The sequence below is a fragment of the Kitasatospora sp. NPDC018058 genome (assembly GCF_044327205.1).
GTDB lineage: Bacteria > Actinomycetota > Actinomycetes > Streptomycetales > Streptomycetaceae > Kitasatospora.
Map to the genome: position 1 here is coordinate 1 of NZ_JBIRFA010000054.1, position 47,698 is coordinate 47,698.

At 74.0% G+C, this 47,698-nt stretch carries 36 protein-coding genes; 4 read left to right on the forward strand and 32 right to left on the reverse strand.

Annotated elements, in window-relative coordinates:
- Positions 1 to 488: 488 nt before the first annotated feature.
- Positions 489 to 1,265, reverse strand: coding sequence for an MBL fold metallo-hydrolase (locus tag ACH4E7_RS39790; RefSeq protein WP_396254094.1), 777 nt, complete (start codon positions 1,263 to 1,265; stop codon positions 489 to 491).
- Between the two features lie 5 nt (positions 1,266 to 1,270).
- The gene (locus ACH4E7_RS39795) at positions 1,271 to 1,438 is read right to left on the reverse strand and encodes a hypothetical protein (RefSeq protein WP_396254095.1); all 168 of its coding nucleotides are present in this window, start codon (positions 1,436 to 1,438) and stop codon (positions 1,271 to 1,273) included.
- Between ACH4E7_RS39795 and ACH4E7_RS39800 the strand changes: the two genes are divergently transcribed.
- Positions 1,424 to 1,903 carry a MarR family winged helix-turn-helix transcriptional regulator gene (locus ACH4E7_RS39800; RefSeq protein ID WP_396254096.1) on the forward strand — a complete coding sequence of 160 codons (480 nt, stop codon included), beginning with the start codon at positions 1,424 to 1,426 and terminating at the stop codon, positions 1,901 to 1,903. The genes ACH4E7_RS39795 and ACH4E7_RS39800 overlap by 15 nt on opposite strands.
- A gap of 130 nt (positions 1,904 to 2,033) precedes the next feature.
- On the opposite strand, the gene ACH4E7_RS39805 is transcribed toward ACH4E7_RS39800, so the two are convergent.
- From ACH4E7_RS39805 to ACH4E7_RS39890, 18 genes are all read right to left on the reverse strand, one after another.
- Positions 2,034 to 2,855 (reverse strand): phospholipase, encoded by an 822-nt coding sequence (locus ACH4E7_RS39805; protein WP_396254097.1) that lies wholly within the window; start codon positions 2,853 to 2,855, stop codon positions 2,034 to 2,036.
- 311 nt (positions 2,856 to 3,166) lie between these two features.
- Positions 3,167 to 3,940, reverse strand: coding sequence for an NADase-type glycan-binding domain-containing protein (locus ACH4E7_RS39810; protein ID WP_396254098.1), 774 nt, complete (start codon positions 3,938 to 3,940; stop codon positions 3,167 to 3,169).
- A gap of 546 nt (positions 3,941 to 4,486) precedes the next feature.
- Complete coding sequence (locus ACH4E7_RS39815; protein ID WP_396254099.1) at positions 4,487 to 5,062, reverse strand: phage tail protein I; 576 nt, start codon at positions 5,060 to 5,062, stop codon at positions 4,487 to 4,489.
- Positions 5,063 to 5,111: 49 nt separating this feature from the next.
- The gene (locus tag ACH4E7_RS39820; protein ID WP_396254100.1) at positions 5,112 to 7,070 is read right to left on the reverse strand and encodes a putative baseplate assembly protein; all 1,959 of its coding nucleotides are present in this window, start codon (positions 7,068 to 7,070) and stop codon (positions 5,112 to 5,114) included.
- The gene (locus ACH4E7_RS39825; RefSeq protein WP_396254101.1) at positions 7,070 to 7,507 is read right to left on the reverse strand and encodes a GPW/gp25 family protein; all 438 of its coding nucleotides are present in this window, start codon (positions 7,505 to 7,507) and stop codon (positions 7,070 to 7,072) included. Before ACH4E7_RS39825 ends, ACH4E7_RS39820 begins: the two co-directional genes overlap by 1 nt.
- Positions 7,504 to 7,815: a PAAR domain-containing protein gene (locus ACH4E7_RS39830; protein WP_396254102.1), complete on the reverse strand. Its 312-nt coding sequence runs from the start codon at positions 7,813 to 7,815 to the stop codon at positions 7,504 to 7,506. The genes ACH4E7_RS39825 and ACH4E7_RS39830 overlap by 4 nt, the downstream gene beginning before the upstream one ends.
- Positions 7,816 to 7,945: 130 nt before the next feature.
- Positions 7,946 to 9,724 carry a VgrG-related protein gene (locus tag ACH4E7_RS39835; protein ID WP_396254103.1) on the reverse strand — a complete coding sequence of 593 codons (1,779 nt, stop codon included), beginning with the start codon at positions 9,722 to 9,724 and terminating at the stop codon, positions 7,946 to 7,948.
- Complete coding sequence (locus ACH4E7_RS39840; protein ID WP_396254104.1) at positions 9,721 to 10,494, reverse strand: LysM peptidoglycan-binding domain-containing protein; 774 nt, start codon at positions 10,492 to 10,494, stop codon at positions 9,721 to 9,723. Before ACH4E7_RS39840 ends, ACH4E7_RS39835 begins: the two co-directional genes overlap by 4 nt.
- Before the next feature lie 73 nt (positions 10,495 to 10,567).
- The gene (locus ACH4E7_RS39845; protein WP_359830489.1) at positions 10,568 to 10,993 is read right to left on the reverse strand and encodes a phage tail protein; all 426 of its coding nucleotides are present in this window, start codon (positions 10,991 to 10,993) and stop codon (positions 10,568 to 10,570) included.
- Between the two features lie 119 nt (positions 10,994 to 11,112).
- Positions 11,113 to 13,443, reverse strand: a complete 2,331-nt coding sequence (locus ACH4E7_RS39850; protein ID WP_396254105.1) for a hypothetical protein — start codon at positions 13,441 to 13,443, stop codon at positions 11,113 to 11,115.
- 1,031 nt (positions 13,444 to 14,474) lie between these two features.
- Complete coding sequence (locus tag ACH4E7_RS39855) at positions 14,475 to 14,633, reverse strand: DUF6760 family protein (RefSeq protein WP_396254106.1); 159 nt, start codon at positions 14,631 to 14,633, stop codon at positions 14,475 to 14,477.
- Positions 14,630 to 15,115 carry a hypothetical protein gene (locus ACH4E7_RS39860; RefSeq protein ID WP_396254107.1) on the reverse strand — a complete coding sequence of 162 codons (486 nt, stop codon included), beginning with the start codon at positions 15,113 to 15,115 and terminating at the stop codon, positions 14,630 to 14,632. Before ACH4E7_RS39860 ends, ACH4E7_RS39855 begins: the two co-directional genes overlap by 4 nt.
- Positions 15,112 to 15,552 carry a phage tail protein gene (locus tag ACH4E7_RS39865; protein WP_030290301.1) on the reverse strand — a complete coding sequence of 147 codons (441 nt, stop codon included), beginning with the start codon at positions 15,550 to 15,552 and terminating at the stop codon, positions 15,112 to 15,114. The genes ACH4E7_RS39860 and ACH4E7_RS39865 overlap by 4 nt, the downstream gene beginning before the upstream one ends.
- Positions 15,553 to 15,593: 41 nt before the next feature.
- Positions 15,594 to 17,135, reverse strand: a complete 1,542-nt coding sequence (locus tag ACH4E7_RS39870) for a phage tail sheath family protein (protein WP_396254108.1) — start codon at positions 17,133 to 17,135, stop codon at positions 15,594 to 15,596.
- Between the two features lie 172 nt (positions 17,136 to 17,307).
- Positions 17,308 to 19,419, reverse strand: a complete 2,112-nt coding sequence (locus ACH4E7_RS39875) for an ATP-binding protein (protein ID WP_396254109.1) — start codon at positions 19,417 to 19,419, stop codon at positions 17,308 to 17,310.
- A complete protein-coding gene (locus tag ACH4E7_RS39880; RefSeq protein ID WP_396254110.1) occupies positions 19,416 to 20,126 on the reverse strand; it encodes a DUF4255 domain-containing protein in 711 nt (236 codons plus the stop codon). The genes ACH4E7_RS39875 and ACH4E7_RS39880 overlap by 4 nt, the downstream gene beginning before the upstream one ends.
- Positions 20,123 to 23,392, reverse strand: a complete 3,270-nt coding sequence (locus tag ACH4E7_RS39885) for a hypothetical protein (RefSeq protein ID WP_396254111.1) — start codon at positions 23,390 to 23,392, stop codon at positions 20,123 to 20,125. Before ACH4E7_RS39885 ends, ACH4E7_RS39880 begins: the two co-directional genes overlap by 4 nt.
- Before the next feature lie 223 nt (positions 23,393 to 23,615).
- Complete coding sequence (locus ACH4E7_RS39890; RefSeq protein WP_396254112.1) at positions 23,616 to 24,359, reverse strand: response regulator transcription factor; 744 nt, start codon at positions 24,357 to 24,359, stop codon at positions 23,616 to 23,618.
- 233 nt (positions 24,360 to 24,592) lie between these two features.
- Between ACH4E7_RS39890 and ACH4E7_RS39895 the strand changes: the two genes are divergently transcribed.
- Positions 24,593 to 26,041 carry a hydrolytic protein gene (locus tag ACH4E7_RS39895; protein WP_396254113.1) on the forward strand — a complete coding sequence of 483 codons (1,449 nt, stop codon included), beginning with the start codon at positions 24,593 to 24,595 and terminating at the stop codon, positions 26,039 to 26,041.
- A 611-nt stretch (positions 26,042 to 26,652) separates the two neighbouring features.
- On the opposite strand, the gene ACH4E7_RS39900 is transcribed toward ACH4E7_RS39895, so the two are convergent.
- From ACH4E7_RS39900 to ACH4E7_RS39935, 8 genes are all read right to left on the reverse strand, one after another.
- Entirely contained in the window at positions 26,653 to 27,279 is a 627-nt protein-coding gene (locus tag ACH4E7_RS39900; protein WP_396254114.1) for a hypothetical protein, read from the reverse strand.
- A gap of 102 nt (positions 27,280 to 27,381) precedes the next feature.
- Entirely contained in the window at positions 27,382 to 27,966 is a 585-nt protein-coding gene (locus ACH4E7_RS39905) for a hypothetical protein (protein WP_396254115.1), read from the reverse strand.
- Entirely contained in the window at positions 27,963 to 29,360 is a 1,398-nt protein-coding gene (locus ACH4E7_RS39910; RefSeq protein ID WP_396254116.1) for a hypothetical protein, read from the reverse strand. The genes ACH4E7_RS39905 and ACH4E7_RS39910 overlap by 4 nt, the downstream gene beginning before the upstream one ends.
- Positions 29,357 to 30,166, reverse strand: coding sequence for an ABC transporter ATP-binding protein (locus ACH4E7_RS39915; protein WP_396254117.1), 810 nt, complete (start codon positions 30,164 to 30,166; stop codon positions 29,357 to 29,359). The genes ACH4E7_RS39910 and ACH4E7_RS39915 overlap by 4 nt, the downstream gene beginning before the upstream one ends.
- A gap of 32 nt (positions 30,167 to 30,198) precedes the next feature.
- Entirely contained in the window at positions 30,199 to 31,047 is an 849-nt protein-coding gene (locus tag ACH4E7_RS39920) for a zf-HC2 domain-containing protein (protein ID WP_396254118.1), read from the reverse strand.
- Positions 31,044 to 31,547 carry an RNA polymerase sigma factor gene (locus ACH4E7_RS39925; RefSeq protein WP_396254119.1) on the reverse strand — a complete coding sequence of 168 codons (504 nt, stop codon included), beginning with the start codon at positions 31,545 to 31,547 and terminating at the stop codon, positions 31,044 to 31,046. The genes ACH4E7_RS39920 and ACH4E7_RS39925 overlap by 4 nt, the downstream gene beginning before the upstream one ends.
- Positions 31,548 to 31,853: 306 nt before the next feature.
- Positions 31,854 to 34,448: a SpoIIE family protein phosphatase gene (locus ACH4E7_RS39930; protein WP_396254127.1), complete on the reverse strand. Its 2,595-nt coding sequence runs from the start codon at positions 34,446 to 34,448 to the stop codon at positions 31,854 to 31,856.
- 274 nt (positions 34,449 to 34,722) lie between these two features.
- The gene (locus ACH4E7_RS39935; protein WP_396254120.1) at positions 34,723 to 36,861 is read right to left on the reverse strand and encodes a SpoIIE family protein phosphatase; all 2,139 of its coding nucleotides are present in this window, start codon (positions 36,859 to 36,861) and stop codon (positions 34,723 to 34,725) included.
- A 431-nt stretch (positions 36,862 to 37,292) separates the two neighbouring features.
- Between ACH4E7_RS39935 and ACH4E7_RS39940 the strand changes: the two genes are divergently transcribed.
- Both ACH4E7_RS39940 and ACH4E7_RS39945 read left to right on the forward strand, forming a co-directional pair.
- Entirely contained in the window at positions 37,293 to 38,078 is a 786-nt protein-coding gene (locus ACH4E7_RS39940) for a papain-like cysteine protease family protein (RefSeq protein ID WP_396254121.1), read from the forward strand.
- A gap of 14 nt (positions 38,079 to 38,092) precedes the next feature.
- A complete protein-coding gene (locus ACH4E7_RS39945; RefSeq protein ID WP_396254122.1) occupies positions 38,093 to 39,055 on the forward strand; it encodes a hypothetical protein in 963 nt (320 codons plus the stop codon).
- 140 nt (positions 39,056 to 39,195) lie between these two features.
- Here ACH4E7_RS39945 and ACH4E7_RS39950 read toward each other — a convergent pair whose 3' ends face one another.
- Genes ACH4E7_RS39950 through ACH4E7_RS39965 form a run of 4 tightly spaced genes read right to left on the reverse strand, consistent with a single transcriptional unit; the run spans position 39,196 to position 47,336 of the window.
- Complete coding sequence (locus ACH4E7_RS39950) at positions 39,196 to 40,473, reverse strand: TIGR02679 family protein (protein WP_396254123.1); 1,278 nt, start codon at positions 40,471 to 40,473, stop codon at positions 39,196 to 39,198.
- A complete protein-coding gene (locus ACH4E7_RS39955) occupies positions 40,470 to 44,555 on the reverse strand; it encodes a TIGR02680 family protein (protein ID WP_396254124.1) in 4,086 nt (1,361 codons plus the stop codon). Before ACH4E7_RS39955 ends, ACH4E7_RS39950 begins: the two co-directional genes overlap by 4 nt.
- The gene (locus tag ACH4E7_RS39960; RefSeq protein ID WP_396254125.1) at positions 44,555 to 45,787 is read right to left on the reverse strand and encodes a TIGR02678 family protein; all 1,233 of its coding nucleotides are present in this window, start codon (positions 45,785 to 45,787) and stop codon (positions 44,555 to 44,557) included. Before ACH4E7_RS39960 ends, ACH4E7_RS39955 begins: the two co-directional genes overlap by 1 nt.
- A gap of 34 nt (positions 45,788 to 45,821) precedes the next feature.
- Positions 45,822 to 47,336, reverse strand: coding sequence for a TIGR02677 family protein (locus tag ACH4E7_RS39965; RefSeq protein ID WP_396254126.1), 1,515 nt, complete (start codon positions 47,334 to 47,336; stop codon positions 45,822 to 45,824).
- Between the last annotated feature and the right edge of the window lie 362 nt (positions 47,337 to 47,698).

The following is a 47,698-nucleotide window of genomic DNA, read 5'->3' on the forward strand; positions in this document are numbered from 1 at the left end:
GCCGGGGATGTCAACATATCTGGCGTTGACTTTTGGCACGCTGTTGAGTTCTCAAGGAACGGACGCTTCCTTCGGACCGCCTTCCAGCGGGCCCTTCGGGCGCTTCATTCTTTCGTGTTTCCAGCTTATCAGACGTTCTCCGCTCCGCTTCCGGGGCTTCGTTCATCCAACTCGCTGGCGTCTTCTAGGGCTTGACGCCCTGTCCGACGTTTCAAACTCTAGCCGACCCCCGCTCCGAAAAGCGAATCCGACCGCAACCCGATAAAACGCGCACACCGAATCAACACCTGACCGCAACGCGACAACGCGAAACGACCGGCGAAGACCGGGAAGTGATGGTTCAAAGGATTGGCCGCCTCTGGACCGTCCGCGCAGATGCGTGTCCGGTGCTCCCTGCTGAGCGACTGGGAGACAGTACCCCTACTCGGCTCCCGAAACAAATGCCCAGCCCGGACCACAGTGGTGCGGCGCCCTCCCCTCTCTTGCCGCTATCGGATCCCGGCGGCCACCGCCAGGCGTGCGGCCTCCGCCAGGCCGTCCCGCCACGGTTCGCCGTGGCCCGGCAGGACGGTGTCGATCTCGTATTCGGCGACCTTCTCCAGGGAGGCCAGCGCCGCCCGGCTGTCCTGGGTGAAGGCCCGACAGATGACGCAGGGGCCGACGTGCCCGGCGACCGCGTCGTTGGTGACCAGGGCGTCGCCGGTGAAGGCGAGGGAGGCGTCCGGGAACACGTAGCTGGTGCTGCCGCGCGTGTGCCCGGGGGTGTGCACCGCCAACGGCAGGCCGGGAACGTCGAGTCGGGTGTCGTCCGTGAAGGTGCGGAGCTCCCGGACCGCCGGCGTGCGGAGTGCGCCACCCCGGGCCAGGTGCAGCGGTGCCCGCAGGCCGCTCGGGCGGCGGACCGCGTAGCCGAGGAGGGAGCGCTCGGGGCGCCAGACCTGGTTGAGGCGCCGCGGTTCGGCCAGGATCGGCGCGTCGGACTCGTGCACCCAGACATCTGCCCCGGACTCCACGCGGACCCGCTCGGCGAGGCCCACGTGGTCCGGGTGGCCGTGGGTGATCAGCACCGCCGCGATGTCGGTGATGGGTCTGCCGAGAGCGCGCAGTGCCCCGAGCAGGCCGTCCCAGTGCGCGGGCAGTCCGGCGTCGACCATCACCAGGGCCGGGCCGGTGTCGACGAGGTAGAAGTTGACCAGGTCGTCGCCCAGCCGGTGCGCGGTGGGCGTCGGGGACTGAGGGGACTGAGGGGACTGAAGGGCGCTCATCCCGATCACCGGCCCAGCTGGATGGTGGTGGCGGGCAGGGTCGCGACGCGCTCGGTGCCGAGCAGTCGCGCCGCCGTCCGGGCGCCCGGGGGCGGGCCGTCGAGCAGCACGGTCGCGGCTGCGGCGGCCAGGGCGGCGGACGAAACGAAGGGCAGCCCGTGACCGCCGACCACAGCCGCACCGCCCGGGCTCCACAGGACGAACTGCGCTACCTACTCCTGGCCGCCCAGCGCGAGGGCAGCCGCCGGCTCGGCGACGCCCTGCGCCACCTGGGCCTCACCCCCGCCCAGGCCGAGGTGCTCGACGTCCTCGCCGCACACCAGCCGGTCACCCTGGCCGCCCTCGGGCGCCTGCTGGTCTGCGAACAGGGCAGCCCCAGCCGGCTGGTCGACTCGCTGGTCCAGCGCGACCTGGTCGGCCGGATCCCGCACGAACAGGACAAGCGCGCCGTCCTGATCCAACTCACCGGCGCCGGAAGCACGCTGGCCGCCCAGCTCGGCGACGCGACCGCACGGCTGACCACGGAGATGGCGGCCCGGCTCACGTCCTCGGAGGTCGACACCCTCACCACCCTCCTGCACACCCTCCTCGACGGCACCGACGCCGCCCGGGCCATCCGCAGCCGATACCCGCACTGAGCATCCCCGGCCGAGCGACTCCGGACGGCGACTCCGGACGGCGAGTCCGACGTGAACGGGCCGGGGTCGTGGCGAGTGCATCCGCCACGACCCCGGCCCGGGGCTTTCCGCTACCCGACCGGGCGCACCGCTACTTGAAGAGGCGGTCGCCGCTGTTGGCCATCCGGTGGGTGGAACCGTGGCGGTTCACCCAGTCGCGCACCAGGTTGACGGCATTGGCACACTGCCAGCTGTCGTCGTACTCACGCACGCCGGTGAAGGCGCCGTAGCCCGCGATGATGCCGTCCACCTGGGCGTCGCCCAGCAGCTTGTCGACGTACCACGGGTCGTTGTAGGTGGTCGTCCAGGACAGCGTGGCCGCGAGCCGGCCGGCGGCACGGTCCGCGGCGCCCTTCTTCAGTTCCGCGCACGTGTTGTAGGTGGCTTCGGTGCAGTTGCCGAAGCCCTTGGTGATGTCGCTGTCGCCGTAGTCCATCGCCCGGTGACCGTTGGGGATCCCGGCACCGGACCGGTTGAAGGCGTTCTGGGCCTGGTCCCGGGTGCCGGTCGTCGTCATGCCCTCCAGGCGGCCGAGCTTGCCCTCCAGGCTCTTCCAGCCGCGGCCGCCGACGTCCGGGGTGTTGCCGCCGTGGTACTCGTAGAACCCGTAGAGCACCTGGATCCCGGCAGCCGTCAGCCGCTGGGCCTTGTCGTGCAGTCCGGCGACGCTGCACCCGCGGTTCTGCTGCTCCCCGCAGTAGTTCGGGTCCTTGATGTCCAGCCAGACCAGCGACAGCCGGCGCCCCGCGTTGGCGTTGGAGACGATACGGTCGATCATGCTGTCGAAGCTGGGGCCCAGCCGGTTGTCGCCGGCCGAGGAACAGTCGTGGTAGGCGCGCCATTCGTTCGGGTTCCACCAGGCACAGACATCGATCTCGATGCCGTTGGCACCGTGCTTGAGCGCGGCGTCCACACCGTCCAGGGTGTCGGTTGCGCGATGGCGTAGATCGGGTGGCGCTGGTCGGCCGCGGCCGCCGGGGTCGCCGCGAGGGCGGTGACCCCGGCGATCCCGCACAGCATCGCCGTCATCGCCGGAAGCACGCGCCGGCCCGCACTGGTCCTGAGGTGAGTGGTCAAGAAAGGTACTCCTTCTTGTCGGTGTCCTGAAATGGACATGCCCACCTCACCAACTGTACGTTGCCGAACGGTAAATGGTCGGTAAACGGGTCCGGATGTCCGGAATGGAGACCAACCAGCCTATGCTGCAGGAATGGTGACGGCTCATCAGCTGCGCTTGAAGAACTCCACTTCGGCCAGGGCGATGGTGCGGCCGGGGCCGGTTCCGGCGGCCTCGCGGACGGTGAGCTTCACCTGGACGACGTCGCTGATCCCGGTCGCCACGGTCTGCGGGCCCGGCTGGTCGTTGAGCGTGATCTGTTGCCGGTGCAACTCGCCGTCCGAGGCCGTGACTTCCAGGGACAGGACGAGGGGACGGGCCTGTTGCTGAAAGTGCTGCGGGTCCGCGGAGTCGCCGGTGTGGATGATCAGGTCGACCAGCCGGAAGGGCGTCCGGAAGGTGAAGGTGATGGAGTCCCCGATCGCGGGCGCGCCCCAGTAGGTGTTGCTGAGGCCGTCGTCGGCGGCGGTCGCGGGATGGCCCTCGACCGCGGCGCTCGCCGAGGTCAGGGAGGGGGTGATCGGCGCGGTGTTGCCGAGCTTGTCCAGCACATCCTCGTAGGCGCTCTTGCCGAGCGGGTACAGCAGGATCCCGCCGACCACCAGCGCGGCCAGCACCAGCAGCGCGATGGTGCGGCGCAGCGCGTTGCCCGAGCCGCCGATCCGCACCCGGCGTCGGAACGGCCAGCGGGTGCGCCACCACGGCAGCTCCGGCGGAGGTGCGGTGTCGGTCAGCGGTGCCGCGCAGCGGCGGCAGAAGCGCCGTTCGGGCAGGTTGGGCGTGCCGCACCGGGGGCAGGGCGGGCCGTCCTGGGCCTCGTCGGCCGCGGATGCCCGAACGACGGGGCGCGGTGCGACGGGCTTGGCGGGCTGCACGGCCACCGGATCGGCCTGCGGTTCGGGAAGCGGAGGCGATTCGGGAACCGGCGTCGGGGCCGGATCGGGCGCCGGGGCCGGTTCCGGAGCCCGTGTCGGTTCGGGAGCCGGGGCCGGAGCCGGCCGCACGCGGGTCGAGGTTGCGCGCGGAGGCTCGGCGGCCGACGGGGTCGGCGGCTCCTCGGCGGGCGGGCTGGGCGGCTGGGCGTCCGGGACGGGCGGCTGCTCCCTCCTCGTGGCGCGCGTCACCCGTCGCGACACGGCTCGCCAGGTGGATTCGGTGCGCGCAGTCTCGGGCGCGGCGGGCCCGGCAGGCGCAGCAGTCTCGGGCGCGGCAGGCGCAGCGGCCGCCTCCGCGGCCTCGGTCGGCGCGGGAGTGGGCGCGGGCGCGGGAGTGGGCGCAGGCGGCGCCGGAGGCCCGGCAGCCGGCGTCGCCGGGGCCGTGGGCGTGGCCGGGGCACTGCGCGACCAGCCCAGGTAAGCACCGCAGTTGCCGCAGAAGTCGTCTCCCTCCCCGTTGGCCGTTCCGCAGTCGGGGCACACCGGCATCCGTCAGCCCTCCGTTCGCCCGGGTGGGCCGGGCAGGATCTCCACCCGGCAGGTCAGATGGACCGGGCAGCCCGCCCTGACGACGGACAGCACCTGGTCCTCGTCCAGCCCGGCGCCCGGCCCCGGACCGTCCAGGGGCCAGACCCGGATCAGCACCTCACCGTCCGCCGCGGGCAGTGGGACGGCACCGGGGGCGGTGGACCAGGAGGCGCCGCCGCCGTCGGTGATCTCGGCACCGGCGCCCAGTACCAGCCGCAGCCGCTCGGTGAGTCCGCGGCGGGTGCCGCGCCACCGGTGCAGTTCCACCGCGCGCTCGACCACCGCGCGGCGCACCTCCTCCGGCCAGGCCGGGTCGACGTCCACCGCGACCCAGGACGCCAGCCAGTCGAGGAAGTCGGCCGGTGCGAGGCGGGGCCGGAAGTAGGCGGGCAGGTTGTCCAGGGTGGCGAAGACCGGGGCGAGGACGGTGTCCAGGCCGGCCGTGAACCGCTGGGCGAAGTCGTCGTCGGCGAAGAGCGCGGGGAGCAGTTCGCCGATCGGGTGCGGACTGGGCAGTCCGGGAACGGCGGCCCGGTTCATGTGCCCACCTCTCCCCCAGCCTCCGGCCGGGGGTGCCCCCATCGCTCGCTCATGACCGCCCGTCCTCAGCCGGGGTGACCACGATCTGGTGCTGGTGGGAGAAGACCAGGGCGTCCGGCGGGACCTCGACCCGCTCGGCGGGGGCGCCCCGGCGTCCGGTGATCGGGTCCGCCGGGAACAGCCTCAGCTCCTCGACCCCCGTGACGGCGGCGACCCGCTGGAGCACGGCGAACACCTCCCCGTACTGCACCGCCCGGCCGAACGGCCAGCCCGTGCCGTCGGCGCCGCCGCGCAAGGGGTTGAGGTAGCGGTACAGCGCGGCGAGCACCGCCTCCCGGACCCGGTCGGGGTCGGTGGAGCGGGTGGTGAGCCGGGCGACGACCGTCACGCCCTGGTAGGCGGGGGGCTGTACGACGATCCGGGTGCCGATCAGCCGCCGTTCGTCGAGGGCCGTCGCGACGGTGGCCAACATCTGTTCGTCGGGGATCAGTTGCTCGAACCTCAGCCGGTCGCCGTCGTCCGCGACGGCGTCGGGGACGACCAGCACCCGCACCGCGCCGGCTTCCCCGCCGACGCCGGGCACACAGCTGATCCGGGCGGCGGACGGCGCGGCCTGTCGGGCGATCAGCTCGAAGTCCCCTGCGGTGACGGCGCGTTCCTGCAGCCGCAGCTGGTGCGGGGCGCGCAGTTTGGCGTTGTCCACGGTCTCACCATCGACCCCGCCCCTGGCCGCCTCGCGGTTGTCGACCCGGGCGATGTACGGGACCGAGCTGCGCAGCACCGTGATGGTGCTGCGGGCGACGTTGCCGGCGATCCCGCCGCCGGTGCGGTAGTGCGGGACGCGCAGCCGCGCGCCCTTGGGCGGCACCGCGCCGAAGGAGCGCAGGCTGCCGTCGGGTTCCCGGACCGCGGGCGGGAAGAGGAACTCGCCGGTGGTCGCGTCGAGCACCACGTGCCGGTCGGCCGGTGAGGAGTCGCCGAAGTGCTCGACGACCGTCCATCGCTGCCACCCGTCGCCGGCCGCGACCTCGACCACCGGAGGCTCGCCGTCGAGCAGGACCGGCGGCCTGGCCAGCCCGAAGCGCTGGCCCGCGACGCCCTCCGAGGTGCCGAGCGGCGCGTCGGTGACGGTCTGCGCGTGGACGGCGGTGGCGGTGCCGCCGACCGTGAACACCTCGGCCCGCCGAATGGTGGGGGACTCGGAGTAGAACGGCTGGCCCGGCTGCGGCTCGGTGACCCGGCAGCGCAGCCAGCCGGCCCGGCGGCCGGCGACCACCGAGGCGGTGTGCCCGGCGGGCACGAACACGACCACCTCGCCGGGCCGGTTGAGGCCGCCGGTGGTGTCGCCGCCGGTCTCGCAGGCGATCCAGCGCGCTCCGTCCCAGACCTCCCAGGCCAGCGGCGGCTGGCGCGGGTCGACGCCGACGCCCTCCACCCGGCTGTCCAGCCGGACGACCAGGATGCAGCGCGGCACCACGGCGGGCAGGGCGAAGAGCATGGCGTCCCCGGCCACCGGGCGCGACTGGAAGCAGGGCACGTCCGCGCCGTCGGCCAGCCGGGCCGTACCGTCGGACTGCTCGCCGGAGGCGGAGACGGTGACCAGCCGCTCCAGCGAACTGGGGACGATCGGCAGGTCCTCGGCGGTGGAGAAGACCACCGCGTCGTCGGTCTCGGTGCGCAGCGTGGAGACCTCGGTGCCGGCCCGCAGCAGGACGGTCTCCGGCTGAGGGGCGGAGAGCCAGAAGTCGACCTCGGCCCGGGCCGCGGCGGGAGGGAAGAGCCGGATGCCGAGCAGGTCGAGGAAGGCGGCGTAGTTCTTCTCCGGGACCCGGTTCAGCCGGTAGAGCAGCTGGTCCACCAGGTAGGCGAAGGTCTCGATCAGGGTGACACCGGGGTCGGAGACGTTGTGGTCGGTCCACTCGGGGGCGCGTTGCTGGACGTAGCGCTTGGCCTCGTCGACGAGCTGCTGGAAACGGCGGTCGTCCAGGTTCGGGGAGGGCAGGGCCATCAGCGCGCACCCCCGTCGACCGTGTCGAGGACGTCCGCGCCCGGGTGCTCGGGGATGGTGTAGAAGGGGAAGACCAGGTTGCGGCGGTCGTTGGTGGCGCGCACGGTGTAGTGGACGTCGATGTAGAGCGTGCCCTCCTCGACGCTGTCGAAGGCGATCACCACGTCGTCGACCTCGATCCGCGGTTCCCAGCGTTCCAGCGCGATGCGCACCTCGCGGGCGATCCGCCCGGCGGTGGTGCTGTCGCCCGGGGCGAAGACGTACTCGTGGATGCCGCAGCCGAATTCGGGGCGCATCGGCCGCTCGCCCGGGGCGGTGCCGAGGATCAGCCGGATCGCCTCCGCGAGCTCCCGGTCGCGCTCCACCATGGCGATGCCGCCGGTGGCGTTCACCCGTAGCGGGAAGGCCCAGCCGCGGCCTATGAAGCTGCCGCTCATGCCGCTCCCCCGATCAGCACGTTGAACGCGCCGCTGGTGATGGTGGCGCCGCAGGTGGTCTTGTCACCCATGCGGGCCGCCGGCAGGCCGCCGATGAGCACCACGCCCCTGGTCACCGAGCCGAGTCCGGGCTCGACGAGGTTGGCTGGGCCCATCTCCACGTGCGGGACGCAGGCGTGGATGGTACCGACCACAGCGGCGGGGCGGCCGCCGATCAGCACGGTCGCCACCTTGAGGGCGCCCGGCGGCGGAGTGGTGAGGGCACCGCCGTGGTCGGTGAGGTCGCCGGTCCGGGCTGCGGGGGGCATGTGCGGTCTCCGTTTCCTGCGGTGCCCGGGTGTTGGTGGGCACTCGTCGCTCTGCCATTGGTTCTTGACGTTTCGTCAGTCGATCCGCCGATCGATCGCCGGTCGATCGTCTGCTCGGTTGATCGGTGGCTCAGTTGATCCGGACGAAGGCCCCCTTGAGCACCGCCTCGGCGCCGCCGTCCACGGTGACGGACGTCGTGCCCCGGACGGTGACCGATCCGCCGCGCACGTTCACCGCGCCGGTGCCCGCGTCCAGGGTGATGCCGGAGGAGGAGAGCCGTACTGTGCTGCCGGCCGCGCCGCCGAGGCCGTGGACGGTCAGCACGATCTCGCCGCGCTGCTGGTCCAGGCTGACCTCCAGCTTGCCGTCGCCACTCGCCAGGTGGACGCCGGACTTGCCGCCCGGCACGTCCAGCAGCTCCATCCGGTGGCCCGAACGGGACACCACCGAGCGGCGGTTGACCTTGCCGGAGGCTCCGTCGACCAGCGGCACGTCGTGCGGGGAGGGCCGGTCCACGCCGTTGTAGAGCCCGCCCAGCACGTACGGGCTGTCCAGGTCGCCCTGTTCGAAGCCGACCAGCACCTCGTCGTTGACCTCGGGGCTGACCACGCCGCCGCCCCCGGCGCCGCCCCACTGCACGGTGCGCACCCAGTCGGAGACGTAGGTGTCGTCCAGCCAGGGGAACTTGAGCTTCACCCAGCCGCGCTGCCCGCCGCCCGGCTCCCGGACGTCGGTGACCACGGCGACGGCCAGGCCGGGCATCCGGGGCCCGCGCGGCGGGGCGTTGCCGCCGCTGGTCAGCCCGGCCAGCGAGCGGTCGGGGGCCGCGCTGACCACCACGGTGGTGCGGTAACCGCGGAACGGTTCGAGCAGGTGGCGCACCCCGGTGGCGGTGTAGCGGCCGGAGAAGGCGGCGCCGACGTTGCCCAGCGCGACGGCGGTGCCCGCCCGCAGCCGGGGGTTGCCCTCGGCGACCACCTCCAGCTCGCCGAAGCCGGCCGCCACCGAGGCGGCCAGCGACCGGGCCACCGAGGCGGTCTCCGCCTGGGTGCGGTACGGGGTGTCGGCGACGGTCAGTTGGGACCGGCCGGGGAAGGCGGAGGCCACCACCGAGGGGCTCATCCCCGGTTGGACGGTCCGGGAGGTCACCGCCGGCTCGGTGGCGACCAGGGCGCTCTTGGTGGTGACGTTCCAGCCGCGCGCCTCGACCGTGTCCGCTCCCCCGGCGCCGGTCAGCACGCCGCGCAGCTCCAGCAGGTTGCGGCCGTACTCCAGCACCAGCGGGTTCTGCGACGCCGGGGTGGAGGGGGCCGGTGCGCCGGAGGCGGGGTCGGGCCGGACGAACTCCAGCTTCCCGTCGTCGTCCACCCGCACCTGGGCGCCGCTCTCCTGCGCCAGGAACTGGAGGAACTCCCAGTCCGGGACGTTCGCCTGCGAGAGCTGCTGGTGGACCACGGAGAAGGAGTCGACCTTGCCGCAGGTCAGGCCCGCGCCCGAGGCGACCTGGCGGACGATGTCGGCGGTCGTCATGTTCCGGAAGGCCTTCACCCGGCGCCCGCGCATCAGCCGGTGGGTGACCGCCGAGGCCCGCACCACGGTGTACGAGCCGGTGGTGTCCACCTCCAGCTCCAGCGCGGTCACCTCGCCGGTGAACAGCCGCGCCCGGGTGTTGCCCTGCACGGTGACCACGGACACCTTCAGCGGGGTGCCGATGGTGATCCCGGTGGCGGAGAGGAAGGTGTGGTCGGCGTCCCGGAAGGACAGCACCGCGGTGTCGGGCAGGCCGACACTCTCCTCGATGTCGCAGGAGACCAGCTGGGTCGCCCAGATCGGCGGCAGCGGGCCCGGCGCCTCGACGACGGGGTCGGCGGCGAAGGACCGGCCGCCGCGGGCCTCGGGAGTGGTCATGGCCGTCCGCCCTGGGTGGGTTCGCCCGGGGCGTGGCCCCGGTCCTGATTCCGGGTGTGGCTCTGGATGAGTTCCTCGATGCCCGGCACGATCAGGTCCGCGCCGGGGACCAGCGCCAGCGGATCGTCGATGTCGTTGGCCTCCGCGATGGTGCGCCAGGCGGTGGCGTCCCCGTACGCGCGCCAGGCGAGCATCGGCAGGGTGTCGCCGGCGATCACCCGGTGGGTGCTGCGGGCCTCCGGCGAGCCGGAGGTCGGGTTCTGGCCGGCCGGGTCGACGCTGGCCTCGTCGATGGTCAGCGAGCAGACCGCCCGCAGCGCCTTCCCGTCGACGTCGAAGAGCGAGTAGGTGACCGAGAGTCCGGTCAGCACCCCGTTGAACGACGTGGTCTTCAGGGTGCCCCAGTCCAGCCGGATCCACGGGCTGGCCGGCGTCTTGCGCGCCAGGCTGGCCGGGGTCGGCACGCAGGCCGTCATCAGCTGCTCCACCGCCCGCTCCACCGAGTTGTCGTGGGTCGCGGTGGAGTCCAGGAACACGTCGAGGGAGAGCGAGCGCGGACCGCTGCCGACGAACTCGGGCAGCGCGGACTCGCCCGCCATCCGGGACGGGGTGCGCCGCCACTCGGTGGTCTTGCTCAGCACCAGGGTCGCCGGGTTGAACTGGAGCCGGAGCTGCGCGAGCGTGCCGCCGGGCTGGGCGCCGACCGTGGACGGTGGCTCCATGATGGTCAGTTGGGCCCGGGTGACGCTGGCGGGGACCGCCGGGGACATCCTGGTGCTCCTTTCGTGGGTCGGGCTGTCGGGTGGGTTCCGTGGATCGGGTGGGGCTCGGCGTGCGGCGGGGTCAGGAGGGGCGCAGGCCCGCGTGGGCGATCTCCAGGGTCTCCATCGCAGCCTGGGAGTTGGCGGGGTCGAAGGACGGTCCCTCCCAGCGCACCGGGACGATCCCGAGCACCTGCCAGCCGACGATCCGGCTCAGGTCGGGCCGCAGCGCCACGATCTCGCCGTCCTTCGGCTCGACCTTGCGGACGATCTCGGACAGCCAGCGGGCGATCTTGGTGGTGTCGGCGGTGACCGCGCGGGTCAGCGTGATGTTCGACCAGGTGATGCGGCCCGGCAGCTGCCAGGCGAAGCCGTTGTTGCCGCCCTCCGCGTACTGCTCGATCTCGACCTGGGCGCCGAGTCCCGAGCAGGTGGTGAACTCGCCCAGGTCGTTGCCGCCGATGGTCAGGCTGAAGAACACACTGGACGCGAAGATGTTGTCGGTCATCGCTTCTGCTCCCTGCTTCCGGTCACGTCGCTGCTGCGGCCTTCTGCCGGCCGTCCGCCTGGTCCGCGCGTCGGCCCGCGTTCTCGGTCGGCGGTCCGGCCCGCGTTCCTGGGCCGGGCTCAGCGGCGCATGTCGTACGGTTTGCCGCTGCGCTCCCGGCCCCTGCGCAGTTCGGTGCGCAGCAGCCGGCCGACCGGTTCGACCAGGCGCCGGGCCAGTTCGTCGAGGTCGGCGGGGTCGGCGCGCCGCTCGGCGCCCGGAACGGCGGGGGCCTTGCCGGGGGTGTGCGCGGCGGGCGGGGCGCCGGGCGGGGCGGGTCGGGCCGGCCCGGCGAGCTGCACGGTGGTGGGTGTGCGCGCGGGCACGGCGGTCAGCGGCACCCCCGTCAGGCCCGTCTGCTCGGCCACCCGCTGCAGCAACCGGGCCGTGGCGGGCGACGGCGGTGCGGACGGCGCTGGCGAGGCGGACGGAGCGGACGGGGCCCCGGTGGCGTGCCCTGCGGGCAGGGCCCGGGACACGACGAGCGCGGGTGCGGGCGCAGGCGTGGGCGCGAGTGCGGTGGCGGGCTGCGGGCCCGGTGCCCAGCCGCTGCCCGACGGGGCCGCGAGGGCGGGCGGCTGCACCGGGGACGGCTGCGGAGGCCGGGAGGTGGCCGGCAGGCGCTGGACCGCCGGGGCCGTCACGGGCCGGAGCCGGACAACCGGCGGGCGCGGGGCGCTCGCCGTGGCGGACGGCAAGCCGGGGATGCCGGGGCCACCGGTGCCCGGCCGCCCACCGGGCGCCGGTGCGGCGGACCGCTGCACGGCCGGGTGGCCCGGGCTCGCGACGCCGGGCTGCGGCAGCGCCGGGGCGACGGTGTTCACGGCTGCCGCACGGGGCCGACCGGGCAGGGCACGCGATGGGGCCGCCGGTGCGGGCGCGACCGGGGCGGCGGCAGCCGCCGCCGGGCCGCCGGGCGCTGACGGGTGATCGGCGGCGGTCGGCTGGTCGGCCGCCGTCCGGCGGACCGGCCGTTGCGACGGGCGTCGGGAGAGCGCCCGTTGCACCGCGGCCACGACCCCGCGCGGCGCGGCCTCCCCCGGGGTGGAGGGCCGCACCGAACTCGGCCGCGAGCCCGGCCCGCCGGCTGCGGCGCCACCGCCGTCGGCCGCCCTGACCGCGGCTGCCCCGGTGCCGGCGCCCGGCGAGCGCCGCGCCTGTGCACCCGAACGCCGCGGAGCGGCAACGGCCTGTGCGACCGGCGCCTCGCCGTCCGGACGGGAGTCGAGCGCGTTGGGCCAAGCGGCCCGGACCACGGGTGGCGTCGGCGCCGACCCGACGCCTCCGCCGACGGGAGCGGCGGCAACGGGCGCGAACGGTGCCGGCGCAGTGGCGAGGGCAACCGTCATCCGGCGGTCGCCGAGCAACCCGCGCTGCTGGCCGATGAGTCGAACGGCTCGCTGCACGCCCAGGCCGCCGGCGGACCGGCGCGCGGGGACCGTCACGGGAACCACCGGAGTGCTGCCGCCTGTGAGCGGGGCGCCTGCCGGGCGCGTCCCGGGAACGGTCGGCTGCGCGGCGGCTCCCGGCCGCCGGTCCGGGCCGCTGCCGGACGGCGATACGGCGGAGGCACCCGCCGTCCCCTGCGGGGAATCGGAGGGCGCCGGGCGTCCGGCCGCCGGTCCGCGCCGGCCGCGATCCGCGCCGGAGGGCGCGCTGCGGCCACCGGCGGCCGGGTTGGTCGGACCGGCCGATCGCCCGTCATCACCGGTCCGGACCGGGGACGTCACGTCCGCCGGGCCGTCGCCGGGGCGTCGGGGGGCGCGCTGCACGGGCAGCCCCTCGCCGGCCGCCGGCGAGGCGGCGGCAGAGGTGGCGGCGGGGGCGGCGTCGCCCGTCGCCGGGGCCGCGATCCGCCGGACCGGTCGGCGCCCGCCGAGCAGCGGGACTGTGCCCCCGGCCACGGACGCCGTCGGCGGCAGCGCGTCGAGCGGCGCGCCCAGGCCCCCGTGCGTACGGGCGGGGGCCGGGTCGGACGGGACCGGCGCGGCACGGTCGGAGGACGGCGACGAGGACGGTGCGGGCGAGGACGTGGCGGCCCCGGACCGGGCGCGCTGGACGGGCGTGCCCTCGGCGGCCGCACGCTCGGGGCGGGACGGTGCCGGGCGGGTGGGCTCACCGGCCGTACCGGTGCGTCGGGCCGGGCCGGCGGCGTCCGCGCCCGCGCCTCCGGGCGGCCGGACATCAGCCAGCCCGCCCGTCCCGGGGCCGGTGGACCCCGTGTCGGCGGGGACGACGGGCATGGCCGGCCCGGCCGGGGCGGCGCCGTGGGGCCGGGGGCCGTCGCCGGCCGGAGGGGTGGCACTCGCGGGCAGCGCGGTCAGCGGCGCACCGAGGACCGGGCGGGCGGGTGCGGCGGTGCCGGTCGCGGCGGCGCGCTGGAGGGTGCCGTCGGCCGGCCCGTTCCGCATGGGTGCGGGGGCTCCGGCCGGGCCGGGCGCCGGTCGTTCGGCGGCTTCGCCGCTCGCGGACGGGCGGCGCGTGCCGTCGACCGGTGCTTCCGTCCTCGCTGCCGGCCGCGGCGCGCCCGTGCTCCGGCCGGCCGGCTCGGTGACGGCCTCCGGCGCCCTGACCGGCCCCGGGAGGGCCGCCACGGGGCGCGCGGGCAGCAGGCTCGGGCGCCGCGCGACGACCAGCGGGGCACCGACAGGACGCGGCCGCACCGGCCGGTCGACCCGGACCGCCGGGTCGTTCGGGCGCGGGGAGGTGACGGCCGCCTCGGGCGTCGCCTCGACAGGCGCCGGCAGGCCCGGCGCCGCCGCAGCGGGAGTCACGGCGGGTGTCACGGCAGCGGCCCGTGACACTGCGGGCTTCGGTGAACTTCCCCTCACCACAGCGGACTTCGGCCCACCCGGTACGGCCGCACCGGGTAGCGCCGCAGCGGGCCTCGGCGCACCGCCGTCGGCGCGCTCGGCCGCCGCTCGCGGTTCGGCCCCGCCCGTACGTGCCGGGCGCGGCCCGGACCGCACCGGAAGCCGTCGCAGCCGTACGGACCGCTGGACCGGTCGCGCCGACCGCGCCGAGCCCGACTGCCCCTCCTCCAACGGTTCTTCGGCTCCGACATCGTGCGGGACGACCGGCACGACGAGCTCGTCCCCGCCCGTGCGGACGGGGGCCGGGGAGCCCGGCCTCGCCACCGCCCGCAGGATGCCGACCGGGGCGGTCGGGAGGACCGCGTGGCCGAGCGGGCCGCAGAGCGAAGGGTCCTGCCAGGCGGTGAGCCGGGACCGGAACCTCAGGCCGTCGCTGACACCGTGGGCGGGCGCGGCCAGGGTCGGGACCAGCGGCGCGACCGCCCGCCAGCCCCCGTCCCCGGCCGCCGGGCGCTGCCGAGCTGCCGCGCCCGTGCCCCCGACGGCCTCGGTGCCGCCGGAAGCAGCACCGGAAACCGCGCCCTCGCCGCCCCTGCGGCGGCCGATCCAGTCCCGCAGCCCCATCCGACTCACCCGCCTTCGCTGATACGGGTGTTGAGCCGCGCGATCTCGCGCACCCACTGCCCGCGTTCGCGGTGGGTCAGGTCGAGGACGTCCTCCCGCTGCCAGTGGAAGTGGTAGGCGATGTACGCGATCTCCTCGTACAGCCGAGCAGGCGCGTACGTCACGATTCCCCCAGGCGCCCACCGGCGAGGTCGACCTCGAAGGCGCCGTCGCAGTGCGGGCAGGTCACCGCGGCGCGCGTGTGTCCCTCGCTGTTGATCCGCTGGTAGAGGTCCTGGAGGAACGCGACGTCGGTGGCGTACATCCGCTCCACGACCCCGGCGTGCACATCGGTGATGTCGCCCAGCCTGGTGATCACGTGGCCGAGCAGCACCACGCTCAGGTAGGCCGGGTTCTCCTTGACCCGCAGGTCGATCTGCGGCATCAGCTCGTCGCGGGCGGTGGCCAGGCGCATGGCGCCGTGCCGGTGCACGGTGCCCTCGTCGTCGACGTAGCCGAGCGGCAGCTCGAACTCGAACTCGGTGTGCGGCGCCCGCCCCCGGGGCCCGGCCGGTCCGGCCTGCCCCGGGGCCTGCTGCTGCGGCGCGGTGTTCTGTGGGGCCGGAGCGCGTTCCAGCAGCTCCTCAAGGCCGATCTTCCGCCTCACTCGACGCTGATCTCCTCGAACACGATGGTCACGGTCTCCGTCGCGGCGCTGGACTCGCCGGCGCTGAGCGTGGGGCCCTCCCAGCGGCTGGCCCAGGCGTTGGTCAGCTGGATGCGCCGCAGGGTGGCGCCGGTGGTGTCCTTGACCTCGATGGTGAGGTTCTGCCGCGCGGTGTTGATCGCCCCGTTGTTGAGCGTCTCCTTGATCCAGTCCGTGAACGCCCCGCTCTTGTCCAGGCCGCGGGTGATGGTCACCTCGCCGGGCAGCCGGGCGCCGGGCTGCTTGCGGACGATCAGCTTGCCCTCTTGGGTCACCTGCTTGTACTCGACGACGTCCTGTTCGACCGTCAGGTTGCTGATCTCCTTGACGGACTCGACGTTGTAGCCGCCGAGTTGGACGCCGAATATGTGTGTGGAGAGCGGATCGCCTTCAGCCATGGCTTGTTGTCACCTTCCGATGCGATGCGATGGGGACCGGGTCACTCGTTGACGAGGCTCGTGCTGTCGGAGAACTGGGACAGCCGGAACACCACGAACTCCGCCGGCTTCACCGGGGCGACGCCGATCTCGCAGACCACCTGCCCGAGGTCGATGGACTCCGGCGGGTTGTTGTCGCGGTCGCACTTGACGTAGAAGGCCTCGGCCGCGGTCTGGCCGAACAGCGCACCGCGCCGCCACTCCTCGGTGAGGAACGCGGTGATGTTCCGGCGGATGCTGGACCACAGCCGGTCGTCGTTGGGTTCGAAGACCACCCACTGGGTCCCCAGGAGGATGGACTCCTCCAGGTAGTTGAAGAGCCGACGCACGTTCAGGTAGCGCCAGGCCGGGTCGGAGGAGAGGGTGCGCGCGCCCCAGATCCTGATGCCGCGTCCGGGGAACGCCCGCACGCAGTTGACGCCGATCGGGTTCAGCAGATCCTGTTCGCCCTTGCTGAGACGGATCTCCAGGTCCACCGCGCCGCGGATGACCTCGTTGGCCGGCGCCTTGTGCACGCCGCGCTCGGCGTCGCTGCGCGCCCACACCCCGGCGACGTGGCCGCTCGGCGGGACCAGCACGTTGCGGCCGCTGGCCGGGTCGAAGACCTTGATCCACGGGTAGTAGAGAGCGGCGTAGCGGGAGTCGAAGCCCGCCTCCTCGTTACGCCAGGTGCGCATCCGCTGGGCGTTGAGGCCGGGCGGCGGGTCGAGGACGGCGATCCGGTCGCCCATCTGCTCGCAGTGCGACATCACGGCCAGTTGGACGGTCCGCAGGCCCTCGTCGTCGAGGTCGCCGCGCTGGTAGGCGCTCATCAGGTCGGGCACCGCGACCATGGTGATCTCGTCGATCGCCTCCAGGCCGGAGAAGCCGGTCCGGGCGGCGACGTCGCCGACGTACTCGGCGGGGTCGAGCCGGCCGGCGGGTGCGGCGGCCGGCGCGGGTGCGGGGGCGGCGGCGAGGGCGTGGGTCTGGCGCTCGGGGCGGCTCGGCGCGGTGCCGGGCTGTTCGGTGACCGCGACCAGCTTCGACTCGCGCAGCTGGGTGACGACGTAGCCCTTGGTGTTCCTGCGGGTCGACACGTCGTAGGTCTCGACGACCTCGGCGCCCCGGCGGACCAGCAGGCGGAACCGGTCCTCGGGGACGTTCTCCCCCTCCAGGTCGGCGATCTCGACGGACACCTCGCCGCCCGCGCCGGGCAGGGCCGAGAAGAGGAAGCCCGCGACCGCGACGGGCGGGGCCGCGGCGGGGGCGGGGGCGCCGGCGGCGGAGGCCTGCCGGGCAGGGTCGCCGACCCGCACCACGTAGGCGGAGCCGCCGCCGTTGGCGAAGAAGCCGTACACCGAGTGCGCCAGGTAGGTGCCCTCGGTGAATCCGCCGAACCGCTGGACGTACTGGTCCCAGTTGGTCACCAGTGTGGGCTCGTGGAAGGGCCCGGTCTCGGCGAAGCCGACGAAAGCGGCGACGGCCGTGCCGACGCCCTCGATCGGCCGGGCACCGGACTGGACCTCCTCCACGTACACGCCCGGGGTGAGGTACGACGGCATTCGCGCTCCTTCGGGTGGCCGGTCATTCGCCCCCGAGTCTGCTGCCCGGGCGCCGTCCGGGGACATGTCCCCGGGTCCCGGACCGGGGGCAGGAACGACTGCCCCCGGCGGGCAGCGCGGCGGGTACTCACAGGCGGCGCAGACGGCCCCTCCGCCCCTGACGCCCCGGAGGTCAGGCCTGCCCGGTGGCCCCGACGGCGCCCAGCCACGGCCCGAACTCGCTCTCCAGCACCAGCCGGCCGAGCTTGCGGTACTCGCCGACCACCGCGGCGACCAGCTGCGCCATGCCCAGCGGGGCGCCCGTTCCGGCGGCCAGGTAGGCGGCGGAGACCGCGCAGGCCCGGATGGAGCCGCCGGTGAGCTCGAACTGCCGGGCGCAGAAGTCCAGGTCGAGGTCGTCGCCGCGGGGCAGCCGCGGCCCCAGGCAGCGGTCCCACAGCAGGCGGCGCTGTGCCTCGTCCGGCAGCGGGAAATCCGCGATGACGTCCAGGCGCCGGGTGAACGCCTCGTCGAGGTTGGCGCGCAGATTGGTCGTCAGCACCGCGATCCCCTCGAAGGACTCCATCCGCTGGAGCAGGTAGGCCGTCTCCACGTTGGCGTGGCGGTCGTGGGCGTCCTTGACCTGCGCGCGCTTGCCGAACAGCGCGTCCGCCTCGTCGAACAGCAGGACGCCGTTCACCTGCGCGGCCTCGGTGAAGATGCGCTCCAGGTTCTTCTCGGTCTCACCGATGTACTTGTCCACCACCGTGGACAGGTCCACGACGTACAGTTCCATGCCGAGTTCGGCGGCGACCACCTCGGCCGACATCGTCTTGCCGGTGCCCGACTCCCCCGCGAACAGGGCGATCACCCCGTTGCCGCGGCCGCCGCCCGGCCGCATCCGCCACTGCCCGAGCACCTGGTCGCGGTGCCGGGCCCGCAGGACGAGTTCGCGCAGCCGGGCGGCGGTGGGGTCGGGGAGCACCAGGTCGGCCCAGCCGACCACGGGCTCGATCCGCCGGGCCAGGCGGGCCAGGCCGGCGGCGTTCTGCGCCCGTACCGCGGCCCGCAGGTCCTCGGCGCGCACCGGACGCCGCTCGGCGGCGGCCGTCCTGGCCGCCACCGCGGCGGCCCGCTCCAGCTTCTCCCGGTCCACCCGGTAGGCGGCCACCGCCTCGGCCAACCCGTCGCTCAGCTCCGCACTCAGGGGCGTCCCGCCGGTGGCCAGGGCGCGGGCCCACCGCTCGGCGCGGCCGCGCGCGTCCGGCGGCGGCGCGGTGACCACCACCGGGCTCTCCCGCGCCCAGGCCGGGTCCCACACCTGGGGGCCGTGCACGATCAACGGGAGGCCGGCGAGCTCCGCGCACAGCTCGCGCAACAGGGCGGCCCGCTCGGGCCGTTCGGGTTCGAGCCGGTCCAGCGGTCCGAGCACCACGCCGCCCCCGCCCAAGCGCGCCTCGCGGGCGAGCACCCGCACGGTGCTCCCCGGCGGGCGGGCGGCCAGCGCGGCGGCGTCGACGACCAGTGGCGGCGGGCCGTCGGCCGCGAGGGCGGCCGCCGCCAGCGGGCCGGCGTGCCCGCTCCGGTCCAGCAGGTGTACCAGTCCGCCGTCCGCCGCGGCCGCGCGCAGCCGCTCGACGGGCTCCGCGGTCACGTCCGTACCCGGGGCGGCCCGGCAGGCCAGCCCGGCGAGCGCGTCGTCCGGTTCGTCGTCGCCGAGCAGATGGGCCGTCACCCGGTCCGGCACGCGCAGGGTGCGGGAGAGCAGCGGGCGCTCCGGCTCGGCGATCTCCAGCAGGCCGCCGGCGATCAGCGGGGCCCGCGCGGAGAAGCGGAAGCGGCCGGCGCCGGCTCCCGGCTGTCCGCACAGTTCGAGGGCCAGCCCAACGGTCGCCCGGCGCCGGGTCAGGTCGTCGTTGAGGTAGCCGTAGAGTTGTTCGAAGCGGCTGTCGAGGTCGGGGGCGAGGGCCACCAGCAGGAGGTCGAGGTCCACCGGGAGCAGCCCGAAGGCGGCGCTGAGCCGGGCGAGCCGCGAGCCGGGCGGCGGCGCGGGCGCGTCAGCGCCGCCGGCTCCACCAGCGCGGTCAGGGCCGCCGCGGCCCGTCGCGGCGGAGACCGCCAGGATCCGCTCCACCGCCTCCGGGCCCAGGTACTGGCCGCGGTAGGGGTCGTCCGGGTCCGGGTCGTCGGCCCTGCGCTCGCGCACGGCCGTCCGGACCCGTTGCTCGACCCGGTGCAGCCGCTCCCAGAGGGGGTCCGGGGCGGTCGGTGGTGCGGCCACGGCGGGCCCGAGGTCCAGGCTCATCGCGCCCCGCCCCGGGGCCGGCGGCCCGGCGGGAGCGCGCGGTCCCGGGGCGCGGCGAAGCCGCCCGGTCCGGGGTCCGCGCCGCCGTGGTAGCGCAGTCGGCGGCCCGGGCCGTCGGTGGCTTCCGCGCTCTCCCGGGTGGTGTCCTCGACGCGCACCACCAGTCCCTCGGTGACCGGCGGACCCACCGCGCTGAGGGCGGCGGCCAGCGGGGCGAGCACCCTGAGGTCGATCGAGGGCCGCAGCTCCCCGCCGAGCGCGGACCAGACGTCGGACACCGACGGCAGGCCGGTGTCGCGCCCCGCGATGTCCAGCCCGACGGTCAGTCCGAGCCCGGCGAGCGTTCCGGTGAGCACCCGGGCGGGCAGCGCGTCCACGGCGGTCAGGCACTGCAACACCTCGGCGAGTAGCCGGTGTTCGTCCTGCGGCCGGTTGGTCCAGACGGTGACCAGGTAGGCCAGCTCGAACCAGCGGGGCGCGGCGCGGTGGCCGACCACCAGGCCGTCCGCGTCGTACTCCGCGACGGCGCCGGCCTGCCGACGGGCCGTCTCCTCGCGGATCCCGTAGAGGAAGACGCTGACCGTCGGCGCGGTGCGCCGGGCCGCCAGGTCCCGGGTGGGGGCGTCGAAGACCACTTCGACCCCGCGCTCGGGCAGACCGGCCTCGGCGAGCAGCAGCCGCAGCGCCTCGTCGACCTCGTGGATCACCGTCGCTCCACCTCCCCCGGCGGGCCGATGCTGCCCTCGACCACGAGGAAGGGAGTGGTCACCGGGGAGAATCCGGGGCCGTCGGCGGTGATGGTCCGCGGGCCCGTCTCGTCCTTGGGGAGGATGAGCAGCTGGCCCGCGAAGGTGCCGTCGGCCCGCGGGTAGGTGGGCGCCGCCGCGGCGGTGATGCCGGGCTGCCAGGTGAACCGGACCGGCACGCCGGGCGGGAAGTCCACGCCGCGGACGGAGGTCACGAAGCCGGGCTTGCCGATCGGCGGCACGGCGACGATGCGGGGCTGCAGGATGCGCAGCGGGGTGCTCGCCCGGTGCGGTCCCGGGCGGGCGTCGGTGCCGGTGGTGGTCAGCTCCGCGGTGACGGTGGTGTCCAGCGCCGCCTCGGGTGACAGCACCACCCGGACCACCTGGCTGCCGCCCGGGGACAGGTCGGCCAGCTCGCAGGTGCCGCCCCGGCAGCCGGGGGGCAGCGCCTCGGTGGGCACTCCTGCGGGCAGGCCGAGCGACAGGCGCAGCCCCGTGGCGAGGGCCTGTCCGCTGTTGCGCACGGTGTAGCTGACGGTCACGTGGCCACCGACGTAGCCGGGGTCGGGCTGGGCGTCGACCGCCACGTCCGGGCCGGCCGGCGGCGTCGGCGCGGGGGCGGGTGCCGGTGCCGGGGGCGGTGCGGGGGTGGGCGAGGCGGGGGGTGTCGGGGTGGTCGTCTGAGTCGGTGCGGGGGTCGGCGAGGCGGACGGCGTCGGTGTCGGCGTCGGCGTCGGCGTGGATGTCGGGGTCGGTGTCGGTGAGGGGGTCGGCTGGTCCAGCACCGGCAGGATCGTCTCGGCGGAGTCGTCCCCGGGGTTCGGGTCGACCACCGTCCCGGTGACGCTCCAGCCGAAGGTCTGCGGGCCGCTGCGGGTGCCGATCAGACGGGCGGTCACCCGGACCTCCGCCCCCGGCGCCAGGGTGCCGAGCTCGCAGCGCAACGCCCCGGCGTCGCACCGCCCGACCGGTGTGGTCAGCCCGCCGAGCCGGGCGCCGGACGGCACCGAGGCCGTGAGGACGGTGCCGGGCGAGGGCGCGGGGCCCTTGTCGGTGACGGTGATCGTCACATCGGTGCCGCCGTCGACGGGGACGGCGGGGGTCCGGGCGGGCGCGCTCAGCGCCAGGTGGACGGACTGCTGGACGGCCGGTTCCTTCTGGCGTCCCGGCAGCCGCCGGTCGAGCGGGGTGAGCGTGCTGGCAACGAAGTCGTAGACGGCCAGCCCCTCCGGCGAGTTCGGCGGCAGGGCCCGGCGGGAGGTGAGCACCAGCTGCGCGCCGTTCGCCGTCCAGGCCACGTCGCGGGGCTGGAACGGGCCGACGTCGGAGGTGTCGGGCAGCGGCCGGGTGCAGGCGCCCGTGTCGTGCTCCAGCCCGGTGGGCAGGACCACCGTGCAGTCGCCGCCGGTGGGCGAGGTGACCAGCACCCCGTCCTGTCGGTTGTTCCCGCCGTCACCGGCCTTGCGGTTGAAGGCGATGCGCCGGCCGTCGGGCGAGAACACCGGGCTGTCGTCGATGACGTTGCAGGTGCCCGGGCAGATGGCCCGGCTCAGGTCGGTCTGCCGGGCGAGGTCGTCGGCGGGCACGGTCCAGATGTGCATGTTGCCGGCGTTGCCGTCGATCACGGCGGTCCGGGAGAAGGCGATCAGCTTGCCGTCGGGGGACCAGAAGGGCTCGCCGTCGGAAGCACCGGGCTGGCCGGGCGGCGGCTGGACGGTGCCGACGATCGCCCCGGTGGACGCCTGGGCGATCATGATCCGCCCGGGGCGCGCGGGCTCCTTGCCGCTGCCCGGGGAGCTGCGGCTGAACACGATCAGCTTGCCGTCCGGTGAGAAGGAGGGGTCGGTGTCGCGGTCGAGCGGGCCGCGCCCGGCCAGGTTCATCGGGCGCGGGTCGGAGCCGTCGGCGTCGGTCAGCCAGATCCGTTGGATCCGCCCGGCCGGCGAGTCCTCGTAGCGGGTCACCACGATCTGCCGGCCGTCGGGTGTGTAGGCCTGTCGCTCGTACCACGGGTCGTAGCCGGGTCCGGGGTGGAAGAGCGGGTCGGCCGCCGGGTCGGGGTTGGTGTTGAGGTCGGCGGCCGGGTCCTCCTTGAGCACGCTGATCCCCAGGTCGCGCGGGTCGGCACCGTCGGGGCGGACGTCCTGGAGGTCGGCCACGTTGGCGGCGGAGGCGCTGGTCTGCTCCACCACGGGGCCGCCCTCGGTCTGGGTGCCCAGCCAGGTCGGCGTCGCGATCAACCGGTTGGTGCTGTAGAGCAGTTGGGGGTCGGTGCAGTCACAGGTCGGCGCGCGGTAGAGGTTCACCACCGACGGCTCGACCGGGATCGGGGGCTTGAGCCGGTCGGTGCTCAGGAAGAGCACTCCGCTGCCGTCGGCCAGCCAGGAGGCGGAGCCCGTCCGCCAGGTGGACCCGGTGCCGGGGAAGAACGCCTTGTCGCCGCCGGTGGGCGAGGTGAGCATCAGGGTCCGGCCCTGGTCGCCCTTGTCCCAGGTGTAGACGATCTGGTTGCGGTGCTGGTCGTCGTTCAGCGGGTTCCAGGTCGGGTCGAGGGCGTTGCCGGTGGTCACGTCGGTGACCTTGACCGGCGCACCGCCGGTGAAGGGCCGCAGGTAGATCTGGGTGTGCGCCGGGTCGCCGGTGCAGGCGTATGCGACCCACCGGCCGTCAGGCGAGACCGTCGGATGGGTCTCGTCGGCCGAGCCGTCGGTCAGCCGGCGCAGGCCGCTGCCGTCCCGGTTGACCACCCACAGGGCGTGTTGGGGCCTGCCACCGGGCCCGGTGGGCTCCACCGCCTCGAAGACGACGCCCTTGCCGTCCGGGGCCAGCGCGGGGTGGGCGGTGTCCATGCCGGTGGTGAGTCTGTGCACCGCGCCGGCCGCGTCGCGCAGGTAGACCTGGGGAAGGGTGGCGTCCCGCAGGCTGGTGAACACCAGCTCGTTGCCGCGGGCCGACGGGTCCTGGTCGAAGTGGACCGGTCCCGGCCCGAACAGCGAGGTGCTGGACGCCGCGCCGGTCACCCGGCCGAGGCCGCGGTGGTTGGTGCCGGCGAAGACGATCCGCCCGCCGGCCGGGTCGTCGGCTGCGGCCTGCGCCGTGGGGCGGCCGTGCCCTTCGGGTGCGGCGGAACCCAGGGTCAGCACGGCGGCCGCCAGCGCGAGCAGGATCGCGCCGGCGGCACGGGCCGGCCGCCGGGTGGAGCGGGGAGTGCCGGTGGCGCCGATCACGCTCGACCTCACAAGGTGGCAGGGGCGGTCTCCCCCGCGGTCTCATCGGCCGTGGCAGGGGTGGTCTCCCCGGCAGTCTCATCGGCTCGGGCGCCCGGGAACAGAGCCCGGGTGCCCGAGCCGGGGGTAACAACCTGTGTCCCCAAAGGGCAGGCCGTCATGGCCGCGGTCGGCCGTCCACGGTCTTCGGCGGTCGTCGCTGCTCGTCGACCGCCCGCGATCCTCAGATCAGGCCGCGCCGCATGGCGTACCCCACCGCGTGCGCCCGGTTGCGCAGACCCAGCCGCGTGATGATCTCGTGCAGCACGTTCTTGACGGTGCGTTCCGAGTACGAGGTCTTGGCGGCTATCTCACTCGTGTCGAAGCCCTCGGCGACCAGCCGCAGCATCTCCGCCTCCCGGGCCGTCAGGGTCGATAACGTCAGCCCCCGCCCGTCGAGCATGGTGCGTTGGAGAATCCCGATCCGGTCGAGCAGTTCACCCAGCAGGTCGCCGGGCATCACGCCCTCGCCGTTGGCCAGGGCGGTGATCAGGTGCACCAGCCGGTCCTGGTCCGCCTCCGAGCGGCGCAGCACGGCGGCGACCCCGCACTCGACGATGGTCTGCAGTCCGCCGGCCTCGAAGTGGCCCACCACCAGGCCGATCCGGCCCGAGGTGGCGAGCCGCAGCCGGCGCAGGTGCTCGGCCACCGCCTCGGTCAGGGCGTCGACCACCAGCAGGGAGACCTCCGCCCGCCCCGCCTCGCCCTCGCTCAGCAGCTCCACCTCGGGCCGCTGGCGCAGCTGTTGGACGACGCCGGTCTGCAGGATGAGGTCCTCGGCGTACACCGCCACGGGTATCTGGGCCGGCTTGCCGCGGCTCTGAACGGGCACGCGCGCCCCGGATGGACGGGCGCCGCCGGACCGCGGTGTCATCGGGCTCCGCCGGGTGGTGACGGCCTCCTCACGGGATGTGTCGGTCGACGTCATCGAACACTCCATTCTGCAGTGGACCTGCGGTGGTGACGGCCGGCCGCCGCGGGGCGGAGCCGGTCGTTGGCATGGATGGGGCGGGCGCCCCGATCTCGCGGTTCGTCCCGACGGCACCGGGCCGGGGCGACGGCACCGGGCAGGGTCGGTCTGTCCGCACGGGCAAGGGGTGTGCCCACGGCTTGCCCGCACGGCCCTCTCCGCGGACGGTCCGGCGGCCCTACCGTCACGCCATGACCACATCCGCCGAACTCGGCCTGCCCGCACTGACGGTGGCGCCCGGTGGCGTGGCCACCACGACCCTGACGGTACGCAACGACCTCGACATCGTTGAGGCGTACTCGCTGGAGGTGGTCGGCGACTGCGCCGCGTGGACGACGGTCGAACCGGCCCGGGTCTCCCTCTTCCCGGGGACGTCCGAGACGGTGACGGTGCGCCTGGCCCCGCCGCGTTCGTCCACCGCTCGGGCCGGTGAATTCCCGCTCGGCATCCGGGTGTTGCCGACCGAGCGCCCCGAGCTGATGACGGTTCCGGAGACCACGGTCACCGTGACGCCGTTCCACGAGCTGCAGGCCGCGCTCGCACCCCGCCGTCGTCGCGGCTGGCTGCGCGGGCGCTACCGGACGTCGGTGCGCAACCTGGGCAACGCCCCCTCCACCGTGACCCCCACTCCCGGACAGGCCGGCGAGGACCTGCGGTTCCGGGCCACCCCGGAGCGGCTGCGCCTCGAACCCGGCGAGTCCGGCGAGCTGCGGCTGCAGGCACGCGCCCGCAAGCTGATCTGGTTCGGCAAACAGGCGTCCTGGCCGTTCGAGGTCACGGTGGGCCCGGAGCAGGGCACGGAGGGCAAGGGCTCGGACGGCAAGGGTTCGGACGGCAAGGCGGCGAACGGAAGCGGCGGCGCGGACGGGACGGACTCCGGCGGCAGGACCGAGACCGCCCCGGCAGCCCCTGATTCCCTGACGACAGTTCAGAAGCCGCTCCTTGACGGCGAGTTCATCCAACTTCCGATCTTCCCCAAGTGGCTTCTCGCCCTCCTGGCGGCACTGCTCGCCCTGTTGCTGGCCTGGTTCGCCCTGGTCCGCCCGGCGGTGCGCAGCTCCGCGAAGCAGGCCGCCGAGAAGGTCGTCGCCCAGCAGAGCGCCACCCCGGCCCCGACCCCCGCCGCACCCGCCGCACCCGCCGCACCCGCCGACGGTGCGCCGACGAGCCCCTCCGGCGGGAACCCCGGCGGCCAGGGCAAGCCGGGCACCGGGCAACCGAGTGCCGGTACCGGCAACCGCGGCTCCGGTCCGGGCATGGCGGTGCCGGGAACCGGCCAGCAGAGCTCCGCCACGATCGAGGTGCAGACCGCGAACAGCGCCTCGTCGGCGGGCAGTTACCAGGTGCCGCACGGCAAGGTCTTCGACATCACCGACATCGTGGTGGCCAACTTCCAGGGCGACCAAGGGCTGTTGACCATCACGGCCGGCAAGCAGACGATCACCACCATCGCCTTGGAGACCTTCCGCAACCAGGACTACCACTGGGTGACTCCCATCCAGGTCCCCGAGGACCAGGCAGTGACGGCGAACGTGACCTGCGAGTCACCGGGCACCCCGGCCTCGGGCAAGCAGGCGTCGACGTGCCACGAACTCCTCAACATCAGCGGAACGCTGAGCGACATCAGGCAGGGGAACTGAACCGGTGCGCAGGGTGACTCCCCTCCCCTTCCCTCCCCGGGCAACCGGACCGGAAAGGTGCACCCGGCGCCCCGACCATGTCAACGGGCCCCTTTCTCCGGAATCGACCCGCCCATCTCCGCGGTCCCCCCTTCCGCACCTCCCCTCCCACACCCCGTGACCATGTCAACGCCCGATGGATACCGTGACCCGTTCGGGCACCTACCGCCAAATCGCTCGAACCGTACCGATGCGAACGACCTGCCCTCCCGGGGAACCCGGACAGGCCCCGGCGGGCAGCCGGCCCGTCCCCCCTGGACGGCGAAGTCTGCCCCGGCGCGCTGCTGACGTTCCGTCGGTACAGCAGTAGCTTCGCGCTGTTCCCGCACCGAATGTGCCATGAGAACCGCATACGCACCGAATCGTCACAAGCAGGGGGCGCCCGATCGCCGTGCGCGCCGAGGAACGGGTTCCGCGAGCTCCCACCACCCGCCCCGGCCCGATGCCCGCCGCTCCGCCGAAGCCCCTGGCATAGCGGGGGTCGCCCTGGCGACGGTCCGGACGGACCTCCCGCACGGACGGCCGCCGGTGTCACGCCGCGTGCTCCGGCTTCGGCCGGCCCACGCGGCTCCTCAGGCGCCGACGGCCAGCCGGCGCCCCTCCTCCAGGAAGGCCATGACGCCGATGGCGCCGCCCAGTTCACGGATCGTCCGGCCGGCACCGAACGGCGCGTTCCAGAACCCGCCCCGCCGCGGGGTGTGCGGGCCGACGTACGCGTACGGCTCCGGCCGGAACGCGTCGCCGGGTGAGACGCCGTAGTTCACTCCGTCGACGCTCACCCCGAGGTCGAAGTGCTCCGGCCAGATGACCGGCTCCGCCCTGGGGAACAACCCGCACAGCGCGGCCTCACCGAGCGCGAAGCAGTGCGCGAGCCGACGGGCGGCGGACGGGTCCGCCTCGACCACGTCGTCGGCGGCGACACCCGGCCCGTCCGGGTACAGCCCGGCGGGAGCGCCGACCGTGAGCCCCAGGGCCGCACCGAGCGCGGCGCAGGTGGTCCATTCGAGCGACAACACCTGCCCGGGCGCGACCAGCTCCGCGCCGATCACCCGCAGCCGCGGCTCGACACTGGTGGCGAAGCCGCCCGGGCAGGCGCGCAGCCGGATCGTGCCGCAGGCCCGGTACTGCGGCCCGGCCAGGACCAGCTCGGCCACCGCGTGCAGGGCACGGCGGGTGCGTAGGTACGTCTCGCTGTCCATGGATGCCATGGTCTCCCAGAAAGGGTGCCTGCGCATTGACCAGTCACGATGCTCGTGAGACCACGGCACCGCGAGGCCGCGACCGCGGCCGGGGGCGGCCCGTTACCGTCTCGGTCCCGCCAGGGCGTACAGCACGGTGCCGGTCACCAGCAGGGCCACCGCGGTCCGGGTGGACGCCTCCGTGCCGGGGGGAAAGGTCATCCAGCAGACCGTCTTCCCCACGGTGTTGGGCGCCAGCGGCGGGACGAGGACGGTGAACGCGAGCCAGCCGGTCGGCAGGGTCCAGGCGAGGTGTGCCCCGCACAGCACCGCCCCGAGCGCGGCCAGGCCGACCAGGCCCGCGCTGTCCCGGACGACGACCTCGGTGGGGGCGAACTTCGGCCCCACCGCCTGGACCGCCAGCAGCGCCGCACCGGCGACCGCGCCGATCAGCAGCGTGTGCGCCGCCCGGCGGGGCGCCCACCGGATCGCGGCCGTCCTGTCCAGTGCGAGATCTTGCCCGCCGAGCCCGACGGAGCCAGCCGCCACGCTCGCGGCGAGCACGAAGAAGGTGATCGGATTGATCGCATCCACCGCACCCGTGGCGTCGCCCCGGTTGAAGGCCCACGCCGCCAGTGCGATCAGCGTGACCGCGGCGGCCGAGGTGGGCACCTGCCGTGAACGCGCGTACAACATCAGCCGCCTCATCGCGACGCGCCCCCCGCCAGTACCTCGCGCAGGCTCGCCGTGCCGGAGAGGGCGGCGGTGCGCAGCCCGGCGATCCACGAACGCTGCTCGGCCGGCGCCAGCCCCTTCAGTTCCTGCCAGGCGGTGTCGGCGTCCGCCCAGGTCTTGCGCGAGTACTGGTCGGTGCCCTTCTCCTCCATCGGTTGGAGGGTGGGGTCACCGAGAGCCCAGCTCGCGGCGATGCTCTGAAGGGCGACGTCGTCCTGTCCCCCGCCCTCCCGGGGGGTGCGACCATGGCGGCCTGGTGCCAGGCCCTGGGCGACCAGCGCGCGGGTCAGATCCTGGCCCGTCGCATCGGCGAACAGCTGTTCGTCGAAGTCGACCAGCACCACGTCGCCGGACAGTGGGCGGGGGTCGCCGAGCGCGCGCAGCTTGGTGTCCTCCCGCACCGAGTTCGGCGCCTTGTCGCCCAGGACGTCGTGCAGCACGCGCAGCGCCTCCTTGCCGCGCGGCGCGAGCTCGGGCAGGTGTGAGCGGTTCGCCTGCGTCACGCACACCGGTCCGTCGCAGACCAGGGTGGCGGCGGCCTTGTCGATGACGTAGGTGTCGCGCGCGGCGGCCGGGATGATCAGCAGGGCCAGGGCCGCGCCGGCCAGGGCGGGGGTCACCGCGAGCAGGCGGGCCCGGCGGGTCGCGGCCGCCAGCAGGGCGAAGCCGGTGGTGAGCAGGCCGAGCAGCCAGAGCGTCTGGCCGAGGTGCACGGAGCCGGACAGGGTCAGCAGCATCTGCCGCGGCTCCGCGGTCGCCGGGGACAGCTGGGCGAACCGGTTCGGCACCCTACTCGACGGCACTTCCCCGTCAATGCCCATGCGCAGGAGGAGGCCCGTCAGCATGAGGAAGACCACCACCAGGGCCGGCGGGGTGAGAACGGAGGGCAGCGCCCGCGCGACGCCCATGCCGAACACGGCCCCCGCGACGAGGGCCAGCGCCGCCACGAGCGAGATCGGCAGCCAGCCGAGGCCCGTGTAGGTGGTCGGACCGAGCGCCACCTGGGTGCCGCCCACGAGGACGAGGAGACCGAAGCCCGCCGCCAGCACGAGCGCCAGCGCACCGGCGGGCACCGCCGCACGGCGCCAGGCCGGCAGCGGCGTGGTCGTCAGCAGTTCGGCCATCCGCGAGCGGGATTCGCGCAACCCGTACACCGCTCCCATGCCCACCACGAGCGGCCACCAGAAGGCCAGCAGGTACCGGGTCCACATGGCCATGGAGGTCCACTGGGCCGTCCACCCCTCATTGCCCCTCCACCAGATCCCGTCGATCAGGCAGAAGACCGCCAGGCTGCCGCCCAGGACGACGACGCCGGGCCACGGGGCGACGGAGCGCTTCAGTTCTGTGCGCAGGACACGCCCGTTCACCAGGTGCCCCCCTGCTGCCCGGAGGTGCGCAGCAGCGCCGAGTAGCCGCGCTCCAGGGGGCTGTCGCCCGGGTACTCGGTGCTGCCCGCTGCGGCCAGGTCGTCCGGCGTGCCCTGGAAGACGAGTCGGCCGTCGGCGAAGAGCACCACGTCGGAGCAGGCGGCCGCGACGTCCTCGACCAGGTGGGTGGAGACGACCACACAGGTGTCGCGGCCCAGTTCCTGCAGCAGTTCGCGGAAGCGCAGTCGCTGCGCCGGGTCCAGGCCGGCCGTCGGCTCGTCCAGCAGCAGCACCGCGGGATCGTTGACGATGGCCTGGGCGATGCCGGCCCGCCGCACCATGCCGCCGGACAGGGTCTTCATCCGGTGGTCAGCGCGGTCCGCCAGGCCGACCCGTTCCACGGCCCGCTGGACGGCCGCAGGAACGTCCGCCTTCGGGACCTCCTTCAACCAGGCCATGTACTCGACGAACTCACGCACCGTGAAGCGCTTGTAGTAGCCGAAGTCCTGCGGAAGGTAGCCGATCCGCCGACGCAGGGCACGGTGGTCGCCCGTCCCGCCCACGGAGGTGCCGAGCAGCTCCAGTTCGCCTTCGGCGGGGCGCAGCACGGTGGCCAACGCCCGGATCAGGGTGGTCTTTCCCGCCCCGTTGGGCCCCAGGAGGCCGTGGGCGCCGGTGCCCAGGGAGAGGTCGAGCCCGTCGACGGCCATCTTCTTCCGTCCGACGCGTACGCTCAGACCGCTGGCCCGGATCTCCCAGGCGTAGGTCTTCGGCGCGGTGTCGGCCGCGCTCATCGTGGGCGACATGCGGTGGTCTCCTTCAAGGGTCGACGATGGTTTCACGGCGTTGCGTACGCCTTTCTGCGGACGATCACGGCGCCGATGCCGAGCGCGAGGAGCAACCCCCACACGGGCAGCCGGTCGGGCTGCAGGACGAGCCGCAGCGCAAGGGGGACGTGGCCGGTGGCCCATGCGGGTACCACGACGACGGCGCCCCACGCGACCACCAGCCCGACGGAGGCGCGGGTCACGCCGACCACGCTGCCCAGCGCCAGGGCGGTGGAGGTGAAGGCCAGGGAGGGCAGCAACCACTGCGCGGCCGACAGGGTTCCGGTCAGCCATCCCCCCAGCAGGAGCCCGGGCAGGACCACCACGAGGACCGCCGTGGTGCGTCTGAGGAGCAGCGGCAGGCCGGCCCGGGCGGTCGAGGCCGTCAGTTCGTGCGCCGGGTCCAGGCCGCGCGACCACGATGCGGCGACACCGCACAGCGGCAGCACGGGCGCGATCGGCAACACGGGAGAGGCCCCGCCGAAGAACATCGGCGGCGCGACCGCGGCCAGCAGCAACGCCGACAGGGTGACGACGACGGTCATGGCCAACCACGGGGTCATGACCGGCGTGAGCCAGGCCGAGACCCACCTCGGCCGGTGGCGCCGCGAGGGCGCCCCGACGGCCGCGTCCAGCTGCGGTTCCAGACCGGCCCGGACGGTGTCGAGGAGCACGGCGACGTCGGGCGCCTCGGTGGCCACGGCGGCCGCCAGGTGGCTCCGGCACGGCGCGCACGTCTCCAGATGGGCCTCCAACGCCCATACGGTGTCCGCGGCCATCGTCGCGTCACCCCGCGCGTAGTCGTCGATCAACCGCCTCGACGCGCACCCCTTGGTGATCCGCTCGTTTCGCCCGCTCATGCCAGCGCCTCCCGCATCGCGATCCGGGCCCGGCGGGCGCGGGTCTTGACCGTGCCTTCGGGCAGTCTGAGCAGGACGGCGGTCTCCCGGACGGAGAGTCCGTCGAGCACCGTGGCCTGCAGCACCTCGCGGAGTTCCGGCGCCAGTCGCCGCAGCGCGTCGCCGACGTCGCCGCCGACGGTCCCGGCGAGTGCCTCCTCCTCCGCCGCGGGCACCACCGCCCGCTCGGCGGCGGCGACCGGCGGTTCGGCGTGGTGGGCACGGCGCCGGAACGCGTCGACCAGGCGGCGCGCCGCGATCGTCCACAGCCACCCGACGGCCGTCCCGCCGACCGCGCTCCCGGCGAACGCGCCGGCCGCACGCCACACCGCCAGATAGGTCTCCTGCAGGACTTCGGCGACGATCTGCTCGTCGGCGCAGCGGCGGCGCAGCCGCACCGCCAGCCATGGCGATGTACGCCGGTACAACTCCTCGAACGCCCCGCGGTCACCTCTGGCCACCAGCCGAAGGAGGCGTTCCTCGTCCAGCTCGTCCGGTGCTCTCCTGCGTGATCTCACACCAGCCAGACGCCCGCCGCAGCGCGCAGGTTCTGCGTCCGCCGTGACCTGCGTCACAGGTCGCAATCCCGGCCGCCGACTCCGGTCCGGGCCGGGCCGCATCGGTTCAGTCCGGCCGGACCGGCGGGAACCTCGCGTCCGAAGCCCCGCCGGCCCCCGACCGAGCCGACGGGTGCCGCCCCGTCCTGCGGCCCGACCACCGTGCGCCACCCCGGGGGACCTCGGCGCCGTCCTCGGCCGGGCGCTCGGCTACAGGTGCTGCTCGGCCCAGATGATCTTGCCCTCGGGTGTGTAGCGGACGCCCCAGCGTTCGGCCAGCTGGGCGACCAGGAACAGGCCGCGGCCACCCTCGTCCTCGGCAGCCGCGTAGCGCAGGTGCGGGGCGGTGCTGCTGGTGTCGGAGACCTCACAGATCAGTGTGCGGTCGTACAGCAGCCGCACCTTGATCGGTCCGGTCGCGTAGCGGATGGCATTGGTCACCAGCTCGCTGAGCACCAGTTCGGTGACGAAACCGGCCTCGTCCAGGCCCCACTCGGTGAGCTGTCGGGTGGCCTCGGCGCGGGCCTCGGCCACGGCCGCGGGCGTCGCGGTCACCTCCCACTCGGTGGTCCGATCGGGCGCCAGCACGCGGGTACGGGCGACGAGGAGGGCGATGTCGTCGGTCTGGCGGACGGGCAACAGGGCGTCGAGCACCGCATCGCAGACGTCCTGGGGCGATCGGTCGGGGTGGGCCAGGGTGGCGGTGAGGACGTCCAGGCCGACGCCGATGTCGCGGGTGCGGTCCTCGATGAGGCCGTCGGTGTAGAGGACCAGGCTGCTGCCCGGCGGCAGTCGCACCTCCGTGGCTTCGAAGGGCATCCCGCCCAGGCCGAGCGGCGGGCCCGCGGGGAGAGCGAGCACCTCAACCGTGCCGTCCGGGTGGACGATGGCGGGCGGCGGATGGCCCGCCCGGGCCAGGGCGCAGACGGCGGTGGTGGGGTCGTAGACGGCGTAGAGGCAGGTGGCACCGGTGATCGCGAGCTGCCCCTCGGTCGCGGCCGTCTCCTGGTCGATGTGGGCGACCAGTTCGTCCAGGTGTCCGAGGAGCTCGTCCGGCGGCAGGTCGAGGGTCGAGAAGTTCTGCACCGCGGTGCGCAGGCGGCCCATGGTCGCGGCCGCGTGCAGGCCGTGGCCGACCACGTCGCCGACGACGAGCGCCACACGGGTGCCCGGCAGCGGGATGACGTCGAACCAGTCGCCGCCGACCCCCGCCTGGGCGGGCAGGTAACGGTAGGCGACGTCGAGGGCGCTCTGCTCGGGCAACGCGCGCGGCAACAGGCTGTGCTGCAGGGTGACGGCCATCGTGTGCTCGCGCGTGTAGCGGCGGGCGTTGTCGATGGACACGGCGGCCCGGGCGGCCAGCTCCTCGGCCAGGGACAGGTCGTCCTCCTCGAACGGACCTCGTGCCCGGCTGCGCCAGAAGCAGGCGACGCCCATCAGCACACCCCGTGCCGACAGCGGAACGGCGATCAGCGATGCCAGGCCGAACTCCAGCACCGCCTGTGTGCGCTCGGTGTCCTGCCTGCGCCATCCGGCGTCGCTCGCCACCTCGGAGACCAGCGAGGAACGCCCGCTGACGAAGCCCGCCGCCTGCGGGGTGCTCCCGGCCCACGTGACCAGCTCCCCCTGGGGGTACAGCGGCGAATCGTCCCGAACGCCCGTGACCGCCACCCGCCGCAGTACCACTGGGGCCCCGGCCGTCAGGCTCTGGGGTTCCTCGCCGAGCAGGACCTCCTCGGCGAGGTCGACGGTGGCGTAGTCGCAGAACTCCCGGGAGGCCGTCCGGGCGAGCTCCTCCGCGGTGCGCCGGACGTCCAGGGTGGTTCCGATGGTCACGCTCGCGTCGTACAGCAGCCTGAGCCGGCTGCGGGCGACCTCGGCCTTCCCCGCGAGGGCGAGGAGCTCGGTGGAGTCGCGCAGGGTGGTGACGCTGCCGGCCGGGCCTCCCCCGCTGTCGGTGGGGCGGTTGTTGACGGCCACCAGGCGGTTGCCGACGTGGATCACCTCGTCGGTGACCGGGCGGCCGGAGATCAGCAGGTCGGTCGCACGGGGGGCGAGGCCGAGGTCGGCGACGGCGCGTCCCTCCACGTCGGCGGGCAGGTCGAGCAGCCGGCGCGCCTCGTCGTTGGCGAGCAGGACCCTGCCGTCGCCGCCGACGATGGCCACACCCTCGCGCACCGCGTGCAGCACCGCGTCGTGGTGCTCGTACATCCGGGTCATCTCCTCCGGCCCCAAGCCATGGGTCTGCCGCAGGAGGCGCCTGCCCACCAGCGCCGTTCCGGTCGTGGCCAGGCCCAGCGCGACGGCGCCGGCGCCCAGGACGACCGGCAGCTGACGGTTGATCGCGCTGCTCACGTTGGCGACCTTCATCCCGGACGACACGATGCCCACGACCGCACCGTGGGTGTCCTCCACCGGGACCACCACCTGGTACTCCTCGCCGAGCGGTCCGTGCACCCGCTCGACGGTGACCCGGCCCTCCAGCGACGGCCCGATGGTGCCGACGAACTTCTTGCCGATCTGTTCCGGCTCGGGGTGGGTGTAGCGGATGCCGTTCCGGTCGGTCACCACGATGAAGTCGACGTGGGCGCCCTTGCGGGCCGCTTCGGTCAACGGCTGGAGCACCGCGCTGGGATCAGGGCCCTGCATCGTCGCCACCAGGCCGGGGCCGTGCGCGAACGCCTCGGCCGCCGCGAGCGAGCGGTCGCGCGCTGCCGCGAACCGGTCACTGCGGGACTGGATCAGCAGCGCGACGACCGCCGCCACCACGAGCAGCAGCACGACCAACACCTGCAGGACGAACATCTGACCCGCGACGCTGTGGATGCTCAACACCGACCGCAGTTGCCGCACGGACGGCTCCCGAGCGATCGGGTGTGGCTGCCGCCGTCCACGGCGGCCACGCGATCGGCCCGGGGGCCGGGGAGAGGAGCCCGTGTCTTTCGCCATACCCCCATGGTCCCGCCCCGGGCACGAGTGGGGCGCGGCAACGAAGGGCCTCGCCCGAGCACTCACGCACACCACGCACACCACGCTTGCCGCGCCCGCCGACCCGAAGCGGTCCCCCGCCCGTCCCCGTTCACCGGGGGACGGACCGGATCAGCAGCAGCGCGACGTCGTCGGTGCGGTGCTCTCCGTGCCCGGCCCGATCGACGAGCGCATCGGCCAACCGGTCGAGTGGTTCGCCGCCGTAGCGGGCCAGGGTGGCGGTGAGGTCGGCCAGCGCCCGGTCGAGGTCCGCACCGGGCGTGTCGATGAGGCCGTCGGTGTACAGGACCAAAGTGGTGCCGATCGACAGGTCGATGCGGGTCTGCGGGTAATCGGCGGCGGGATCGACGTTCAGCAACGTGCCGATGAGCGGCTCCAGTGCGTCCGCCCGGCCGTCCGGGCCGTACCGCAGCGGCACCGGGTGGCCGGCGTCGGCCAGCCAGGCCTCGCGGCGGGCGAGGTCGACACGGAGGTAGGCGCAGCTGGCCAGCAAGGCCGTGTCCAGGTCGGCCAGCAGGCGATTGGTGCGGCAGAGGACGGTGCTCGGATCGGCATCGGCTGCGGCGAAGGCACGGACGGCGGTGCGGATCTGGCCCATCAGCGCGGCGGCGTTGACGTTGTGGCCCTGGACGTCGCCGATCACGACCGCCACGCTGTCGGGCCCGACGCGGATGAGGTCGTAGAAGTCGCCTCCGACGTCCATGCCCGCGGTGCACGGCAGGTAGCGGGCGCCGATCTCCAGGCCCGGGACCGCGGGCAGCGCGCGGGGCAGCAGGCTTTCCTGGAGGCCGTGGGCGAGGACGAGCTTGGTGTCGTACAGCCGGGCACGGTCCAGGGCCTGGGCGATCAGTCCGCCGAGGGAGGTGAGGACGGCGCGTTCCTCCACGTCGAAGTGGTGCGGCTCGGCGAACGCCAGCACGCAGGTCCCGATCACCCTGCGCGAGGTGACGAGCGGGAGATAGGCCCAGGCGGCCATCCCGTCCTGCGTCTCGTGGCGGTTCGGGTAGAGCCGCTCCAACTCCGCACGGTTCTCGAAGAACGCCGGCACGGGGTTGGTGGACGCCTGGACACCGGGCGTGGGCTCGGTCAGCGGGGTGCTGTCGAACTGGTCGACCAGGCCGGGGCGATAGCCGCGGTGGCCCGCGATGCGCAGCCGGCCGCCCTCGGGGATCAGCACCGCCACGGCCTGACCGCCGAAAGCCGGCACGATCTGCTCGGAGATCATGCTCACCACGTCCTGCACGCTGATGGCCTCGGTCAGCGCGCTGGCGAGGTGGAGCAGGTGGTACAGCGCTCCGGGCCGGGTGTGCAGCGCCCGCTCGGCCGGTGCCCCGGTGGACCGGCCGCGGCCGACGGCGTCGGCGGTGACGATCCGGGCGGTGAGTCCGGACGCGTCCGGGAACAGCTCGAACGACAGCCACCGGTCCGGCGGCCGCAGGGCGACGAACGAGGTGGACTGCCCGCTGATCACCGCGGCCCGGCAGTGGTACTCGTACACCGGATCCCGTAGCCACGGCAGGACCGCCCACGGCCGGGAGCCCAGCAGTCGCTCGACCGGCTCGCCGAGCAGCTCGGCGGCGGCCGGTGTGACGGCGGCCAGCCGGCCGTCCAGGTCGATGTCGCAGATCCCCTCCGGAAGTCGTGCCGCCATCGTGGCGAGGGGATCGGCGGAACAGTGGTCCGCCACCGCGGGGCGCGGGCCGGGGCGGATCGGACGACCTGCCCGCGCCGCCTCCGCCAGTACCTCGGCCAGGCGGACGGCGAGCAGGTCGAGCTCGTCGCGTTCCCGCGGGGACATCTCGGGGGGATGCGCGGCGGGCCAGAGCACGAAGACGGACCCGTACACGGTCCGCCTCCGCGTGACGAGGGGCGCGGCCGCGAGGCAGAACCCGTACGGCATCGCGACGGCGACCCGAGGGAACCGGCGCGCCATGTCCTCCGCGCCGCCCACCCACACGACCTGGCCGCTGTGCACCGCTTCGGCCACCGGGATCGGCGAGGTCACGCCGATGTGCTGCCACGGCCTGCTGAACTGCCGTGCGGCCCCCAGCGTCATGGCCAGTTCGAGCAGCTGCCGGTCCTCCGAGAGCAGGTAGAGGCCCCCGATGTGCGCGTCGAGTCGGTCCGCCGCCGTCCGCAGGAGCTGCGCCACCGTCTCGAACCCCCGCCCGGCCGACGCCTCGGCGGCCTCGTGCCCGGGCTTCGGCGACGAATGCCACTGCACGCCCATCACGAGCACCCCATTCGAACCGACCAGTGAACCCGTAGGTCCCCTCCCATAGTGGCCCGGCCGGACCCACATAAGCTCTTCTTCGGACTCCCGAATCCCCCCTTCTGAAACCGTCATCGTGAGTAACATTGCACTCACTCTGTGAAATTTCACAGCCTGAAATATATTCGCAGTAGATAACAATGGGATAACAGTGGACTAGACCACTAGGCCTGCCGATCGACAAGTGACCTTCAGGCGCTGCTCATTGACGCTCGACATCCACCGTCTATGCGCGTAGCCATCAAGCGGCCCGGACTTGTCCGTTCCGCTTCCGAGGTGGCTCTGCCAGACTCCCCGGCATTCGGATTCACCTAACGGGGAGTGAGATCTGACGCATGAGCAGCCACCGCAGGAAATCGCGTCGAACGACCGTTGCGGCAATCGCCGTCGTGCTGGCCGCCGCGGCCGCGCTGGGCATCGGCGCCGTGGCCCAGGCAGGCCTGGTCAAGGGAACCGTCATCGGGGGACAGGGGAACTTCAGCACCGTCAACGAGCGTGTGCTCCCCTCACTCTCGGCCCGGATCTCCGGCCAGGCCGCGCCGGGCGACCGCATCCCGATGATCTGCCGCACCACGGGGGACACCGTCGAGAACGACAACCGCTGGATCTGGTCCGGCGCCTACTACATCGCCGACACTTTCATCAGTGAGGACACCGGGAACCTGCCGCTGTGCAGTTCCACCCGACCCACCAGCTGGACGGCGCTCGACATCACCATGCAGAAGCAGGTCCAGGACCAGTGGTGCTGGGACGCCTCCGGCCTGACGGTCGCCACCTACTGGGGCTACAACCAGTACAACCAGTACGACTTCTGCCGCCTCGCCCAGCGGGGCCGCTGGCTGGACTGCAACGACCGGCCCGCGACGCTCGACGACATGGCCAACGGCCTGTCCGCCATGGGCTTCCGCAACAGCGGCCACGACCTGAACCGCAACGCCTCGTTCAGCGAGGTCACCAACGAGATAGCCAACGGGCGGCCGTTCGCGGTGCGCATCGGCTGGACCTCGGGCGGCGGGCACATGAACGTCATCTACGGCTACGACAGCACCAGCAACATGATCGCGGTGGGCGATCCGTGGCCCAGCACGCAGACGTACACCTGGTGGAACTTCAACACCTACGTCAACAACGGATCGTTCCAGTGGACCCACTCCCGGGTCGGCATCCACGCGTGAGGAGACAACCAACCATGAGGACACTGAAGGCGGTCGCCCTCACCGCCGCCGCACTCGTGAGCGTCGGCGCCGCCACCACATCGGCCCGGGCCGACGGCGGGAGCGATGTCCCCGACTACGGCGCCGCTCAGCAGGTGCTGCGCTCCGGGCAGACGCACGACACCGTCTCCCGCTTCCTGGGCGCCGCGAGGACGGCGGCCGTGCCCGGGACCGGCGCCACAGCCGGTGCCGACGGCGGCAGTGCGGGCGGTCGGCCGAACACCCCGAACGCGGCCGCCGCGCCACCGTCGTTCCAGCTCAAGGACCCGGTCCCGATGTACGAGCTGTCGGTGGACTTCGTAGCGGGCAAGGCCCAGCCGACACCGCAGAACGCGCTCAGGCTGTCCTACCTCGCCTCGCGGGTGAGCGCGGCCGACGGTCACCAGGCCGCCGTACTGCTCACTCCGCCGGACAAGGGCGGCGGCTGGCGGCTGGCCGGCATCCGGGACGGTGACAACGAGCTCAAGCTCGCCGAACGCACCACCGCCGGCGCCCGCACCTTCACCGAGCCGCAGATCCACGCCTGGTACCGGCTCACCGCGAGCGGCGACGTCGAGCCGCTCAACACCGAGGCCACCACGGGCCTCGGTGGCAAGCAGAGCCTCCCGCTGGCCGCCTACCAGAAGCTGGTGACCGGCCGGTACGCGGACAAGCTCCCCGGATCCGGTTACGACCGGAGCGGGCTCGCCGGAGGGTTCGGACTGTTCGACGGCACGGGATCCGCGGCCGGGTCACCGCCCGGAACGCCGCCCCAAGTCCTGCCCGAAGCGCGATCCGACACGCAGACACCGGCGATCTCGCCGGCCTCGGCCTCGGCCGATCAGCCGTCCCCGATGTCGTGGCAGCTGCCGGCGGTCGGTGCCGCCGTGCTGGCCGGCGGCGCGGCCGGCCTCTACCTCCGCCTGCGCCGTCGCGGCCGCGGCGCACCGACGGACTGACATCCGAACGACGGACACACGAGGCACCGGGCGACGGGCGACACCCCGGCACGCCCGGTGCCTCGCGCCTCCCGGCCACACCCGGCCTGCCGCAGCCCGCCCAACTCCCGGACTACAGCCCGGGGTCGGGTGGTGCCGGCTCACAGCCTGACATTCGGTCGGCCCTGGGATCCGTCATTCCGTCGGCCGGCCTGGCCCCGTATCCCCTCGGCCAGGTCGTCCAGGAGGACGTCGGCGACCACCTCCTCGACGACGGCCGTCCGCAGCTCGGCCATCGCTTCGGTGAGGGCCGGGTCCCACGGTGCAGGTGTGAGGCGCCCGGGATCCGGGCCCGTGGGGAGCCGGTCCACGGCCGACCGGTAGTCCGAGGCTGCCATGCGCCAGGGGACGGCTCCGGTCTTGGCGAGGACGTGGGCCGCGATACGGATGCCCTCGCCGTCGAAGTCACCGTGGTAGTGCAGGGAGGCACCGTCGTCGGCGAGTCGGCGCAGCAGGTGGAGCACGGCGGTGTTGGGCCAGCCCGAGGTGCAGACGAGCGGCGGGCAGTGGGAGCCGAAGCGTCGGAGGGCGAGGGCGAGCACGCTGGGGTTCTCGGTGATGTGCACCGGCCCTGCGGGGCCGGTGAATTCACCGGGTGAGCGTAGTTGGGCGAGGGTGAGGCTGACGGGGTGCCCGGCTCCGGCACAGATGCGGGAGATTCCGGCGACCGGGCCTTCGCCCTCGGGGCGGAGACCGACAGCGAGCACGGTGGCGGAGAGTTCGGCGTCGGCGACGCCGGCCCGGCTCCAGAGCGCGCGCCGGGTTTCCGCGCTGTCCGGCAGGTCGGTGCCGTACTGCACCGCCAGGGCGCGCAGGACGAGGGCGGACAGCCGTGTCCCGTCGTCGAGGGCGTGGGAGTCGCCGTCGAGGAGACGCGCGGCGAGGACCGGAAGTGGCTCGCCGTCGGCCGGGAGTGCGGCGAGGACGGTCAGCGCGGCGGACAGGAGGCCCCGGGTCCGGGCGGGTGAGCCGTCGACGAGGCCGCCGGCCCGCAGGTGGCCGACCCATTCCGCGAGGACGGGCTGGGCGGCGACCACCTCGTGCCCGGCCAACCACCCCCACAGGGCGTCGCGTTGGCCGGCCTGGTGTTCGCGCTCGGCGGCCCGGTCGTGGATGGGGCCGAGGATCGCGGTCACCACCTCCCGGACAGGCCGGCCGCAGGCGTCCACCACGGCGGTTTCGAGTCCGGCGAGAGGAATCGTCGGTTCGGCCCCGGGCAGCCGGTCGAGCCCGAGGAGGTCGGCCAGGGCCTCCCGTCCGGCGTCGTCGAGCGGCCCGACCCGCACTCGGCTGACGGGGCGGCCGGTCGACAGGCGGTCGTGGACGGCCGACCAGAGGGGCCGGAGTTCGGGGAGGTCGAGGCGGTGGCGGTCCGTCATGTCGGCTCGTCCGTGTCGGTGTCGGCGGGCAGCAGGTCGGTGCCCGTCCAGGTGAAGCGGGCGCTGGTGACGGCGTCGTCACCGTCACCGCCGGTGATCAGCTGGTGGACGGCGATGCCGGAGAGCTCCCGGTAGGTGCACCACTCGTGGTCGGAGGTGAGCACCAGGTCGAGGTCGAGCGCTGCGAGGAGGGCGAAGACCTGCCCGCGGTTGACGGTGTCGACGCCGACGAAGACCTCGTCGAGCAGGATCAGCCGCGGGGACTGCGGCACCGCCTCGTAGTGGGCGGCCACGGCGGCGAAGAGCGGCAGGTGGAGGGCGATGGCCTTCTCGCCGCCCGAGAGCGCGCCGTGGAGCTTCTTGGTGAGCAGTTGCCAGCCGGCGCCGTTGGCGCGGTCGAGCTTGACGACGAACTGGTGCCAGGCGGTGTAGTCGAGGACCTGGGCGAGCTGTTCCTCCCATGTGGCGGCGGTGTTGCGGGTCTTGGCCTCCTCGATGCGGCCCCGGAAGAAGGCGTGCAGGGCCTCGCGGTCGGCCTCGGTGATCCGGGCCGGGTCCTTGAGCAGCAGCTCGCGGGCCGTGCGGGTGCCGGCGGGCAGGTCGGGGTGGATCTGCCAGACCAGGCGGACGGCCACCCGGGAGGCGGTGCGGACCCGTTCGAGGTGGCCGTTCATCCGCTCGACGAGTTCACCGGCCTGGCGGATGCGGGAGGCGAGGTGGCGCCGGGTGTCACCGGTGAGGGTCCGGTCGAAGAGACCGCGTTCGGCGGCGGTGATGTCGTCCTGGCTGCGGTCACGGTCGTTGGTGAGGATGGTGAGGAGGCCGGTCGCGCCGACCCGGATGCCGTCAACGGTGGCGGTGAGGACGTGGATGTCCTCGTCGGCTTCGAGTTCGAGGTCGGCGCGGCTGCTGAGGCTCTGGCGGGCACGGTGGACGGCTTCGGACAGGCGGTTCAGCGCGTCGCCGAGGTTCCTGGTGCCGTGCGGCAGGTTGGGCCACGTCGCGGCGGTCTCGCGGGCCGCTTCGAGGGTGGCGCGGGTGCCGTCCGCGGAGGTGAGGACGAGACCGAGGCCCGCGTCCTCGGGAAGACCGAGGACGCAGAGGCGCCGGAAGGCGCGGGCGGCCCCGTTGCGGGCCGCCACGGCGTCGTCACGCCGGGCCGCGTCCTGGGCCATGGTAGCGCTCAGCGAGCCAATCCGGCCTTCCAGCGCGATGAGTGCCCGAGTACCGGCATCGATCTCGCGGCGGGTCCGGTCGAGCGACGTCCGCAGGTCGCCGATCCGGGCGGCCACCTGGCGGTAGTCCTCACCGACGGTGCTCTCGACGGCCCGGAGCGTGGATCGGAGCCCTCGGGCCGTGGCGTCGGCGTCCTCGGCTTCGGCCACGCTCTCCTTGGCGACCGCCTGGGAGGCCTCGGCATGGGTGCGGGCGGTGTCCCAGGCGTGCTGGGCGGCCACCCAGGCGAGGTGGGCGTCCAGCCAGAGGTCGGTCTGTTCGCGCAGCGCGTCGACGGCCGTGGCGGTGACGTCCAAGGCGGTGCGTTCGGTCGGCAGGGCGTGCTCGGCCGAGGCGACGGCGAGGGCGCGGAGCGCGGACGCGACCTTGTCCTCCTGCCTCGCGAGCCGCTCGACGGCCTCGCGGACGGAGTCCTCGCGGGCGCCCACCTCGGACTCGGACTTCTCCCAAGCGCGCCTGGCCTGGTCGACCTCCCGGTGGTGCGGCCGGGACCGGAGGTCGGCGCCGAGGCGCAGCCGGCGGTCGGCGAGGGTGCGCAGCCGCGCTTCGAACCCGGCGACGTCGGTGTTGGCCTCGGCCAGTTCGGCGGAGAGTTCGGTGATCCGCCGCTGCCTGGCGCGTTCCCTGGCCGCGGCGCCGATGTGGCTGGACTCCTCCTTCGTCCACGTGCCGGTGGCCGTCGCGAGCCGCCAGCTTCCGTCGGCCGCCACGGCGGCCGGGTGTCCCGCGGGAAGGGTGGAGCCGTAGGCGATGCCGGCGAGCAGCCGCCGGACCTGACCGACCGGCACCGGGCCGTCGGGTTCGGGGGACAGGACGTCGAGCAGTGAGGGGCCCGCTGCGGGAGTGGCCGACGCCGGGTCGGCCAGTGTGTCGTGGCCGGGGACGGCGATGCCGCCGTCGGGGGTCATCCAGGCGTCCAGCAGGCCCGCCGCTTCCAGAGCCGCTTCGATGCCGGCCTGGTCGGCGGGCGGCACGTGCGGCTGGAACACCAGCAGTCGCCACAGCGGCGCCCCCGGCAGGGCCGACCGGTCGGCCGTGCGGGTGCGTGGTGGGAGCGGCGGGAGGTCGACCGCGGCCGCGGTGCGTTCCAGCTCTTCGGCGATCCGGTCACGCCGGGCGCGGGCGTCGTTCCGGCCGGCGCGGGCGGTCGTCTCATCGGCGGTGAGGTCGCTCTCGGCGGCGCGGGCGGCGGCTTCGACCAGCGCGAGGACGTCGGTCTCGACGGCGGCGCGGGAGGCGAGTTCCTCGGCGTCGTCGATGCGCAACTCGGTGCAGTCGGCCGCCGCCCACCGGCGCAGGAGCTCGGCGTGGGCGTCGACGGCGGTCTCGTACCCCCGGGCGTTGCCGTCGCGCCGCGCGGTCGCTTCGGCCAGCCGCCCGCGTGCCGTGTCGAGGTGGTCCTCCGCCGCCGTCCGGTCCGCGACGCAACGCTCGTGGTGCTCGACGGCGGCCCGGACCCGGGCGATCTGGCCGTGTCGCGAGGCGACCGCACCACGGAGCAGGCGGCGTGCGGCGCGCCCCTGCTCCTCCGCGTCGCCGGACGGACCCGGCGCGGTGCCGAGCATCGCCTGCACCTCGGTGCAGAGGGACTCCATGGCTGCCCGCCGCGCCGCACCGCGGGCATCCTCCCGGGCGGCGCCGGTGTGCTCGGCCCGCTGCTCCGAGCGCAGCCGTGCCTCGTCGGCACGCTCGGCGTCCTCGGTGGCCGTGCCAGCCTTCCGGTCGGCGGCGGCGCGCAGGCGGGCGGCGGTCCGGGCGGCGTGGTCGGCCCGGCGGCGGAGCTGGTCGAGTTCCTGACCCTGCCGGTAGATCTCGGAGTCGAGGAGCCCCTCGATGGCGCCGTCGATCTCCTGCACCCGGTGTTCGAGTTCCTCCTTCGCACCCCTGCTCTCCTCGCGCTCGCGCAAGGCTCCGGCGTGCTCCTCCTCGCTCTCCCGGGCGATCCGGGTCAGGTTGTCCATCTCGGTCGTCGCGGAGATGAGCGCGGCCGCCCCGGCGCGCAGGACGCGCTGGGCGTAGCCGCGTTGCTGGGCCGCGACGGCGGTGGCCGAGGCCACTTCGTCGTCCAGTGCCTTGAGGTGTTCGCGTTGACGGTCGAGGCGCTCGAAGCCCTCGGCCAGTTCGGTGATCTCGCCTTGTCCGAGCGGGGGCAGGGCCCGGGAGAGCAGGGAGGACAGCAGCGACGGGTCGAGGCGCTCGGAGAGCTTGGGGGTGCGGAGCTGGAGCAGGGCGGTGATCAGGGCGTCGTAGCGTTGCTCGTTCAGCCCGGGGAAGAGCGTGCTCCGGACCGTGGTGCGGTAGTCGGCCGGTGATCCGTGCAGCTCGCCACGGCCCCGCAGGGCTTCGGCCAAGGCTGCGCGGGTGAGCGGCTGGCCCGCCTCGTTGACCAGGGCGAGGCCGCCGGGGCGGTCGATCCGCGCGCCGGTGGTGAAGTAGTCGACGGTGACACCAGTGGTGTGCACGCTGGCCTGGAGCCTGGCACCGCAGGTGAACCAGGTGGGGCCGCCGTCGTCGCGGACGAACTCCAGCCACACGTATCCGACCCGGGTCTTGCCCGACGCGCCCTCACCCATCAGGTTCCAGTGCATGGTGCGCTCGGAGCCGCCGAAGGTCGACAGCCGGTTCGGCCGCAGGCTGGCGTCGAGCAGGAACGGCAGCAGCACCTCCAGCGCCTTGGACTTGCCGGTGCCGTTCTGCCCCCGCAGGAGCAGCCGGCCCTCGTGGAACGTGAAGGTCTCGTCGTAGTAGCGCCAGACGTTGAGGATGCCGGCCCGGGAGGGCTGCCACCGCGCCCCTTCCGCCGTCCTCCGGAGCGTGGCGGACTGCGGGGGTGGTGTCACGGTCATCAGCGGTCCTCTCTGGTTCGTGTTGCGGCGCCCTCGGCCGTGGTGGCCCGGTACCGGAACGCCGCGGGCCGGGGGACGGTGCGGTCGCCGATCCGGCGGGCCAGGCCGAAGTCGGCGAGGACGCGGACGGCATCGGCCGTGAGGCGCTGGGCTCCGTCCTCCGACTGGTAGCTCTTCGCCCACGCCGGGAACCGCAACAGCAGTTCGGTCGCCTCGGCACCGAGCTGTTCCGGCGTCAGCCCGTCCGGAGCAGCCGTCAGCGGTTCCAGCAGGAGCAGGGCGGCGACGCGGGCCGTCGCGGAATCGTCCGGGAAGCGGCTGTCGGTGGCGATCCCCTCCGGGTCGACGAGGAGCAGGCCCTCGGCCCGTTCCTCCAGCACGAAGCCGCCCTGCTCGGCGGCGCGCCGGACGATCTGGCGGCCCGTCGGCGAGGTGAGGTACGCCAGTTCGTCGGCGGAGAGCTCGTCGTGGTGGAGGACGGGATCGTCGAGGAGCCGGCGCAGCAGCGAGTGCCGCAGCCGGAGGTTGCGCTGCGCGTCCGAGGCGTCGGCACCTCCGTACCGGCTCTCGCGCACGGTGTCGCGCAGGAGTTCCTCGAACCGCAGCGCGGTCTCCTCCGCCGGTACGGCCAGCCGGGACGGCCCGACGGGCGCGGCGAGCAGCCGCATCAGCACCGTGGCGTCCACCCGGTAGAGCACCTTGGCCTGCGCCGAGTCCGCGAAGCTCTCTGTGACACCGTCCACGGTGAGAAGCGCGCCGTAGGACTCCAGCAGCTTGAGGACGTCGACGAAGGCCATGCGCTCGGGCCTGCTCGCCGTGTCGAAGGGCGGCAGCGCCTCATCGGTGGCGCAGGCTTGGACGACGCGGTCGGCGAGCAGACCGACCGTCGTCACCGGGACCGGCAGCAGCTCGGCCGCGACGACGCACAGCAGGGTGTAGCGGCGGCGGTCGAACGGCGCCTTGCCGGACCGCAGTCGGCGGGCGGGGCGCGAGGCGTCGGGGACGGCCCGGATCTTGAGCAGGCGCGCGTACCCCAGGCGCGGCTCGACCACCAGCTGCCAGCCGCAGTAGTAATCGAACCACTTCGTCAGCGGGTCCTGCCGGCGGCGGACCAGCTCGAAGGCGCTCGGGTCGCCGCGCTCGGTGACCAGCGGTCGGCCGAGGAGCAGTCTGATGCCCCGGGCGACGTCCTGCCGCTCGGCCAGGACCAGTTGGTTCGCGAGGGTGCTCATGGACACCTCTTGGTTGTCCGCCGGCTCCGCTCGCTCATCGCGCCTCCTGTCCAGCGGGCTCCCGCATGGTGCCCGGGCTGCGGATCTCCACCAGGTAGTCAGGCCCCTCCAGCCTTCCCCGAGGCGTCCGCAGGACGGCCCGTCCGCCGTCGGGCAGCGGCCGGAGGACGACCTCGACGCGACCGTCCGAGGTGACGGCCCGACGCGCACCGCTGCCGTCCGGTCGTACGGCCAGCGCCCTGCCGAGGAGGTCGAGCAGTCGCTCGAAGACCGAGTGGTCCAGCGTGCCGAAGCCGGAGAGCCGCACGGGCCCGTCGGTGCCCAGGACGTCCCAGGCCGCTTCGAGTTCGGCGCGCTCCTTCCGGGCCCGCTCGGCCCGGGTCGCCTTGATCCCGCCGATGTCGCGCACCCTGCCCGTCCGCGTGAACCGCTCCGTGCGGCCACTGGTGCGCAGCAGGGCCGACACCTCGACCGGCGGGGCCTCGGCCCAGGTGTCCGACGACGACACCAACTCCGGGTCGGGGTGGGCGAGATGGGCGTGACGGGACGGGCCGAGACCGAAGGCGGCCGCCCACAGGCGGTGCAGGTCGTCCTCGGTGGGTGCGGCGGCGAACCAGCGGGCCAGCTCCCGGAAGTCCTGGACGGCGCTGGAGGAGCGACGTCGCGACTCGGTGATCCGGTCGAGGACCTGGAGGAGCGTCACGATCGCCCGCCGCGCCACGTCGTGCAGTTGCTCGACACGGGGACGTGCCCCGTCCGTCGGCCGGAACCACGCCCGCAGCCCTTCCCAGCGCGCCCGGCGCCGTTCCAGCCACGCCGGCGCGGGATCGCCGCCGGCGACCGGCGGCAGCTCGGCCCCCCGCAACGCCCGCTCGTGCAGCGGGCCCACTCCGCGCTGCTCGACCCGCTCCACGGCGGAGGCGACCGCCTGCCCCCGCTGATCGAGGTTGACGAGGAACTCCTGGAGGTAGGCCACCGTCGCGGCCTTCACCTCCCGGAACGTCGCCAGGTCCGCGCCCTCGGCGCGCAGCAGGCGCTGCAACTCCCCGTTGAACGCCTTGGTGTTGGCCAGCAGCGCTTCCAGGTGCCCCTCCAGCTCCTGCAACGTCGTGAACACCCGACGGTCCGAGGACGCGGAATCCCCCAGCAGGACGTACAGTTCGTCGAGCCGGTCCGTGATCGCCTCCAGCACCGCCGTCTGGAGCGCACCGGTCGAGGCGAGTACGGCAAGGGCGTGCTCGACCCCGGCGAACGCGGCCTCGCCGCGCCGGGTCAGCGAGTACTGGAGGTTGCGGCGCTCGTACTCCTCGGCGGTGCGGTAGTTCTCCGCGTGGTTCTGGACGACGCCCAGCAGCTGCCACTCCCGCAGCTTGCGCAGCGCCTCCTGCAGATCGTCGTCGTGGATCGTGTCGAGCCAGCCCACCGTCCGCAGACGGGAGCGGACTTCGTCCAGCCCGAGAGCGGTCTCCAGCCGCTCGTTGGCCGCGCCGAAGGCCTGGAGGATCGCACCGTAGAGCTCGGCCTTGTCCCCCGTCGTGAACCGGAACATCTCCGGCGGCACCCTGCGCAATGGCTCCCCTCCCCTGGGCCCCAAGCCCCCTGACGGGCACCACAGTACGCGGACGCACCGACAGGACCGGCCCGGATCTCCATTCCGGGCGCCGCACCGTGGAAGCACGGGGCGCTCCGACCGCCCGACGAGGCCTCACTGCGCCCTTCCGCGATGTCGCTGCGCCGAACCTCATCGTCCGCCGGTTCCGCCGGGACCGGTGGGTGGCAGGGGCCTTGAGCCGTGCCCAGGAATGGCGCTGGAATGCGAAGAACCCCCATCCGGAATCCGGATGGGGGTTCTTCTGAAGAATTGTTCGGCGGCGTCCTACTCTCCCACAGGGTCCCCCCTGCAGTACCATC

What these genes read in the sequence shown, in the direction of transcription:
- ACH4E7_RS39830 (WP_396254102.1), bottom strand. Translation starts at nt 7,815, where the DNA reads ATGCCCCCCGCAGCCCGGACCGGCGACCTCACCGACCACGGCGGTGCC.
- ACH4E7_RS39965 (WP_396254126.1), bottom strand. Translation starts at nt 47,336, where the DNA reads ATGTTCCGGTTCACGACGGGGGACAAGGCCGAGCTCTACGGTGCGATC.
- ACH4E7_RS39935 (WP_396254120.1), bottom strand. Translation starts at nt 36,861, where the DNA reads ATGGGCGTGCAGTGGCATTCGTCGCCGAAGCCCGGGCACGAGGCCGCC.
- ACH4E7_RS39890 (WP_396254112.1), bottom strand. Translation starts at nt 24,359, where the DNA reads ATGACGTCGACCGACACATCCCGTGAGGAGGCCGTCACCACCCGGCGG.
- ACH4E7_RS39915 (WP_396254117.1), bottom strand. Translation starts at nt 30,166, where the DNA reads ATGTCGCCCACGATGAGCGCGGCCGACACCGCGCCGAAGACCTACGCC.
- ACH4E7_RS39825 (WP_396254101.1), bottom strand. Translation starts at nt 7,507, where the DNA reads ATGAGCGGCAGCTTCATAGGCCGCGGCTGGGCCTTCCCGCTACGGGTG.
- ACH4E7_RS39840 (WP_396254104.1), bottom strand. Translation starts at nt 10,494, where the DNA reads ATGTCCCCGGCGGTCCCCGCCAGCGTCACCCGGGCCCAACTGACCATC.
- ACH4E7_RS39845 (WP_359830489.1), bottom strand. Translation starts at nt 10,993, where the DNA reads ATGACCGACAACATCTTCGCGTCCAGTGTGTTCTTCAGCCTGACCATC.
- ACH4E7_RS39790 (WP_396254094.1), bottom strand. Translation starts at nt 1,265, where the DNA reads ATGAGCGCCCTTCAGTCCCCTCAGTCCCCTCAGTCCCCGACGCCCACC.
- ACH4E7_RS39950 (WP_396254123.1), bottom strand. Translation starts at nt 40,473, where the DNA reads ATGACGGACCGCCACCGCCTCGACCTCCCCGAACTCCGGCCCCTCTGG.
- ACH4E7_RS39955 (WP_396254124.1), bottom strand. Translation starts at nt 44,555, where the DNA reads ATGACCGTGACACCACCCCCGCAGTCCGCCACGCTCCGGAGGACGGCG.
- ACH4E7_RS39895 (WP_396254113.1), top strand. Translation starts at nt 24,593, where the DNA reads ATGACCACATCCGCCGAACTCGGCCTGCCCGCACTGACGGTGGCGCCC.
- ACH4E7_RS39865 (WP_030290301.1), bottom strand. Translation starts at nt 15,552, where the DNA reads ATGGCTGAAGGCGATCCGCTCTCCACACACATATTCGGCGTCCAACTC.
- ACH4E7_RS39835 (WP_396254103.1), bottom strand. Translation starts at nt 9,724, where the DNA reads ATGACCACTCCCGAGGCCCGCGGCGGCCGGTCCTTCGCCGCCGACCCC.
- ACH4E7_RS39815 (WP_396254099.1), bottom strand. Translation starts at nt 5,062, where the DNA reads ATGAACCGGGCCGCCGTTCCCGGACTGCCCAGTCCGCACCCGATCGGC.
- ACH4E7_RS39930 (WP_396254127.1), bottom strand. Translation starts at nt 34,448, where the DNA reads ATGTTCGTCCTGCAGGTGTTGGTCGTGCTGCTGCTCGTGGTGGCGGCG.
- ACH4E7_RS39875 (WP_396254109.1), bottom strand. Translation starts at nt 19,419, where the DNA reads ATGAGCCTGGACCTCGGGCCCGCCGTGGCCGCACCACCGACCGCCCCG.
- ACH4E7_RS39905 (WP_396254115.1), bottom strand. Translation starts at nt 27,966, where the DNA reads ATGAGGCGGCTGATGTTGTACGCGCGTTCACGGCAGGTGCCCACCTCG.
- ACH4E7_RS39920 (WP_396254118.1), bottom strand. Translation starts at nt 31,047, where the DNA reads ATGAGCGGGCGAAACGAGCGGATCACCAAGGGGTGCGCGTCGAGGCGG.
- ACH4E7_RS39945 (WP_396254122.1), top strand. Translation starts at nt 38,093, where the DNA reads ATGAGGACACTGAAGGCGGTCGCCCTCACCGCCGCCGCACTCGTGAGC.
- ACH4E7_RS39870 (WP_396254108.1), bottom strand. Translation starts at nt 17,135, where the DNA reads ATGCCGTCGTACCTCACCCCGGGCGTGTACGTGGAGGAGGTCCAGTCC.
- ACH4E7_RS39820 (WP_396254100.1), bottom strand. Translation starts at nt 7,070, where the DNA reads ATGGCCCTGCCCTCCCCGAACCTGGACGACCGCCGTTTCCAGCAGCTC.
- ACH4E7_RS39900 (WP_396254114.1), bottom strand. Translation starts at nt 27,279, where the DNA reads ATGGACAGCGAGACGTACCTACGCACCCGCCGTGCCCTGCACGCGGTG.
- ACH4E7_RS39960 (WP_396254125.1), bottom strand. Translation starts at nt 45,787, where the DNA reads ATGAGCACCCTCGCGAACCAACTGGTCCTGGCCGAGCGGCAGGACGTC.
- ACH4E7_RS39850 (WP_396254105.1), bottom strand. Translation starts at nt 13,443, where the DNA reads ATGCGGAACGGGCCGGCCGACGGCACCCTCCAGCGCGCCGCCGCGACC.